Here is a 57,671-nt window from a genome sequence, read left to right on the forward strand (position 1 = left end):
GGGGCGGACGCCCACGAGGACCTGGCCGCCGGTGCGCACGGTCGCCGAACAGCGGTCGGCGGCAAGCTCCGGCTGCCCGCCGACTGGGCGGAGAGCCTGGCGGCTCTTAAGTTGGGCCTGACGGCCCAACTCCCGCCTGACGGCGGGAGGGTGGCGCGGCGTCATGCCTGGCGGCATGACGGGGGTTGATGTGGGGCTTGCCCCTGACGGGGCAAGGGAGTGGGAAGGGGTTGGGCCTGGCGGCCCAACGGGGGTTGTCGTCAGCTCTGGCCTGGCGGCCAGAGGTTGGTGGTGTGTCATGCCTGGCGGCATGACGGGGTGTTGGGGTGTTTCCCCTTCCCTGGCGGGAAGGGGGTGTTGTGTGGGGCGCCTGCCGGCGCCTTGATGTCATGTGGGTTTGTTGGGCAGTGATTTGATTTGGGGCCACCTCCCCTGGCGGGGAGGTGGGAGCTCTGCTCGGGGGTTGCCTGGCGGGGCTGGTTGTTTCAAACGCGGTGGTGTCTGGTTCCCGTCTCATGGGTGGTGATGGGACGGGCTCGCTGCGTGGCGGGGGTGTGGTGGGCTCACGATGCGGCCGGGTTGCTTTATGGAGCAGGATCCTGAGGAGCAGCGCCCACGGGGGTGAGAGATCTGGGCGGACATCGCCGACTCCTACCTTGAGCCGACGGCTTCCAGTGACATCGCTGTGCTGCAGGAGCGGGTGCATGCGTTCCTGCAGGGGCTGGCGCCCCTGGCCGTGCGGCTGGCCCACACGCAGAACGGCTCCGACCCCGATGCGGAGCGTGGAGTGGGTGCCGGGTTCTTTGGTCAGGAGCACTGTGCCCGGGCGCCGGGCGATGGCTTTCTGGGCTCACGGCCGATCTGGACGCCGGCCAGACCCGGGCGTTCGCGATGCGGCTGCGCCGCGGATGGCCGACGCCCTGGCGGTGCGCCTGGACGGCTTGCTGCAACCGGACGGGAAGACCGTCACGGTTGCGGTCCCGTGCGGCGGAGGCTGGCTGACCCAAGGTCTGGGGACCGGGGGCAGGGGGTGGAGGGGCGTTGTGGGGTGTGGATCTGGCCAAGTTCGATGCGGTGACAGTGGGAGTCAGTGAGACACCGTGGGACTTGCTGGGACACAGGCGGACAGCCACGGACACTGGAGGGGTGTGGCCGAACCGTACGGGGCCTGGGAGTGGGTGCTGTTTCACCGGGGTCGGGGTGCGTCACACTCCCCCGTATGCCGAGCTTTCAGAGAAGGAAGGCGATCGGCGACGCCCATGAACAGCGCGTCGCCCAGGAACTCAACCACCGCGGATGGCACGTCAGCCCATGGGGACAGGGCATCCTGGACGAGCCCGTACGGTCCGCCCTGCACCACACCAGCAGCTCGCTGCGCTGGACGCCCGACCTCATCGCCGCACAGGGACGACAGGTCGTCCTCATCGACTGCAAGAGCCGCATGTCCAGCCAAACCAGCCGACGGCACGTCGTCGAACGGGCCGCCGTCACCGCCCACCTCCAGCTCGTCGCCTGGACCCAGCTCCCCCTGTACTACGTCTTCGACAACCTCGACCTCCTCACCCCTTACGACGCCCTCGGCCACGGGCAGGAAGGCCCACGGACCACCGCCGGCTCCGGCACGCCCTACCTTCTCGTCCCCGCCGACCAGTCCCTGCCGTTCGAGAACGTCTTCGGCCGGCCCGGCGGACTCCTGGCTGCCTGACAAGGCGCAGGGGCCGCGGACACTCGCGCTGTCTGCTGCTTCCTGAGATTGCCGTACTCCTCGGCAACGGCGTCCTGGTGGTGCGGCACCCCAGGACGCTGTGCTGTACCACCTCTGTATCGGCTGGTTGGTCAGTACCGGTTGGGTACAGGGGCTGACGGTCCCAGCGTGAGCTGGGCTCACTCTTGGCCGGCGGATGTTGGCTGCTGCTGCACCTGTACCGGGACTCCGTCTGGAAGCGGGACTCCTCCGGGAAGGAGACGGCGCCGGGAGGTGGGACCTGGTTCCCGAATCGCCTTTTCGATCTTGACCAGCTTGTCTTCCAGGTGCTTGGTGGGCCGGTCCTCGATGACGACCCACTTCACTGCATCCAGGTCGACAATGTACTGCGCCGTCTCGACTTTGCCTTCCGGACCGTTCGCGTCGACCGTGAAGGTATAGACGCGCGGCAGAAGGGCGTTCCGGAATCGGTCGTTGTTGTCGAAGAGGAAGGTGAGCCGGCGATGCGGCGGCAGGATAGGGATGGGCCGGCCGAGCACCTCCTGCATGACCTGGGTCAGGTCCGGTTCTCCCGGTCTTGGAGCCCATCCGGATTCCAGGGGAGGGTCGCAGGAGATGCGGACATCACGCGCGACGGTGGGGCCGGTGTTCTCGATGACAAGCAGCAGCGCCCCGTGCAGGGGAGCTGGCTGGATGTCCACGATGACGTACGGCTCGTTCTGCTCCCGGTGAATACGTTCGGAGAGCTTCAGCTGCCTTCTGGCGGTGCCGCGGGCTATGGAGGCCTGCCATACGGCTATGAGGGCGGCAACGACGGCGATGATGACTGTCCAGCCGTCGGCGCTGAGGGTTCTGAGGTAGTCCACGTATGGACGCTACCGACACGGTCTGACAGTACTGTCCGTCTGTCCTTGGGGGCTCCGGGCCACGCGTTCGACACCCTGCTTCGCGTGGAGGGGGCCGCAAAGTACGCAGGTTTCCATGGAATGGAGCAGCTGTCCTTACGCTCCTTCGCTCCAGCGGCGCCAGGTCCTCGCCCTCGGTGGAGTTACAGCGGTGATCATGGTCTGTCACTTTGCGGCACTATCGGTCATGGCGCCGGGGCTATAGGGCCGGGCCGACAGCATCGGCTTTATGGACTTGGTAGATCTCGTGGCTGTCGCCACCGCTTTCCTCACGCCTCCCATCGCATTCCTGGCCGCCTTGTGGGCCAGGCGCAGCGGCCGGCAATCGGCGGACGCGACCGTCGTTTCGGGTGCCAGCCAGGCTCATGGCTCCGTGGCCGCAGCCCGTGTGCAGACGCGTGGAGAGATCGAGCTGCGGCAGCAGGCCGCACTGGCGGACACGTCTGCCGCCTTCCTGCAGGCTTCCGACGCGCTCGCACGCACCGTTGAGCAGCTGCCCAGCCTCGCCCCCGAGGAACGTCCCGCTCAGCTCGCCGCGCACGGCATGGCGGTGGAGACGACCCTCGGCCCGTTGGAGCTCCTGGCACCGCCGGAACTCCTACGCCATGCGAAAGTGCTGCGGGAGTACTGCCGGACCCTGGAGAAACTTGCGCTGGACAGGGCAGTGCTCCGTTCGGCTGTGCGGGCTCTGGAGGACGGCTGGTGCCCCCTCAATGCGGAGATCTGCGACAACGATCATCACGGCGCGGCGTTCGTCGCCTGGCAGTTCCTCATGGAGTGGCCCGACCGGGAAGACGAGGAACGGTGGGCAGACCGCGGCCTGCTGGAGTACTGCCTCCAGGAGAGCCAGTGCATGGCCGAGAGCGAGATTGCCGGTGTTCTTGCAGTCGTCGACCGTGTGCCGGGTGCCTGGTCGCGGATGATCGGCGGCCTCGTCCGCGATCCGCTCATGGAACGGTTCGCCACCCTGCGTGCGCCGTTCGTCGAAGCCGCCCGCTCCACGCAGCCTCCGGTGCCACCGGCGGAACCTGATGGGTTGAGAACATGGACGAGCGACACTGTCAGCGTGGCAGCACCCTCGGCGGATTCTCGCTCCTCTTTGTCAGCCTGAACTACCGGAATCAACGATCCCGTCTTCGTGGGCCTGTTGTTTCCTCATCCCTGAGACCACTGCCGCTCCCCTCAGCCGTGCCGGGACCAGGGGCGTTGCCTAAAATTCATGTGACAGAACCCCTTGTTCGCCTTCGATCTCAAGACGCAGGGGCGCTATCGCGCCTTCGATTTGGGCGAGCAATGGTAGCGGTCGCCTTGGGGCGTGCGGGACGTACCCGCGTCTGGCCGGCTTCTCCGCCTGCCCGCCATCAGGGGAACCACCGCGACAGCGAAGGGCCCGGGGCGCGGCGGGGCTGTGCGCTGGGTTGTCGCGGGACCAGTGCCGGGAGCATCTGCCTGTGCGGCGTGGTGGGTGCTCTTTCTGATCGTCAAATCGGCCGCTCGATGGCGCTGTCGGGCAACGCGAAGTACGCGCAAGCGGCACAAGTAGGGTGGCTGGGGCCCGACTGCGGCGCCTGGGCCGTCGCTCCTGCATCGCGGTAGTGGACTTTCCCCGGGCAAGGCCATGGAGGTTCAGTCGCCCGCCCGCGCGTCATCCTGGTCCCTCTGTGTGACGCCTTAGCATGAGGCGGTGCTCGCCTGAGGTACGGGGCACGCAAGGCTGGTCATCCCTCCGGCCAGGAACGGTGGAGGGCCCGGGGCGCATAGGCGGCAGCAGCTGCCGGCCTGGTCGCCGGCCTTCCGTAATGCTTGTCGCCCGGCATGGGTCACTCGGCGATTCCGGCCGCTCTGGGACCTGGCGAATGGCTCTCCAGCGAAACCAGGAGTCGCCAGGATGCGCGCCGGCCTGTGGTCACTCGCCGGTGGCGGGAGTCGGGGATCGGCGGACCAAGGTGACCTCGGTCGGCCTGGGCTGGTCTCTGCTGAGCACCCCCAGGACGGCAGGTTCCAGTCCGAGGCGCAAGGCGGCGTTCTGGAGGATTTCGCGCAGGTAGGGGTGCGCGGTGAAGTATGCGTTGCCCTCTATGTACGTACCGACGGCTTCTCCGGACGGGTCGGGGCCGAGGACAGCGGCAGGCGGAAGCAGTCTGGGCCCTGCTCTGGGCACCGTCGGCGCCCTCGGCGATCTCATACGGACTTCGTTGGAGGGGACGCTCGCCCTGGGAGGACCGAGAAGTCCGACAGCCGCCTAGCGATTGCCGTCGTTCCAGATGTAGATGCCTGTGGTGTTCGCGCCGTACCAGCTCTCGGACCCGACCTCGGCTGTGAGGGATGGGTAGTTGCTGATGGACTGCTCAACGGCTGTCACATCCACGGGCCCGTACGGCTGGTTGAAGACCAGTGCGGGCTTACCAGTGGTCCGAGACAGCCACATCGTCGTGTGGTCATAGAACCCCGGCCTGCTCAGACACTCCCGCTTGGCGCAGCGTCCTTTGTCGAGCCAGTGGAGCCCGGAGGTGCACCGCGTGTCGCCGCTCTTCAGGTCGTGCTGGTCCGCCCAGTGCAGCAGGCTCACGCGCATGGGGACGTAGATGTTCGGGCCGTAGGGCCAGTCCACGCCGTTGGCGTAGCGGCCCAGTACCCCCCGGGCCTGGTCCTCCAAGGAGCTGATCAGCTCCTTCTGGCCTTTGCTCTGGCAGCTCCGGCACCACCATTGCGCATCACCGATCCCGGTGCCGAAGAACAGCCCCTCACGCCGAGGCCGTCCGCATCCCCTGCAGTCGTACATGATTCTGCTCCTTTTCCGGTCAAGCTCCGCGAGCTCTGGGCGGTCCTGAGCTGCTGGGCAGATCCCTTGGAAGCCGATGCTTGGGAGTGGCCACGTACTCAAAGGGCCTCGCACCATGCCGCCGCCCTGCGGCTCTTCAATCAGAAGGTGAACGAGACGGCCCTCGCCCCGGAGACGGCCTGAGGCAACGCTGCAAGCAGCCTCAAGGGAGGGCCGACGGCATCCCCAGCGGTCTGGTGATGCCTTCCGTGCTGTCGGGCGTGCCCGGGCAGTGGTCTACCGGGCCTGGGAGTGCAGCCCGCTGGCAAGGTTGTCCTGGGCCATGTCGTCTCGCTCGGCTGGTGTAAGCCACCGGGTGGAGGACCCTGCAGCAGTGCGCTCGACCAAGAGCACGTCGTCGACAGCCTCGGCGACGGCGTGAAGGTGGCTGATCACCATGACCAGGCGGTCGCCGCCTGCCTGTGCGCGTAGCACCTCCAGGGCCAGGTCCAAGGCGGTGGTGTCGAGTGCGGCGAAGCCCTCGTCTAGGAAGAGGGAGCCCAGAGTGGGCCCGCTGCGGGAGTGCAGCTCGGCCAGGGCCAGGGCGAGGGCCAGGGATGCCATGAACTTCTCACCTCCTGACAAGCGGTTGGGTTGATGGACTACGCCTGAGGTCCGGCTGACGATGTCGAAGTCGTCTGCGAAACCGAACCGCCCGTCGGACATCTGCCCGAGCAGGTCACTGGCGACCCCGAGCAGCGCGTGGGTTCGCAACATGGTGAGGTGGCCCAGGAACTTGGCATCGACCAGTTCACGCCGCAGTACCTCAAGTGCTTCATAGCGAGCCTCGCCTGCGGCGATGGCGAAGTCCAGGTCAGCGGCCGGCTTGATCAGATCCTGTGCTTCTCGTTGTTCACGTCTCTGCTTTTCGGCTTCGTCGCTTGCCTGCGTGGATGCCCGGACCAGGGGGTGGAGTGATCCAGGCGTGGTCAGGTCCGATGGGGCGTCGAAGTCCGCGAGCGCGGCTGCATGCTCGCCAAGGCGGCTTTCGGCGACGGATGCTCGTTCTGTCGCCGTGGTGGCCAGCTCGAGGAGCTTCTCGCCGAGAAGTGAAGTCGTCGCTGTGAGGACGGCGGAGTACTGGCGGACATCGGCGATGACCGGCTGGTCAGGGGCTTCGGGCAGTGCTGGCTGGTCAGTCTCATCGAGCTGGGTGCGGGCTCGGTCTGCGGCCCGGGTCCAATCGTCGAGGCGGTCCCGCAGCCTTTCGAGGGGGTGTTCCAGGAAGGTGTGGGCATCGCGCTCGAGGGCGTGTAGGTCGGCGAGGGCCGCGGCCCTTTCCGTTCGGGCTGTTTCCCTCTGGTCGAGCAGTTCTTGGAGTGAGGTCTGTAGGGCCTTGGTGGCTATGGCTGCGGCGTCCGTCTGTTCGACGGCGATGTCGATCGGGTTGTGCGGCAGCGTCGCTTGAATGCGGGCGGGAAGCATGCCGATGTCGTCGGCGGTCCTTGCTAAAGCTCGCGTGTGCCGCTCTTGGGCCGCAGATGCTTCCTTCTGGTCTCGACGGTGCGTCTTCGTGCGTTCGGCCAGCGATTTACGTTCTGCTTCTACTGCGGCGGTGAGGCGGAACTCCTCGGCCCGCAGTTTGTCGGCGTGTTCAGCGGCCTCGCGCTCACATGTGGCGATCGCGGACTGGGTCGCTGTGGTGCCGTGTTCAAGGTGTTGCTGGTGGGGCGCCGCGGTGGTGGTCGCGGCCACGGCAGCAGTAGCAGCCGCCAGTTTTGCTGAGGCTGCCCGGGCGTCGAAGTGCTTACTTGCCGTGGCGGCTAGAGCCTCCAGGCTTCGGAAGGTTTCATCCGCCTGCCGGGTGGCGTCCCGTAACGTCTGCTGTGCGCTTGTGCGCCTGTGGTCCTGTTCGCGTACCGCTTTGTCGGCGGCGGTCACGGCAGCGGCGGCTTCGGCGTGCAGGATCATAGCCTTGGATTGTGCGCTCTTGGTCTGTTCTCGTTGTGTGAGCGCCTCGGTCAGTTCCTCCGCATCGGCTGATGCAGGGTGGAAGTCGTCCGGGAGCTGTCGGCGGCACACAGGGCAGTCGTCACCGGGGGCGAGTTCGGCAGCGAGCGCGGCTCCCTTCCGGTGTAGCTGCAGCGCTTCCAGGTGCGTTTCGGCTGCGGTGACGTCTTCGTTGGCCGCAGCTACCCCTGCCTCGAGCTGGCCGAGCTTCTTGTGGGCGGATTCCTGCTCACTCAGTGCGGTGGCGTGGTCGCGGACGGCCTCAGCGATACGTCGGGCATCGGCGAGGGCGGTGTTCAGGGCGCTGCCAGCAGTGGTGCTGAGCGAACGGATCTGCCGGCTGGTCTCGGCGGCGGCGTGGGCTGCCTCTGCTGCAGTCTTGACGTGTGTGGCTCGTTGGGCCAGCTCCGTTTCGGCTTTGCCGATGGCATCGCGTTCGTTTTCGAGCTGCGTGGTGAGGCCCGTAAGCCGGTCGCGTTCGTACCGGTGCCCGGCGGCGGTTTCCGCGAGGGACTTCAGGAGCATCGAGGCCTGGGCAAGCGCATCGCGGCCCTCTCCGTGGCTCTCCGCGGCCGTGATTGCTTCGGAAAGCTCGTTTTCCCGAGCCTCAGCCTGTTCCGTACGTCGGTCGAGCAGGTCACGCCGTGTGGCGAGTTCGGTGGCGGCGCATTCAAGCGTGTCGAGGATGGTGCTGACGTCAGTCACCGTGTGTGTGGCCAGGCTCTGGGAAGCTTTGGTGGCTGCCGCCTCGATGCCCCGGGCGTGCGAGATCTCGTCTTGCAGCGCTGTGATGTGGCTGATGGCGGCGTTGAGGCGATCGGCCTGGGCTTTGGCGGCGTCGGCGGCCACACCGGCTGCGGCTGCCGCCTCGCGGGGGTTGTCTGGCATGGGAGCCCGCTTGGCCTTCGCGTCGCCCACAAGTTGCTGAAGCGCGCGCCCCTGGCGGCTGGCCAGGTCCCGGACGTTTTCGAGGGATTCGGCGCCGAACAGCTCGCGAAGCCGTTCGCTGCGTTCCCTGGGGGCCGCGGTGAGGAGCTGGTCGAACCTGCCCTGCGGGAGGAGCCCGACCCTCAGGAAGGTTTCGTAGCTCATCTGCAGCACTGTCTTGATGCGGCGGTCGACGGCCGTGGCGCCGTCGGTCTCCTCGCCAGTGTCCAGGTTCTTCAGGAGGTGCCGGCCGCCGTTGGGGTTGGTGGCGTGCATGGTGCGGTGGACACGCCAGTTCTGCCCGTCGTGCACGAAGGTCAGTTCGACGCTCATGCCCTGTGCGCCGTCTGCGATGAGCTGTCGGGGCTCTTTGGAGTCCCAGGAGCTTTTGCGGAACAGGGCGAAGGTGATGGCGTCGAGCAGGCTGCTCTTGCCTGCGCCCGTGTCGCCGAGGACCGCGACCAGGCTCTTGCCGGTGAAGTCGATGGTGGTCTGGGTGGGGTAGCTGCGGAATCCGGTGAGAGCGAGTGTCGTCGGCTTCATCGTGTGGTCTCCGCGTCGGGGGCGTCGATACCGGTCAGCAGCCCGGAGCGGTCGCTGGTGTCGCGGGGGCGGCCGACGATGGCGTCGGCCAGCAGTGTCTCCTCGCAGCACGGTGTGGGGTCGTCCGGGTCAGGTTCGACTCGCAGATGGGTGAAGGCGGCCATGACGCGGTCCAGGGCGGGGCCGCTGGAACCGCGGTCGGCGAGGTAGTCGTGCAGGAGGTCTTCGATGTCGGGTAGTTCGGTGGCGGAGGTCTGCCTGTCCAGCACGCGGTGTGCTGCGCCGTTACGGCGCTCGTCGATGTCGACGAGGGTCGCCTGGGGCAGCATCTTGGCGAGGGTGGCCGGGAGGGACGGGTCGAAGGTGTCGACGTTCACCACCGCTTTCACCCAGGCGTCGCCCACGCGGGCGGCGCGGTGGGCGATCTGTTCCACGGTGCCTTCGAGTCTGACCAGGCGGCGGCCTGCTTCCAGCGGTACAAGTTCGATGTGGGGGTTGGTGTTCGGGCCGATCTCGGCGAGTACGACGCTCTTGGTGTCGCCGGTTTCGCCGAAATCCATCTGCAGGGGGCTGCCGGCGTAGTAGGCGGGGAATCCTGAGCGGCCGACAGGCTGGGGTTTGTGGATGTGGCCGAGGGCGCCGTAGGCGACGTCGGGCAGGTCCGCTGCAGCGGACGCATAGTCGGCGCTCAGCGAGATCCTCCGCTCCGAATAGGACGGGAGGGCTCCTTCGATGAACAGGTGGGCGGCGTAGACGAGGATGTCGCGGGGTCCACGGTCGGCGGCGAGGCGGCGGTAGACCTCGGCTTGGACGGTACGCATCCGTTCGGCGTACGTCGTGGTGGTCAGGGCGGGGTTGGCGAAGTCGTAGGTGAAGCGGTTGGGGTGCAGGTAGGGCAGTGCGCCGATGCGCAGGGTGAAGTCCCCGTTCTTTGTCGGGTATTCGGCGAGGAGCATTCTGTCGGGGTGGGCGTCGGTGGCGAATCGGACGCGGGTCTGGTCGTCTTCGCGGGTGCCCATGTCGTTGAGGACGTACTCGAGGAATGTCAGGACGTGCGTGGTGTCGTGGTTGCCGGCGACGACGACCACGGGCGCGATCGCACCGAGGCGGCGCAGTGCCTGGGCCGCGCGGCGCATGTCGTCCAGGCTCGGCCGGGGGCTGTCGAAGAGGTCGCCGCTGTGCACGATGAGGTCGGGGGCGTAGTCCTCGGCGATGTCGATGATCTCGGCCAGGACGGCGTCGACCTCTCGGTCGCGGCGATGGCGGCCGATCTGGCGGCCGAAATGCCAGTCGGAGGTGTGGAATACGCGTCCCGTCACGGGTGCCTCCAGATCAACGGCGCGCGGGGCGGCGCGGGTTGCACCACCGCGGCCGGAGGTTCGGTGACACCGACTGTACCTCGATTCACAGGAAGAGTCTGGAAAACTCTGGAACTCTGGTAGCGTCTGGTACATGAGTGATCCGCTGGACGCCCTGGAGAAGAGCATCGGCACCCTGCGCCGCGCGATCCGCGACGCAGCCGCCGCCGGTGACACCGAACGGGCCGGTGAGCTGCGCATGCAGCTGCGCCGCGCCGAACGGGCCTGGGACGCCCTCGTCGACGCCGGTGAACCGGCCGCTCCCCCGCCTTCACCCGTCCCACAAGCGGCTCCTGTCTCGCGGGGGTCACAACTCCCGGCACGCGAACACGTCCACCGCGCCCTGATGCTCATCGGGGCCCCGGCGGCACCCAAGCTGATCGTCGGCGTGCACGAGGCGTTCTTCCCGGGAGAGCTGTCCGCGTCCAAGCTCTCCAGCCTGCGCCGGGACGAGGAGCGTTCCTACCGCTCCAGTCCGGGCGCCCGGCCGTACTATCTGTGCCCGGCGCTGGCGCACGACCTGCTGACTCCCGTGCGGGCTCTGCTCACCATCAGCACCTGGACCCTGGAACAGCGCATCATGGGCCCGCTCTCTCCGCGCGTGGACTTCCTCACCAGTGCAATCGGCATTGCCGAAGCGGTGCATACCGCAGCCGCCTCCACGGGTGAGGGGCCGACTCCGGAAGCCCTGCGACTGCTGTGGCGGTTTGCTGTGAACATCCCCGACGCCATTGCGAGGGACGTCTCCAGCCACGGCGGGGAGCTGGATGCCCAGCAGGTCATCAGTGCCGCCCGGGCCGAGCTGGACGTGCATGCGGACGCCGACCGTGCCAACCGCACGGCGGCCGCACGCAAGGCCCGCAAGTCCCTCGGGGGCAACGAGCAGCTGTTCGGCGCGCCGTCGCAGGGCGTCACGCATCTGCGGTCGGCCCGCGCCTGACTCCCGTCCCCCACAGCCTCTCTTCCACCGCAAGGATCAACGAGACCGTGAAAGAACCAGTCGACGGCCGCCTCGCCGCACTGCGCGGATCCGGGAAGCGCCTGGACTACAACGCCAGATCGCTGGCAGCCCTGGAGAATAACCCGCGGTGCACGCTGCGGGCGCTGCTGGACGCCTCCGGCTCCAACAAGGCTGCGATCGCCGCGCACGTCGGCCACCCCCCGCCCTTCGGCCAGTCCGTCTTCGCCATCACCCGCGGCAACGCCTTCGAGGCGATGGTGAAGGACAACGGCTGCGCGGAGCTCCTGCGCGTCCTGCGGGAAACCCTGGGGCTGACGCTGCCGGAGGTGGGATACGAGGACCTGAACGACGTCGGCGGGGACGGCCGCTCCCGCCAGCGCTACGAGCGCACCGAGGAGATCCTGCTGCGGGCCGCTCGGGGCGACGGTGACAGCACCTTGTTCGATCACCCGATGCTGCGCCTGGTGATCGGCGGGGAACCGGTCTTCCTGGAACCGGACCTGGTCACCTTCCGCATCGACGGACGCTTCCACGTCGTGGAGGTCAAGAGTTTCCCCATCATCGACGGTCAGGCGGCCCCCGCGCAGGTCCGCGCCGCGACCACACAGGCATGTGCGTACATCATCGCGCTGCGCGACCTGCTCGGACGAGCCGGCATCGGCCCGGACATGGTCTCCGACACGATCGTGCTGGTGGCGCCGAAGGACTTCACCAACCGGCCGACCGCCGCGTTCGTCGACGCCCGCAAGCAGGTGGCCGCCCTGACCCGTCAGCTCTCACGCATCGAACGCATCGAGGACCTGGTGGACCTGCTGCCCGAAGGCCTCACCTTCGACCTCGACCTGGACAAGGAGAAGCGGCCCCGGCGCCCGGCCGAGGAGCTGGCCGACACCCTGGACCAGGTCCTCGTGACCTACCGCCCCGACTGTCTGAACCACTGCGAGATGGCGTCCTACTGCCGAAGCCGTGCCCGCGGGGAAGCCTCCCTGGATGTCCTCGGCCCCGTGGTGCGCGAGCAGTTCGGCGGTATCGACACCACGACGATGGTCATGGGGCTGGCACGCGGAGAACTGAAACCGAGCGAGGACCAGGTGGAGATGGCCGCAGCCCTGCGCTACGCCGCCCGGATGCGTGCGGAACTGGAAGACCTCGGAGGTGCGGCATGAGCATGCTGTCGGCGCTGGCACACGTGCAGGCGATGGAGTCGATGCGGGCAGTTCCTCTGACCGAATTCCGGCACCGGCGCCTGACGGGCCGTCCCCTGGTGATCATCCCGCTGGCCATGGCCGGAGAGGCCGGCGCACCTCTGGCCGCGATGGTCGGCACCGCCAAAAGGAACAGGACCCTGCTGGTCGTGCCTCAGCCACGGAACCGCGACCAGCGGTTCGCGTTCGCCGCCAGCCTCGGCCAGATCGTGATGGAGTACATCAATTCCTTCCGCCAGAACCGCCACGGAGAGGGCGAGCGTTCCCGGTACACCGACGCCCCTCAGATTCTGGTGCCCAACCCCGGCGGCGTTCGCGCCCTGACCGACCTGGGACGCATGTGCCGCTTCCGTACGACGACCGGCGCCTACGCGGTGCCCGGCGTCGTCCCAGAGTTCGGCATGTGGCTGACGTTCCTTACCGACAGGGCCGAACACGCCGGTACCTCCGTGCTGCTGCCCGTCACCACCCTGCTCGCCGAGCACTGGGCGACCGGCCAGAGCACCCTCGAGAACCAGAACCTCGCCTCCCTGATGGCCTGGATCGCTCCCCCGCCAGGCTTAGGCGTCGAGCAGGCCTTGGCCGACGCGGAAGATCCGGACGTATGCCCGCCGGCGGGCCCGACGACCTCCCCTGAGTTCGACAACCGCTACCTCGCCCCGGCGATCAGAAATTTCGGCACCGCCAGCGCACTCGGCGACCCGCACGCGCTTGCCGCCGCCGAGACCGAGCTGCGGGAACTGATCGCGGGACAGATCCAGCCCACCTGGAGCATGGTGTGGCAGGCCATATCGCTGCTGCGCTCCGTGCCCGAGGCGCCGCGCGTCGCCAAGCGCTTCGAAAGCGACTGCAAGGCCTTCACGGACTACTCCGACTACCAGGACTCCGGCGCTCTTCCACAGCGCAAGCGGGACACCGCCACCGGCGCAGCGCGGCGGCTGAGCTCACTGGAGCGTGCACTGGCCGACTTCCAGTCCGACATGGCGTTCGACGATCGCTTCGTACTGGCCGACCGGCGCAGCACCGGCGAGGCGTTCGCCGGGACCGTGGTGGAAGCCGAGCCCGGCCGGATGTCCACCACGGACAAGAACCGGCGGGTACCCCGGCCCCGCATCACCGTCCGAACCGAGGACCCTGTGCGGCTGGCCTCCGACACCAAGCTGATCAGCCCGTCCATGCCGGCCGGCCACAAGGCCAAAATCGTCTCCGTAATTCCCGACGGCGACACCACACGGGTCACGGTGGAGGTCTTCGGCGGGATGGGGCGCAGCCTCGTTCCGAAGCAGGGCAGCGTCCCGGAGCTGGGCCAGTTTGTCGCCTACCTGCCCGATCCGGGTTGGCGCCCGAGTCCGCAGTTCCCGGCCTCCGATGCCACTCCGTGGACACACAGCGCCGGCGTAAGCGACGTCGAGGCCGCTGTTCTCGAGAACGCCGCAGCAGAGGAGTGGGGCAATGAGGTCTGACGCCGACAGAACGCCCGGACAGGCCGCGGCCGCCGCTACCGAGGCGATTCTCTCGAACATGGCCGACGGGAGTCACCGGGCTGTGGTCGTCGACTCTCCGCCGGGTGCCGGCAAGAGCACCCTGGTAGTGCGGGCCGCACAGGAACTCACCGAGGGCGGTGAGCGCCCGATCATCGTGGCCCAGACCAACAACCAGGTCGACGACCTGGTGACGCGTCTGGCCCAGGAGCATCCCGATGTCTCCGTCGGGCGGCTCAGTGGCAGCACCTACGTCTCTTCTCCGGCTCTGAACGCCCTGCCGAACGCCACCGTCGGCCGAACACTGGACGACCTGACCGGCTGCCGGATCATCGTTGGCACTGCGGCCAAGTGGGCCACTGTTCGCGACGCCACGTTCGGGTGGGCAATCCTGGATGAGGCCTATCAGATGCGTTCGGACATGCTGCTGCAGATCGTCGAACGCTTCGAGCAGGGCTTGTTCGTCGGCGATCCCGGCCAACTGGATCCGTTCACGATCGTCGGCACCGAACGCTGGATCGGGCTGCCACACGACCCCACGCAGAACGGTGTCAGCGTGATGCTGGAGCACAACCGCGACATTCCTGTGCACCGGCTGCCGGTGTCCTGGCGCCTGCCTGTCTCGGCAGCGCCGACCATCTCCCAGGCGTTCTACCCGTTCACCCCCTTTACAGCCGGAACCGGTGAAGAGACCCGCGCCCTGGAGTTCCGCACCGCCGGGTTCGCCCGCACCGACCTGGACGAGACCCTCGCGCAGGCGTTCACCACCGGCTGGGCCCTGCACGAACTGCGCCGGCGGCACGTCCCGCGCACTGACGCCGAGACCCTCCAGACCGCTGCCGACCTCGCCGGCCGACTGCTGGAGCGCGGAGCGGTAGCCACCTGCGAGCGGCATCGGAGCGGCCGGCCCCTGGAACCCGGCGACATCGCCATCGGCGTCGCCCACCGCGACCAGGCCGACCTGGTCCGGGCCGCGCTCGCCCGGACAGCGAGCCCTGGTGCACGGGGCGTGGCAGTGGACACCGCAAACCGACTGCAGGGGCGCGAGTTCGAAGTCGTCATCGTCGTGCATCCGTTGTCCGGCCGCCGGGACGCCACAGCCTTCCATCTGGAGGCGGGGCGGCTGTGTGTGCTCGCTTCCCGGCACCGGCAGGCATGCATCGTTGTCGCCCGCGAGGGGATCGGCGATCTCCTGGACAGTCACCCCTCGACCGACCCGGTGCACCTGTCCGTACGTGCCAAGTTCCCGGACGGCTGGGAAGCCAACCAGATCGTGCTGGACAAGCTTGCCCAGCACCGCGTCGCCGCCTGATCCCATGCCGACGTCGGACGATGCCCACCTCGGGCAATATCAAACACTCGTTCGGTTCTTCAGTATTTGTCAGTGCTCGTCTTTAAGGTTCCCGCATCCGCTCCATCCGAGCGGATGCGGGAACCGCGCGGTGCACCATCGAGGGGTTGCATGCAGTTCGATCAGGTCACGGCTCTCACCAGCCATCCGGCATGGGTGCTGCTGCGAGCAGATAATGCCGCCTTGGTGCTGTCCTTCTGCGGCACAGTATTCGTCGAGGAGAACGCGCGAGGCGTGCCCGAAAGCGTGCTGGAGTCCCGATTAGAGGACCATCTCTACATCCTCAACGAGCATGAACCGGGAACCTTCCCGCGTGCAGCGGCCGCTTACCTTGCGGAGTGGACGAAGAGCGACTGGCTGCGCAAGTACTACCCTCCCGGCAACGACGAGGCTCATTTCGATGCGACCACGCCCCTGGAGAAGGCCGTTGCCTGGGTGCGGGATCTGCCGGCACGCTCCTTCATCGGGACCGAGTCCCGGTTGAACACCATCGTCACGCTTCTTCGGCAGATCACTTTCGGGGCGCAGACCGACTCGCAAGCACGCATCGACGAACTCAGCCGAGAACGCGATGCGCTCGATGCGCAGATCGCGCGGCTGCTCACCGGAGAAGTGGAACCGCTCTCCCCGATCGCTCTGCGGGATCGTTACCAGCAGGTGGAGGCCACTGCGGTCGAACTCCTGCGGGACTTCCGTGAAGTGGAGGCGAATCTGCGGGAGCTGGACGGACGACTGCGCCGGCAGGTGGCCACGGCGGAAGGCGGAAAGGGCGAGCAGCTGGCAGCCTTCCTGCTGGAGCGTGATGAGATCGCGCAGTCCGACCAGGGGCAGAGCTTCCAGGCGTTCTTCGACTACCTCCTCTCCCCCAGCCGCCAGCAGGAGCTGCGGGAACTACTTGAGCAGGTAACCCAGTTGCCGCAGCTGGAAGGCAGGACCGACCGCACCCTGCTGAGGATTCCGTTCGCGTGGCTGGAAGCGGCGGAGAATACCCAGGACACCGTCCGGCAGCTGACCGAGCAGCTGCGCCGCTTCCTGTCCGACCGAAGCCGGGCGGAGGACCAGCGCGTGCTGGCGCTAGTGCGCTCCGTCCAGCGCCACGTCACAGCTCTGGGCGGCGTGGCGGAGCTGCCCGGCATGGAGCTGGAGATGCCCCAGGCGGGCATCGCGTTACCGATGGAGCGCCGGCTGTACATGCCGGTCGAACGTGTCGAGTTGGACACCGCTGCGCACGAGCCTCCCGACGATGCCGAGGCGGACCTCACAGAGCTGTTCGCCGGCATCCACATCGACACCGAGATACTGGCCGGCCACGTGCTGGACGCGGTCGCCGCAAGCCCGACTGGCCAGGCGGCCCTGACCACCGTCATCGACGAGCACGCGCTGACGCTGGGACTCGCCGAACTCCTCGGCTACTTCCGCATCCAACACCCCGATCTGGACGTGAACGTGGACCCCGAGCACACCGATGTCCTGGTCTACCCGCGCGTGGGGACACCGGGCCATGCGCAGGCCGAAGTACCGCACGTGACATTCGTCCGCACCGAAGGCGGCGCAGCCGCCGGAGAGGCCGGCCCTCGATGAGCGATGCCCTCACCGCCCCCGTGGTCCACCTGCTGAAGGCGGGGGTGCTCTACCAAAGTGACGCCCCGCTGGTGTGGGAACAGATACTGGCCGAGCAGGCGGCGATCGGCGACTACCTCGGGGTCATCGGTCTCGATGTCGTCGTCGACCGCACCGAGGGCTACGCCTACGTGCGGCAGCAGGACATCGAGACCCGGGACGACGGGACCACAGTGCCGAGGCTGGTCACCCGCCACCGGCTCTCCTTCCCCGTCAGCCTGATGCTCGTCCTGCTGCGCGGGCGACTGGCGGACAGCGACGCAGGCTCCGGCGACCCTCGCCTCGTGCTCACCCGCGAGGACCTTGTCGAGATGGTCCGCAGCTTCCTTCCCTCACGGAACAACGAAGCTCAGCTGGTCAACCAGATCGACACTCACATCAGAAAGCTCGTCGACCTCAAGGTGCTGCGCCCGACGAAACAGGCCTCCGCCTACGAGGTGCGGCGGCACCTCAAGGCCCTGGTCGACGCTCAGGTCCTGAGCGACTTCAACGACCTCCTCGCCACGTACCACAGCGCTGTCTCCACCACGGCTAAGGACGACGCATGACCCTCACCGCAAGCCAGGCGGTTTCCATCCCCCGCCAGACGGGGCCCGGCCCGGCGCGCATCCATGACGTCGGCCCCGGATTCCGCCTCGCCCGCCTGGAGGTGCTGAACTGGGGGACCTTCCATCGCACCACCCGCACGTTCACCGTCGACGGGCACAGCTCGCTGCTCACCGGAGGTGTGGGCTCCGGCAAGTCCACCCTGGTGGACGCGATCACCACCCTTCTTCGCCCCGCCCACAAGATCGATTACAACAAGGCGGCGGGCGCCGAGGCCAAGGAGCGTGACCTGCGCTCCTACGTCCTGGGCCACTACCGCAACGAGAGTGTCGAGGCAACGGGCACTACCCGCCCCGTGGGGCTGCGCGACCACTCCTCCTACAGCGTCATCCTGGGCGTCTTCACCAACTACGCCCTCGATACCCACCTCACACTCGCGCAGGTCTTCTACTGGGCCTCCCCCACCAGTACCGGACAGCCGGAACGGATCTACCTCACCTCCGAACGCCCGCTGTCCATCGACACCGACTTCACCGGCTTCGGCACCAGCATCGCCGACCTGCGTGAGCAGCTGAAAAAGCGCGGGGCCACCCTGCACGGCAGCACGTACACCCAGTACGGCAAAGCGCTGCGCCGCGGCCTGGGCATCCCCAGTGAGCAAGCCCTGGAGCTGTTCCACCAGACGGTATCGATGAAGGCCGTGGGCAGCCTGGACGAGTTCGTCCGCGAACGGATGCTGGAACCGTTCGACGCCCAGGCTGCCGTAGACAAGATCGTCTCTCATTTCGACGCGCTCACTGCCAGCCACAGCGAAGTCGTGCGGGCCCGCAAGATGATCGAAGACCTGACACCGATCGTGGAAGCGTGCGCCCGGTGCGACACCCTCCAGGGAGATCTCGCCCTCCTGGAACAGCGCCGCAGCGCCGTCCCCGCGTTCTTCGCCCGCCACCGACAGCTCCTCCTCGCCGCACGCCATGCCGCCCTGCGTGCTCGCATGACGACGCTGGAGGAATCGCAGTCCACCCGCGCGCGGCAGCTGGAACAGTTGCGCGATGCGGCCGATGTCCTGCAGCGCCGTATCGACGGCGCCGGCGGGGAGAAGCTGGTCCTGCTGACCGGCCGGATCGCTGAGTTGGGCCGTGAACGCCAGCGTCGACGCGACCGCGCTGCCGAGTACGGCAAGTGGCTCACTCACGCGGGCATGGACCCAGTCGCCGACTCCGTGTCTTTCCGTGAGCGTGCAGAGCACATCGCCGCCGCCCGTACTCGGGCAGAGGAAGAGGAGCGGCGGGACCGTGAGGAACTCGACGGCCTTGCCGTCGCCCGCCGTGACAACACCGCCGCAACCAACGAGATGCGGCACGAGATCACCAGTCTGCAGCAGCAGCGCTCCAGCATCCCTGCCCGTCTTCTCGACCTTCGGCGCGAGCTCGCCGACGCCGCCGGTGTCGGTATCGACACCCTGCCCTTCGCCGGCGAGCTGATCCAGGTCCGCGAGGACGAGGCCGCCTGGGTCGGAGCTGCCGAACGTGTCCTGCGCGGATTCGCTCTGTCGCTGCTGGTCCCGCACGCCCACTATGCCGCGGTCTCGTCCTGGGTCAACGGCCGTCACCTGGGCCTCAGGCTCGTGTACTTCGAGATTCCCGCTGATCTCCCGCATGCCACGCTGCCCGACGACCGCACGCTGCTGACCGGGAAACTCGAGCTGAAGTCCGACAGCTGGGCCTGCGACTGGCTCGCCGCACAGCTGCGCTCACGCGCGGACTACCTGTGCGCCGAAGACCTGGACACCTTCACCCGCTCCACCCGTCCTGCCGTCACCCTGCAAGGGCTGGTGAAGGCCGGCGGCGGCCGTCACGAGAAGAACGACACCCACCGCATCGACGACCGGCGCAACTGGGTCCTGGGCTGGAGCAACCAGACGAAGCTCGACGCCCTCCTCACCGAGGCCCAGCGCCTCACCCTCGAGAGCGCAGCCCTCACCGCCGCCGCCCGCCAACTCGAGAAGCGGCAGAAGACCCGGGCCGGAACCACTGACGCCCTCACTCTCCTGGCCAGCATCACTTCCTACGAGGAACTCGACTGGCCGACCACCGTCGCCGACATCGAAGAGGTCGAGCGGCAAAAGCGCACCCTCGAGGCTGAGGCTGGCCTGGACACGCTCACGTCACAGCTTCAGCAGACCAGAAACGACATCAAGCAGAACGAGGAAACCCTCGGCCAGGGCCAGGAAGAGTTGGGCGCACTGCGCCACGACACCGAGGGCGCCGCGTCTCTGCTGGAGAAGACCGCGGACCTGCTAGCGCACTGCGACCTTGACGCCGTGGCGGAGCACGAGACAGCCCTGGGCCAATTCCTGCCCGCCACCGGCAACGACGCCAGCCTGGAACACCTCGACACGGCCGAGCGCGACGCCGAATCACAGCTGCAGCGCACCATCGGCAAACGCAACGACAGCCTGCGCCACGCGAGCAACCAGGCAATCGGGCTGATGACCGCCTTCCGCGCCAAGCATCCGGCTCACACCACCGACCTGGACAACTCCATGGAGTCCGCCGCCGGCTACAGGACCCTGCACCGCCATCTCACCGGCGAGGACCTCCCCCGCTTCGAGCTCCAGTTCCTCAACTACCTGCGCACCAACGTCATCCGTGACATCGCCTCGTTCCACGGCCGGCTCACCGCCCAGGAGCAGCAGATCCGTGAACGCATCGACGTCATCAACGCATCGCTGGCCGGCATCGACTACAACCCCGGCCGCTACATCCGGCTGAATGCCGCTCCGACACGGAACAGGGAAATCCGCGAGTTCCAGCACGACCTGCGGGCATGCAGCAGTGAAGCGCTCACCAACGACACCGGCGACACCTACACGGAGGAGAAGTTCCTCCAGGTCAAGGCGCTCCTCGATCGGTTCAAAGGGCGTGCCGACCACACCCGTGTCGACGCCGGATGGACCGCCCGGGTCACCGACGTGCGGCGGTGGTTCGTCTTCTCTGCCAGCGAGCTCGACCGTGACACCGGCACCGAGCACGAGGTCCACCCCGACTCGGGCGGCAAGTCAGGCGGCCAGAAGGAGAAACTCGCCTACACCGTCCTCGCGGCTTCCCTCGCTTACCAGTTCCGCATCGACCTCACCGCCGCCAAGCCTAAAACCTTCCACTTCGTCACCATCGACGAAGCTTTCGGCCGCGGAGACGATGCCTCCGCCCACTTCGCCCTCGACCTGTTCCAGCGTCTTGGCCTGCAGCTCCTTGTCATCACCCCGCTCCAGAAGCTGCACGTCATCGAGCCCCACGTCACGCGCGTCGGCTATGTGGACAAGCCCGACGGAACACGTTCCCGCCTCGTCAACCTCACCATCGAGGAGTTTCTCTCCCGCAAGCAAGTCGCCCAGCTTGCCCGCCAGCAACCCACGGATCAGACATGACATCGCACTCGTGGAGCCGGCCCGAGGACGTGGTCGAGATCCTGCGCCGCAAGTGGACGCGAGGCCTCCTCCTCACCGCCGCCGCAGCGGGGCACCCCTTCGAACCCATCGCGGTATCAATCAAGGGTCCGGCCGCAGCCGACGCCCTGCACCACTACGACCAGGCGCTCGCCTGGGCGCAGTCCTGGGACCCCAGCCTCCATCCGCATCTGCGGATCCAGTCCAAGCTCATCGGCGGACACCACGGCCTCCCCGCCCAGACCGTGCCGGCCCGGGCGTGCGTCGAGACCCGCCCCGCACTGTGGGAACTGCTGGGCGTCACGGCCGAAGTCGACTGCTTCCACGCCCTGTACGAGCACACGTCAGTCCAGGAACCCGGCCTGGCCCGTTGGATGGCCGACCATCCCATGAAGGCCCTCCTGCACGCCGCGGTCTGGCACCAGCTTGTACGTACCGTCTGCTGGATCCGAAACGAAAGCACCGCGGAGGTCTACCTGCGAGAGATCGATGTCCCCGGGGTGGACACCAAGTTCGTCGAGTCCCACAAGGCGATCCTCTCGGAGCTCCTCGACCACACTCTCCCCGAGTCCCGCATCAACACAGGCGCTCCGAAGAGTGATCTCGCCACCCGCTATGGCTTCCGCACCAAGCCCGGCTACATCCGCTTGCGCTATCTCAGCGCCTCTCCCCTGCCCTTCAGCGAACTCACCGTCCGCGCCGACGAACTGGCCAGCTGGCCCCCCGGGGTGCGCACCGTCATCGTTCTTGAGAACGAGACCACCTATCTCTCGCTGCCCCCGGTCCCCAACGCCATCGCCATTCTCGGCTCCGGATACGCCGCGGCCCTGCTGCGGCACCTGCCCTGGCTCGACGACGTCGGCCTCTTTTATTGGGGCGACGTCGACACCCACGGCTTCGCCATCCTCGACCAGGTCCGAGGACGCTTCCCTCACACCAGATCACTGCTCATGGACCGCGCAACCCTCCTCGCCCACGAATCCCACTGGGGGAAGGAGAAAAGCCAGGCACGCGGCGGCCTGACACACCTCACCCCTGAGGAGGCCAAACTCGACCAAGACCTGAGGGCCGGCGTCTACCGTCCGCATCTTCGCCTGGAGCAAGAGCGCATTTCCATCAGCGCCGTGCGGGAGGCTCTGACGCGCCACTGCAGCTGACCCGGGGTACTGCCCGACAGCTAAGGCTCGCTTCACCGACGGGCCCGTCATTCGCCGCACCCGAATCCGGCTCTGTCCGAGGTTCGCTTCGCTGCTGGGCGGACCTCGGGCTCCGAAGTCGGTGTGGTGAGAGCGGACTTACCAAGCTGGTCCCAGCGCTGCGTGATCAAGGACGAGGGTGCTTTCGGCGCTATGAACGACGCGAACAAAGTACTGCATCGTGTCCGTGGTGACGAAGCAGGCTCGCAGCGCAGCCTGTCACTCGGGGGAACACCGCCACCGAACCGGATCGCCGAGGAGAAATTCCAGCGCGCCAGGGGGCAAGGCCGCCGTAGGGTGAACATGTCGACGCGGGGTGGAGCAGCTCGGTAGCTCGCTGGGCTCATAACCCAGAGGTCGCGTGGTTCGAATCCCGCCCCCGCTACCGAAGATCTGGCCTCTGTCCGACCTTGACTGGTCGGGCAGAGGCCAGATGCATGAGCGTTGGCATCTCGGTAGGCAGAGGCGGCCTGGGGCAGCGGCACCTGAAACAGAGTAACCACATGCACATGAGACGGTGTCGAGTCTCTCTCGGCCACCGCTACGCGCACCGAGACCGTCCCTGGTACGGGCTACGACAAGTGCTGGGTCTGCCTGTCGAACTACCGTCTCAGGCTTTCGACACGCGGGGGGAGCTAAGCCCCATGTCTATGAGTACCTGCTGGCGTTCAGGGGTTAGCCGGTCCCAACGTCGGTGGATGTTGCTGAGCCACTGTCCGAGGCGTACGGCTCCGGAGGAGAGCTCTTCATTGTGTCGTTGGGGCACGTGGAGGTGCCCTTCCCGAGCATGGAATTGTCCGAGCGCTTCGAGGCCTTGCTGGAAGTTGCGCTCTCGTGCCCCAGGGCTGTGCTTCGGAGGCGAAGTGATGTCCGCCTCCGTTGCACCTGTATTCAGGCGGGCCAGCAGACGCAGTTGTTCAGGGACTTCGGGTGGTTTGGTGCGCTGGGTGTGCAGCCACTCCCCCAGACGTTCGCCGTTGTCGGTATGGAAGTGGCGTGGAACTGCGGTGAGTGCGTGGCCGGTTTGTTCGTGACGGCGCGCTACGTGGTACATGCGCTGCCACGTCAGGGGCCAGGGTGGGTTCCAGTACGAGTCGAGTTCTTCCAGGGCCTTGGTGCGGGCGGGGGTGAGCTGGTCGGCCCGTTTGCGTTGGGTGGCGAGCCAGCGGCCGAGGGCGAAGCCGGTTTCGGGGTCGTGATGGTCGACGGGGGTGGCAAGGTGTCCGTGGGTGGTGGCGTAGGCGGCTGCGTGGGTGAGGCCGCGGTCCCAGGCTTGTTGGCGGGGGTTCCAGATCATGCCAAGTTGTTCAAGGGCGTGGGTGCGGGTCGCGTCGAGGGCGTTCTGGTTGTGGAGGTGGCGTTGCCAGGTGAGCCAGCGTCCCAGGGCGTAGCCGGCGGGGTCCTCGTATGTCTGGGGGATGTCGAGGTGGTGGTGGGTGCGGTGGTAGCGGCGGGCTGAGGCCAGGCCGCGGCGCCATTCGGCGCTCTTTGGTTTGAGGACGCGCAGGGTGAGGGCGAGGGCGACTTCGTCGGCCCCCGTGGGGCGTTCGAAGTGGAGCCAGGTGCCGGGTTCGCCGGTGAGGGTGGGACGGTGGGTGCGAGGGTCAGCGAGGCGTGCTTCGAGGCGGCTGTCGTGGGCGCGAAGGGCTTGGATGGTGCGCCAAAGAGGGGTGTAGGCGTCGGCGCCGAGGAGGTCTTCGGGGTCTTCGTCGGGGGTGAGGTAGACCGGGACGATGAGGGTGGCCTTCTTGCGTGCTCCGGGTTGCTGGCGCAGGGCGCGGCCGACGGCCTGGACGGTGTCGACGGGGCTGTTCTTGGGGTCGGCGAAGACGACGGCGTCGATCGAAGGGACGTCGATGCCTTCGCCGAGGACGCGGGCGTTGGCGAGGACGGCGGGTTGTTCGGGGTGGGTGTGGGCGGCGAAGTCGAGGAGGATCCGGCGGCGCACGCGGGGTGGGTGGGTGCCGCTGATCCACTGTGACCACAGGCCGTCGGGCTGCAGGTCGGTGGGGAGGGCGGCGGCAGTGTCGGGGAGGGTGGAGGCGAAGGCGCGAGCGTCTTGGACGCGGTGGTGGAAGGTCAGGACACGGCGCAGTTTGTGGTCGTGGATGGCCTTGAGGACGGCGACCTGGCGGCCGGCCAGGCGCAGGCCGTCGACGCCGGCGCCGGGGCCGGTGGCGAGCCAGTCGCGCAGGGTGGTGTCGTCGATGACGGGGACGAGGATCTGGTAGTCGGCGAGCAGGCCGAGGTCGATGGCGTCAGACAGGGTGAGCCGGTAGGCGACGGGCCCGAAGAGGGACTCGTCGTCCATGGAGGCGACGGGGTCTTCGGCGCGGTCGCTGTCGGGGTCCCAGACGCGGGGCGTGGCGGTGAGGTAGAGGCGGCGGGCGGCGGGGACCTGTTCGTCGTGGTGGATGCCGGCCCAGGCTTTGCCGAGGCGGCCGGCGGTGCGGTGGGCCTCGTCGACGACGACAAGGTCCCATGGGGGCAGGCCGTGGCTGTGGTGCGCGGCGATGACCGCGGGCAGAGAGGCGTAGGTGGCGTAGACGGTCACCGGCCCGTCTACGGCTGTTTGGAGCAGGTTGGTCAGTTCGGCGGGGTTGGTGGTCATGGGCAGATCACCGGCCGGTGTGTGCTCGACGGCCTGCCGTGCCGAACACACGGCCACCGTCGTGCCTTTGCGGCCGGCCGCTTGCCAGGAACGGGCCGTCTGCGACAACAGGTCCAGTGTCGGAAGCAGCACCAGGACCCGACCGCGGGCAGCGATGCGCGCGGCGGTACGCGCGGCGATCAGGGTCTTACCCGTACCGCACGCCGCGATCACACTCGCCCTTGGGTGCATGCGCAGCGTGGTGGTCGCAGCGGTGACGGCTTCTTTCTGGTGGGGCCGGAGCTCGATGTCAGCAGTCGGCATGCTCTCCTGCCCTGGGGTCGGGGGTGCGGGGTGGCGGCCGGGTCTGGGTTCGGCCTTCCTTACGCTCTGATGTCGCAGACTAGCTATCAATGGGCTCGCTACCGTTGGAGACGAGCTCGCAGCGTGGGCGGGCAGGGGGTCACAAGTCGGCTGGGACCAGCGGCCGCAGCGTGGAGCCGTTGCGGTGTTTCATCACGCTGAGCTGGCTGGGGATGCGGCGGCCGAGTTCGGCAACGTGGCTGACGATCCCGACCGCCCGGTTGCCGGCGCGTAGTTGGTCGAGTACGTCCATCACGTCCTGCAGGTTCTGCTCGTCGAGGCTGCCGAAGCCTTCGTCGATGAACAGGGTTCCCAGGGGGCGGCCGCTGGCTTCCTGGGTGACCACGTCGGCCAGGCCGAGGGCCAGGGCGAGGGATGCGGTGAAGGTTTCGCCGCCGGACAGGGTGGAGGTCTCGCGTTCGGTACCGGTCCAGTTGTCCAGGATCCTTAGCCCCAATCCGGCCTTGAGGCGTCCGCGCCGGCCTGCGTCTTTCTCGTCGCTGTGCACGAGGAGGTAGCGGTCTGAGGTCATCGCCTGAAGCCGGATGTTGGCTGCGTCGGCGATCTCTTCGAGGCGTGCGGCCAGGACGTAGGCCTCCAGTTCCATGCTGAGTGTGTTCGCCGCGGTGGTGGCCGATGCGATGCCTGCCAGGCGGTCAGCCAGGGCATAGCGGGCCTGCAGAGGTTCGAGTTCGGTCAGGCGGGTTTCAAGGTCGGCGACGAGTGTGGTCAGGGCACTGAAGCGGTCGCGGGCTTGCTGGGACGCGCCTGCGGTGTTCTTCACGCGTGCTTCGGTTTGCCGGAGGGCATCGCTGGCGGCTTGTGGCTCTGCGGGGGGGCTGGGCGCTGGCTTCGAGCAGCTCTGGCGTGTTCAAGGTGCCGGTGACGACGGCGTTGTCCTTGTCCCATTGCTGGAGTTCCTCGCGCCACTGTTGCAGGAGTGCGGCGGTTTGCTGCGCGGCGGCGGCTTCCTCGCGTGTGGGGAATCCGGCGTTCTGCGCTGCATCGTCGGCGGTGGTGCGGGCGTCGTGGTGGCGGTCGGCTGCGGTAGCTGTGGTCTGCGCTGCGTCGATGGCGCCTGTGAGGTGTTCCGCGGCACGGGTGAGCTGGCTCATGCGGTCGCCCAGGGTCGCGGCGCTACCGCGTGCGGCGTCCAGGGCGAGGGTGATGGTGTGCTGCTGCTGTGCCAGGGCTTTGTGGCGTGTCTGGCATTCGGTCAGGCGGTCCTTGGCCTCTTGACACTGCTGGATGCGGGTGTCGCACTCGCCCCGGAGCCGGGCCAGTTCTTCCTGGGCGGAGGGCAGTTTGCTGGCGTGGTCGCAAGCGGTCTTGTGGGCTGTGCGAACGGCCTGGAGTTGCAGTTCAAGTTGGTCGGGCGGGGTCGGTCCAGCTGTTCCGAGCGCCTGCGCGTGTTGTTCGGCGAGGTCGCTGCGAGCTCGTCTGGCCTGGCTGTGTGCGGTCTCCGCCTGTTCGTGGACGGTGCGGGCCTTCTCTTCGTCTTCACGCGTGGGCTGGTCGGGCCGCCGCTGTGCCGGGGCTGGGTGGACGGCTGATCCGCACACCGAGCATGCTGTTCCGTCCGTGAGTTCGGCAGCCAGTTCACCGGCCATGCCGTCCAGGCGGCGTTCGCGCAGGTCGAGCCAGTCTTTCTTGGCATGCAGGGCCTCCGCTTCGCGTTTGCCTTCCGTCTCCTCGGCTGTGGCCAGCCGGGCAGCGAGGGTGTCGCGTGTGCGGGCTGCTGTGAGCTGCGTGTCCAGGGACTGGATGTCTCGCTCGAGCTGGGGGATTTGGTCGGCTGTCTTGGCCATGGCTTCCACGCGGCCGGTGTGCTCGGCCTGCAGGGCGGGCCATGCCTCCACCCACTGGGCGGCCTCGTCGTGGTCGGCTTGCGCCTGTTCCTCCTTCTCGTTCAGCTCGTTCAGCTGGACGCCGAGTTGCGTGTGGCGCTCCTCGTCGGGCAGAAGGCCTTGGAGGCGGCCCCGCTCGGCGTGGTGCTGTTCGAGGGCCAGTTGCAGCTGGGGGATCTCGGCGTGGGTGTGTGCGGCTGGCAGCAGCGTGCGGGCGGTGTCCTCTGCAGTTTGGGCCTTGCGTAGTGCGAGAGCGCTGCGCTCAATGCCGTCTAGCAAGGGTCGCAGGGGTTCGGCGCGTTGGCCCATCTCCAGTCGCTGGCGCAGTAGTGGGTGGTCGGCGGCCCTGTGGTCCAGGGCGGCGCGCTGTGCGAGGGCTTGGCTGTGCTGGCGCTGGTGGGTGTCGAGGGCGACGGCGCGCTGATAGTCCTGTTTGGCCCTTTCGTGGGCTTCGTCGCTGCGCTCCTCGTCTGCCAGAGCAGCGGTTTGGGCATCGTGGGCGCGGGCGAGCAGATCCTGGGCCCAGGTGAGCGCGTCGGCGGGGTTCCCGGGATCGGGGCGGACGGGCTGGTCCGAGGCGGTGTCGGCCTCCTGGGAGGAGGGGCCAGCTTCCTGGTCGATGCGGTCGCTGAGCTGCTGTACTGCGGTGGCGACTTCGTCGAGGTCCTTCCTGGCGGTCTTGCTACGCGTGATGAGCCAGTTCTGCAGCTCTTGGAAGCGTCCGGTGTCGAAGAGCCTGCGCAGCAGCAAGGTGCGGTCTTTGGCGTCGGCCCGCAGGAACTTCGCGAAGTCTCCCTGGGGCAGGAGGACGACCTGGCAGAACTGTTCCTTGGACAGTCCCAGCGCCGCTTCTATCTCCCGGGAGGCTTCTTCGTGTTTGGCGCAGACCGGCTCCCAGGCGGAGTCGTCCGTGGTGGCGGTCCGTTCGTGCAACTGGACGGTGGCTTCGGCGGTGGCGGTACCGCTTTTGGCGCGCGAGCTGGGATGGGTCTGCTTGGGAGTCCGGGTGATCCTCAGGCGGCGGCCGGCTGCGGTGAACTCAAGGACGACCCGGGTTCGCGTGTCGTCGGGGGCGTGGTCGCTGCGCAGACGGTGGTTGGGGCGGATGCCGGGCACGGTGCCGTAGAGCGCGAAGCAAACCGCGTCCAGAATGCTGGTCTTCCCTGCCCCGGTGTCGCCGCGCAGGAGGAACAGGCCTGAGCTGGTCAGTGCATCGAAGTCGACGTCTTCGGTGCGGGCGAACGGCCCGAATGCCTGGACGGTCAAATGGTGGAGATACATCAGCTGGCCTCTCGCACGGCGGCTTGGGTGCGGACGCTTTCCAGTCCCTCGTCCAGCAGGTCCTGCTCCGCGCGGGTGGGCGGGATACCGGTGACGTGGTGGAGGAAGCCCAGGCCGATCTCGTGGTCGGTACGGCCCTGGACGCGGGACCGGTAGGACTCGCTCCCAGCGTGGCGCTCATGAGAGAAGCTCAGCTTCAAGGCGTGGGGGAAGCGTTGCTGCAGGCGTTCCATGGCCATGTGCGGCCGGTCCGGGTCAGTGAGAGTGACGTGCAGCCAGCATGTCTCGTACTCGGTGTACTCGGGGCTGGTCAGCAGGTCCTGCAGGGCGCCGGTCATCTGACGCAGGCGGCGCGGGACGGGGCACAGGAGCTCGCGTGCCGTGATTTCGGTGTCGGCGGCCAGATCGATCAGCCACATGGCCTTGGGGTGCTCGGCCTCGGAGAAGGAGTAGGCCAGCGGGGATCCGCTATAGCGGATGCGGTCGCTGATCTTCTGGCAGCGGTGCAGGTGCCCCAGCGCCACGTAGTCCGCCCCAGTGAAGACTGAGGCGGGCACGGAGGGAACGCCCCCTGCGGTGATGTCGCGCTCGCTGTCGCTGGTGTCCGCGCCGGTGACGAACGCGTGGGCGAGGACCACCGAACGGGTACCGGAAGGCCGGGCTGCCAGGTCTGCCCGGACCTGGTCCATGGCCGCGCTGAGTACCGCATGATGACTGGCACGTTCTGCGCCGAAGTGGGCGTGGACGAGACCGGGTTCGAGGTAGGGAAGGCCGTAGAAGGCCACCGGCCCGTGCTGGTCCCGCAGGACGACCGGACGGGCGCAGTCCTCCACCCCGGTGCGCAGATGGATACCTGCGTGCTCGATCAGACGGGCGTTGACCCCCAGCCGGCGGGGTGAGTCATGGTTTCCGCTGATCATGACGAGCGGGACCTGAAGGGCAGCGAGTTGTTCGAGGACCCATTTGAACAGGTCTATCGCGTCGAGCGGCGGAATGGCACGGTCGAAGACGTCACCCGCGACGGCGACGGCCTCAACCTGCTCTGCCCGCACGGTGTCCATCAGATGCTCCAGGAAGGCACGCTGCTCAGCTAGCAGGGAGACTCGGTGCAGCTGGCGGCCCAGGTGCCAGTCCGAGGTGTGCAGGATCCTCATGAGCACAGACCGTAACCACAGCGGTAGTAGATGCGGGTGGTTTTCCCGATAAACGGTCTTGTTACGGTGACATCGCGGCAAAAGGAAGGAAGGTTTCTTCGTCTGCCCGGTGCCGACTGCGGGCCAGGCACCGCTCACAGCGGATTCTCAAGAACTCCTCGAGCTCGTTGAGGCCGTCGGCCTCGCCGGTGCAGGAACACCCTCCCCGCAACCTACGGCATCCGCGGGACCACCGGCCCTGCTCTCGAGGATGGTCCGTCGCGTCGGACGGCGCAGGGAAGATACAGACCGATTAGCGGAAACGGCCCTCCCCCGTGCCACGATGTCTGTATGGAAGTCGAAAGCTTGGGCAACGCTGCCCCCACAGGCCGAGAGGACGAGCGAGGGCCTGTTCTGCGGGAGTACACCGCCCGCAGGTAAAAGCACGACGGTGTACGCAGCACGGCACACGCCCTCACCGCACATGGGATCGGTGAGCGGGGCAAGCACCCCGATGCTGCGGGGCTCTTCACGCGATGACATCAACTGTCGAGTCTTGGGAGACACTCATGGCCTATTGGGCCCTTCTCACCCTGGCACCACCCACTCTCGTATTCCTGGCCTGGGCATCCTGGCTGGCATTCAACCTGTGCATCGCCAAGTGGCACGGCCCTGAAGGGCTGCGCGTTACGCCCTCGATCGCCCGGGCGTTCCATCCACGGCAATGGGCAGTCTTCGTTTCCCTGTCCGGGCAAGGACCACCGCCTGAACCGCCGCCGGGCGCGCCTGCCGACAGCGCGCAGCCGTCTGCCGACCCGGGCGGGGCGGTATGAGCGGCCCCACGTCCGCCGTCATCTCGGCCCGGACGATCGACGCCCTGGCCCGTCGGCGTGCCGCCGGCGTGCGCCTGGGCAGACCCCGAGCGTGTCCGGATACGGTGCTGCACCGTGTGGTGTCGCTCCGGGTGGAGGGCACCAAGCTGGTCGAGATCGCTGAAGCTCTCAACCGATCTGGGACGCCGACGCCCGGGGGTGGTGCGTGCTGGTACCCGTCACACCTTTCGCGTCTCCTGCGCACCCAGGACGCCACGAACCTCCTCCGTACCCTGCAAGGTGACCAAGAGGAGGTGGCGTAGCGGATGCTTCCCCATGTAGTTGAGGGGCGCGCGCCGCCGGACTGGTAGCAGCCGTCGGACCACCGGATCGGAATCGGCGGTTGCCTGCTGCAAGCCCGTTGACCCATTGCTGCGCGGCCGTGAGCGTGCCGTAGTCGCCTGCCTCCTCGGCGTTCACTTCCGCGCATCTCCCTAGAGATCACCAGGTCAACCGCAGCTGCAAGAAACTCCGAAAGGATTCAGGACTTCGATTCGAAGGCGCCGGGGTGTGGGCGTCGTCTTTCGCCCCCGTGCATCGCTCCCGATTCCGGTCGGGGCGGGGACGTTGCACGATTGCGGCGCCCGGTAAGGGCGACGGGCTGAGCGTGTGCAGCGGTCTTTCCGCTCCGCCCGGGCCTCGCCTGCGAGCTCGGCACCCCCGCAGGCGAGGTGAGGCCTGTTAGGCGGGCCTCCACCTTCGCGCTTCGATGATCTGGATCAACGATCTCACCCGAACGACCCGTTGATCACGACTCAAGCTGCTGATCCACCCCGAGTGAGAGAGGACGCCGTGCAGGCCAAGGTCGGCCGCACCCTCACCAAGACTGGCGCCGCCGTCCCTGACCCCATGCAGTCGGGCCTGTCGGGCTGATCACCGCAACCGTTCATCCTGAGCTCTGCTCCACTTGGGGCGGTCGGTGGCCCCAAGTCTTTGCCACGGGGTGCCAGTACATCTCGCCGACGACGACGGACCCTTCGCGAGTGTTGGCCCTCCAGACCTGACCATGCCACCGCAGCGATGGATCTGACCCCAACGACCCCAGCCCTTCGGCCCCCATCTCTACGAGTTGCCGTACCGCCTCAGCAGGCAAATCTGCGTTGAGGAAGACCCTGGCTCCGTTTGGCCCCTCCAACAGCATTTCGTACGGCGGTGTCTCTGCCGACAGCCCTTCGCCAGGGGCCGCCGTCGAGTCTGATCGCATGTTCACGACTCGACTCCACACTCCGGCGATCGCAGTAGCGGCCCTTTCGCCTAAGTGCGTCGACATGGCTTGCAGAAACGGGACAAGCGTCGCCGCAGCAAGGGCCCCTCCCACAAAGATGATGTCGCCTGCCCCGTGCTCGGCCCGACCTATGGGGCCGTCGCCGTGGTGCGTGAACCGGTCTTCCATGAGCTCCGCGCCCCCTGACCACCCGATGTGGACCTTCGCGTCCATCATCCCGCCAGGGCGAACAGGGGACAGCCCTTTGCCGATTCTTCCCGGAATGGTCGAGGATCTCTCGGCCAGAGTCCGCGAGGGCGTGGAGTTCAGCCATGGTTGCGGCGGTATCGCTACTCATCGGAAGAGCCCAAATACCTCCCCGATACGCATCGTGTCAGCAGAGTTGGCAAAGCGGCAGTCCGGCCCAGGGGCAGAACTGCCGCCTGACACTGCTCTATCCCCTACGCCGGCGGTCCTCTGCGGCGAGGCGCTTGAGCTTGCGGCGCACACGCTCCCCCATGGACGCCGGCTGTCCAGCCCTGAGAGCCGCCTGCGTCCAGGTGAGGCCGGTTGCCGCGTAGCAGTCAGCGACCTTCCGCTCGTCGGGCTTGAGCTTGGCCAGCATGCGGCTGATCTCCTCGCCCTGGCCCGACAGTTCCTCCTCGGTCGCGCGGACGGCAGCGCGCAGGCGGTCGGGGTGGTCCAGCGGGACGAGACGCCGTCCCCGCGTGGTGCGTTCCCACAGTTCGGTGTCCGCCGACGTCGCCGCGCGCACTGCGGCGTGCAGGCGAGCTTCAAGTTCGTCGTTACCGTGCACCATGTCGTCCCAGCCCTCCTGCAGCAGGCCCTGCGCGACGCGCTCGGGCCGCCTGTCGGGGTCGAGGTAGCGGGCGAAGTGCCCGACGAGAACGTCGTCGGAGCCGCGGTGGACGCTGGCGTGGCGGGCCTGGAGCGCCGCGGTGAACAGCGAGCGGGCCGCGTAGCCGCGCCAGCCCCAGACAGAGGGTGTTCGAGGCATGCCCTTGAGGTGGTCGTGGAGCATGAAGAGGGCGGTGAAGCCGTCCAGCCGGGCGGGGGCGAGCGACAGGATGAGCGCGTTCAGCGCGCTGCTGGATGCCTGCGCCCGCTGAGCGGGGCCGTCGGGGCCGATCAGCAGTCTGATGGGGCCGATCCTGCCCGCCTCGATACGCCGGGGCACGCCCTCGTCGGCGGGCTCGGGGTCGGGCTGCAGCAGGTCCGGCGGAAGACGGTCCAGGGCGTCGGCAGTGCGCCGGGTCCAGACGGCCCAGGACTTGGCGCGCCAGGCGGGCACCGGGCCGGTGGGGGTACGGCAGCGGTCGTGGACCAGGCGGCCGAAAGGGTCGCGGCCGCATCCGGCGTTGTCCGTGCTCCCCCACGGACACACGGGGAAGGCGCGGGGCGGGCGGCGCCTTGCGAAGAGGCTCTGGGCGACGTCAGTGAGCGCGCGCAGCATGTCCCCTCCCCCGTCGGCAGGGAGCATGCGGTCGCCCAGGACTGGGCCCAGGCCGAAGGGGAAGAGCTGCTGGGCGCGCAGGCGTGCCCGCCGCGTCAGCTCGGCCGCGCGGAGCACCGTGGCCGTGTGGCGCTCGTAGCCGACCAGGGTGCAGGCGACGGCCAGCTGAGCAGCGTCGGGGCGCGGAGTGCCGTCAAGCCATCGCCGCGGGTCGGGGCCGCGGTCCCGGGCCGGGCAGCAGTTGGAACAGGAACGGCCCAGAGCGACCGCCGGCGCGGGCACCCATCCGCCGTCGTCGGCAAGCGGCACCAGAGCGCTCGCCGACGGCAGGCGAAGCAGGATCTTCAGGACCGCCTCGCGCTGATCCGGTTGGAGCGCCATGAGCGGGAGGACCGGCTGACACCGGATGACACCGCCAAGTTGAACGCCTTGCGCGCCAACCCACGGATCGCCCGAGCCTCTCGCAAGGACCGTCGGCGCACTGCCGTGCAGCGCGCGCTGCTCCGCGAACGCCTCGCTCGCTACCCCGTCGACGACGCACAGTTGGCTCCGACGGCGCTGGGCAATGCCATCCGGCGCTTCGAGGAGTACGGCTACGACCGGTTCCGCCTCGACACCCAGGTGATGTGGAACGAACTGACCGGGAACGCGCCGGAGCAAGTCCGTCGACAGGTCGACCTTGCCCGCGCGAATGTCGACTTCTTCGTTGCCCTGCTCTACGGCCACTGCGCCGTCGTCCTCTGTGCGGCGGCAGCTCTGACCACAGCCGGCCCCGATGTCCCCCTGCTACTCACGGCCATTGCCGTGCCAGGCTTCCTGATTCCGGTGTGGTACCGCGCGGCGGTGTCGGCAACCGACGAATGGTCCGCGGCCGTAAGAGCACTCGTGAACACGGGACGCAAACCGCTCGCCGATTCCCTCAGCCTCCTCCTACCGGGTGAGCTCGCCTCCGAACGCGAAATGTGGGCAATGGTCTCCAAGATGTCGCGGTTGCCACACCACGAACGTGCCGCAGCACTAGACACCTTCCGAGCAAGGCCCCCCGACAGCTCACCGCCTCCGGTTGGGGACAGCGGAGCCGCCTGAACCACAACGGCACCCCGGCGCAGGCTGTGTTTGTGTGTCGTACCGTCCCAGATCAGGTGTCGTATGGGTGGGCGACGCACGGCGTAACACCAGACGTGTACCCGTCACGCTACGCCGTGACAGCAACCAGTATCAGGGGGTGCTGGTCCACTCAGGCAGTGTCGCGCAGAGCAGCCGACCGGGGAGGTCGGCGTTGGTCCCAGACTCCCGGGCCGCGCGGTTCTGCCGGTCCCGGCACAGGGCTGCGGCCTCGGTTGCCGCAGCTGAGCCTCCGCACATGACCGGTGATCCGTTCCAGCGCCGATGCGTCCTCCGCCATGACCACGGTCACCGGGACGAAGTCCCACGCAAGCGGCAGCGTGGGCGCGGACCATGGCGTAGGTGACGGGAGCCCGATCGGCAACCCCTTCGCTGTGCAGTCGGTTGACACTGGTGCGTCTCGCGGCAAATCGCCGCTCTGGGTAGGGCTTGGTAGGGATCCAGCCACCCACAACCGGAGCGTCGCCTGCCCCTCGTTGCGCAGCACACAACTGCCCGCCCATCGCACCCCCATCAGGTATCTACACCAAGGCAGGAGGTCGGCCGGCCGGGCGACCACGGGGCGGTGGGTCAGGTGAGGTTCACCCGGCGGGCCTCGGCGTGGGCGGTGATCCCGTCCGGGCCTACGGTGACCTCGGTGGGCCTCAGGCCCAGCGGGAGCGGCGGCAGTTGCCGGTGCTCGCGGGACAGGGCCCCCGCGATGACGGGAGCGGTTGGATCGAGCCTGCGGCCGGCCAGGGTTGCGCTGTCCGCGTGCAGGGTGACGACGCCCGCGTCGAGGCGGGGTTCGGCCGTGATGACCAGGGGCATACCCAGCACGCCGCTCTCGATCCGCAGCCGGCCGCCGCCGGCGTCGGAGAGTCGCATCTCCCGGTCGCCGGCCGCGCCCAGCGCGTCGAACGGTGCGGTGAACGCGGCGTCGACCGAGTCCGCCGCGTAGCCGCCGGGCTGTTCGGACACTCGGTGGAGGTCGACTTCGGCCTTGACGGGGATGCCGTTGGGCGTTCGGGCATCTCCCGTGACCCGGACCTCGGGATGGTGCCCTCGGGCGGCGTGCAGCAGGAACGGATGGCCGTCGATGGTGACCCCCGGCGAGGTCAGACCACCGCTCTGGCGGGCGGCGATCCGGTCGGCGAACCGCTCTTCGCCTAGCTGGCGGGCCAGGGCGTCTGCCGTGAGCAGGAGGGCGCCCACGAGGACGATCACGGCCGCAGTCCGCCGGTACGGGCGGCTCGGGCGGCCAGTGCGGCCCCGCCGAAGGTTCCGGCTCTCGGGGGCGGGTGGGGAGGCGGGCGCGTGCGGGGTGCGGAACGGCATGGGTCGGTACCTCGGGGTCGGGCCGGAGTCGGGGTGGGGTGCGGTGGGGTGGGGTGGGGGTGGGGTGGGGTGCAGCGGAGTAGCGGCGATGGTCGGGGCGGGGTTGAGGATTCGGGGGTTCGGTCGTGACGCAGGCGGATCAGGTTGCGGGAAGGCGGTCGGCTGGGGAACCGGCGCCGGCCTCGGACGGTTGGGCCGCGGGCTTCGCCATGTGGGCGCGAGCGCGCGGGGCGGACGTGGGGGCGCCCTCTATGTCCACGCGCGGCAGGAACCGGTCGAGCCACGCCGGCAGCCACCAGTTGCGCGATCCGAGCAGCACCATGCTGGTCGGGACGAGGAGGCCGCGGACGACGGTGGCGTCCAGAGCCACCGCCGCGGCCAGTCCGATCCCGAACATCTTGACCACCGGGTCTTCGGACAGCAGATAGCTCAGGAACACGCAGAGCATGATCAGCGCAGCCGAGCTGATGATCCCGGCCGTACCGGTCAGCCCGTCCACGACCGCGCGCCGGTTGTCGCGGTGTCGCAGGTAGGACTCGCGCACGGCAGTCAGCAGGAACACCTCGTAGTCCATGGAGAGCCCGAACAGCACGGCGAACATCAGCAGCGGGACGTAGCCCGGGATCGGCACCGGCCCGTCGAGGCCGAGCAGGTCGGCCCCCCATCCCCACTGGAACACCGCGGTCAACACGCCGTACGAGGCCGCGACCGAGATCAGGTTCATGGCGGCCGCCTTGGCCGCGACCACGGGCGCGCGGAAGGCGAGCAGGAGCAGCAGCCCGGCGACCAGGACGACGGTGGCGATGATCACCGGCATCCGGTCCGCGAGTCGGGCGTTCAGGTCTGCCTGGGCGGCCGTGGGCCCGCCTACGTGGGTGGCGGCCCCCGTACCCGCGGTGGCCTCGGGCAGGGTGGTCCCGCGCAGCTGCTCCACGAGGGCGGCGGTCCGCGGGTCGCCGGGACCGGTGGTGGGGGTGACCTGCCAGAGGACGGTACGGCCGTCCGGGCCGATGCGTGCCGGGCCGACCGCCTCGATCCCGGGGGTCCGCGCGAGGGCCTCGGTGACCGGGGCGACGCGGTGATCGGAGGGGCCCTCGGCCGCGGTGGGCAGGGTCTCGGTCACCTGGACCGGGCCGTTCGCGCCCGGCCCGAAGGCCTCGGCCAGCTGCTCGTACGCGGTGCGGCTCGCCGTGCCGGCCGCCTTGTCGCCCGCGTCGAGTTGGCCGAATGTCAACTGGGCGGTCGGCGCTGCCAGGACGGCCAGCAGGGCCAGGCTCGCGAGCAGGTAGCGCCAGGGCCGGTCGGCCACGTGCGCGGCGAACCGCCGCGCACGCGCGTGCGCAGGTTCGGTGACGTCGGCGGCACCCTCGCTGTGCTCGATGTGCTCGATGTGCTCGTCGCGCTCATTGTGTTCGGCGCCGGTTGGCGCGGAGCGAACGGCGGGCGATGTGATCGGATCCACCGGGCCCGGCGTGGGCCCCGTGGCCGCGGGCTTCGCCTGGGCCCGCCTTCCCTCGCGGCGTCCGCCCGTGCGGTGACCCAGGCGGTGGCCCAGCAGGGCGAGCAGGGCCGGGAGCAGAGTCAAGGCGGCCAGGACCGCGACGAGTACGGCGATGCCGGGGGCCAGCGCCAGGGCATACAGCAGCGGCAGCCCGCCGAGCGCCAGCCCGGCCAGCGCCGCCGCCACCGCGCCGCCGGCGAAAGCGGCTGCCTTGCCGGCGCTCGCCGTGGTGTACCCGACTGCCTCCGGCACCTCGTGCCCCCGCGCCAGGAGTCCACGGAAGCGCGTGAGACAGAACAGGGTGTAGTCGATGCCCACGCCGAGGCCGATCATCGCCGCGATGGTGGCCCCGGACGAGGGCATGTCGAGGAGGTGTCCCACCAGCCCGATCACCGACAGCGAGACCACCAGCCCGAGGACCCCCACCAGAAGGGGCAGCCCTGCGGCCAGGATTCGGCGCAGTGTGAGGAAGAGGATCACCGCGGCCGCCGCGAGACCGATCAACTCACTGTGTGCGGTGGACCGCTTGTCGACGGCCGCAGCGAGGTCGCCACCTGCCGTGACCTCGATGCCCGCCCGGCGCGCGGGTTCCATGGCTGAGAGCACGGCCTCGCTGATCTCCGCGGTGATGTCACGCCCCGTCACGTCCAAGCCGACGGACAGGTAGGCGGTGTGCCCGTCCGCGCTCATGGCCGCGCCGCCCGAAGGCCCGTACGGCGTGGCGACGGCGACCACGTGGTCCGCCGCGGCCACGTCGGCCGCGGCCGCCTCCACCGCCCGCCGCGCGGTCGCGGAGGTCAGCTCCGGGCCGTCCGGCGTCGTATGCAGGACGATCGGCTGGTTGCCGGACGCGGGTCCGGGGAGGGTTTCGGCGGCGTCCCGGGCCGCCTGACTGTCGCTGCCGGGGATGGCCACGGCCTCGGTGGTGACGCGGCCGTGCAGGGCCACGGCTGCCACCACGGCGATCACCACGGCCGCCCACACGGCGAGGACGCGTACGGGTCTGCGGGCGCACCATCGGCCCAGGGCAAAGAACATCGTGCTGCGTACCCCTCGACGGATCCACGAATGAAGTTGCACTCCGAGTGCAGATTCACGGTTGCACTAGGAGTGCAATAATGTCAATCGGAGAGAGGAGCCCAGGTGGAACGGCAGGGCGAGGAGCAGGACCGGCAAGGGCGGGGACAAGAGCCGGAGCAGGGTGCGCGGGAAAACCGGCGGCCCGGCTTGTCACCCGCCGGGACCAAGGACGGCCGGACCGAGCGCGGCCGGCAGACCCGCGAGAAGATCGCCGACGCGCTGCTCGCCCTGCTCGACGAGGGCATGACGGAGTTCCCCGCCGACCGAGTCGCCGAGTACGCCGGTGTCTCGCGCCGCTCGGTGTTCCACCACTTCGCCGACATGGCCCAGCTCGTGGACACCGCCATCACCCGCCGGCTGGAACAACTCGCGGCGCAGATAAGGCCGTTGCCCACCGAAGGGCCGCGGGAGGCGCGGGTCGCGGCGCTGGTCGAGCAGCGCTCCCGGATCCTCGAATGGATCACCCCGGCCCGTCTGGCGATGATCCGTATGGACAACCCCTCGGAACGGATCCGTCAGGTCACCGCGGACGCGTTCCGCGATGCCCGCGAGCGCTTGGAGGCAGTGCTCGCCGAGGAACTCGACCGGCTCCCGGCCCGGCAACGCAGGGACCTGGCCGACGGGTTGGACGCGGTAACCACGTGGGGCGCCTGGCACCACTGGCGGTCCACCGGACTCGACGCCGAACAGGCGCGGCACGCCATGGAGGCCACCGTGCTGAACCTACTCACCGCCGCCGACCCACCGGGCCGCGCCCCGGCCCTGCAGGACGACTCCGCCTGACCAGCCCGGCGTGCCGTGAAGACGGTGACCGGGGACCATCGGCCTGCGCACGCATCCCTGTACCGGCCTGCGCACATTCGGGCGTACGCCGACAACGGTGTCCACGCCGAGGCCCTGGTGGAGGTGTCCGCGGCCTCCGCTCAGTGCCAACCGGAGTACCCGTCGGGGTGCCCTCCGCTGCCCTCACCCCGTGTGAGGCTGTACAGGAACAGCCCCAGCACAAGCAGCGCGAGCAGCACGGTCCAGAACGTGCCTGGGAAATCTGAGGGACCCGGGCGCCGTGGGGGAACGTCGCCCTGGCTCGCGGTGTCGCAGTCCTCATCGTTCATCCCGCACCCCCTCGGTCCGTATTCATGGCACTGCGCCACGTAGCCGGTGTCAAGCTTCCCGGCGACGCGAGGCCGAGCGCGAGTCCCCCGGGATAGGACCTCCGAGATCTGGTGCTACCGCAAGGTCGGCAACCGGCAACCCTTCGCCGACTCCCCCTTGTGCGCCGTGATGCTCCTGGGTCTGAGACGGTCTTCGTGGCACCGCTGTGACAGCTTTCATCTGGGCGCCGGTAGCAGGGGTCCGAACTGGCCCCACCTGGCTTCCAGGAGGGGCCCGTCGGCGTCAATGTCGGTGGCGGCACCTACCTTCTGCCCGATGAGTGTCAGCATTGGCGGGCATCCGTCAACGGGTCGAGGCTTTGGACGTGTCCGCCGGGGTCGCGCTTACGGGTTGTTCCCGGTGCGGCGAGCGCCAGGCCGTTGGCGGTGGGAGGCGACGGCGCGGACATGGCAGACCTGTCCCGGCTGCCGAGTCCTTTCCCGAGCAGGGCCCGGACCGCGAGCTCGTCGAAGCGCTCCTTGCTGAACGCCCCGAGGAAGAGGACTTCGACGAGATCGAGGAGTTCGACGACGCCATCGAGGCATGGGGCGAACGGTGGGACGCCGTCATGTTTGCCCCCCAGCGGACAGTCGGTGTGATCGTGATCTGCCACCTGGGGTGCGCCCAGCAGGAGTGGCTGATCATCAGCGGCAGTCACCGCGGCACGATTTGGTCGGACTCCGGGGTGGACGACGCCGACCTCACACCGCTCCTTGGCATCGACGGAAGGCCAGTGACATTCGCACACTGGTGCCTCGACTGGCTGCGCCATGCTGAGCGCACAGCGCAGGAGCCATCCGAGCCCCGGAGTCGGACCCACCGAGCTCGGGCGAGCAACTGCCCTCGAGGGTTCTGTTCCTGGGGTCCCCCGAGGGTTCTATTCCTGGGGTGTGGTGGCGAGTTCGGTCCGGGTCTGGTGGATGAACTCGGAGACGTGGTGGTTCTTCCTCCAGGGTTCGAGCGAGGCGGTGTAGTCGAGCAGGTATCCGTGAGCGCGGGTCGAGGAGACCGTGCGGAGGGCCGTGAGAGCCCTGGAGCCGACGGCGAGGCTCTGGTCCAGGTCCTTGGCTTGGAGGTGGCTGCGGGCCAGGACCGCGAGGCGGATGCCGACGGAGCGGGTGAACCGGTCGGACGGCATGGCGTCGGCCTGCTCGTTCCATGCGAACGCGGCTTGCGGGTCTCCCAGGTCGCCGTAGATTTCGGTCGCGTCCGCGGCGAGGCGGGCGGGTGTGAAGTACGACAGCCACTCCGGATCCCGGGTGCCGGGGCGGATGGAGCCGAGGAGGTTCTCGGAGCGGGCGAGCGCGGTGCCGGCCAGTGGGCACGTTCACACCAAAGCCCGCCACCCCGACGTGCTCGCGGCGCAGCGCCGCGAACGCGCCCGAGTCCGCAGCGAGAAAGGCCTCCCTGGGGCGGCCGACAGATGAAAGCCGCCTGGCCGTCAACCGAACGGGGGCTACGCTCGCACCGTGACCGCTGCATGGGAACCCACGATGGCGGGCGTGATGCGACTGCCCTCAGGCCGGCTCGTCCGTGGACGGGGACTGAGCCGGCCACTCTCGCCGGGCCCGCACCCCACCTTCGCCCTCTACCTGCTGGGCCACCGGCCACCGCCGGTCGCCTGGGAAAGCCGCTGGCTCCGCTGGCCCGACTTCTGGCTGCCGTCCGACCGCGCTACAACCGCCGACGCACTGCGCGAGGCATGGGCACGCGCCGAGGCCGAACGCGTCGAGATCGCCTGCGCGGGTGGACACGGCCGAACCGGCACCGCACTGGCATGCCTCGCCGTGCTCGACGGGGTATCCAACCGTGAGGCCGTCGCCTACGTCCGGGAGCACTACGCTCCGCGCGCCGTTGAAACACCCTGGCAACGCCGTTTCGTCTCCCGCTTCCAGTAGCAGCATCGCTATCAGCTACGAGCACCAGGCGCTTCACCGATCCCGGTGAACCTTCTCGGTCACAGCACTACCGTGGCCTGGTCCTTGGTGTCGGCGTACACCTGAATGTGCTCAGCCGCGTACGACCGAACGTGCCCAGGTCTGCCGCTCCGGCTCAGCTGTTCCGCCGGTAGGCGCCGGGTGGGATTCCGTGCGTGCGTTTGAATGCGTGGGCGAAGGCGAACTCGGATGTATAGCCCACTTGGGCGGCGATGGATCTCAATGGTGCGTCCGATGTCCGTAGCAGTCGCGCTGCCGTGGTCATCCGCCACCAGGTCAGGTAGCCGAGGGGCGGTTGGCCGATGAGCGTGGCGAAGCGTCTGGCGAAGGGTGCTCGTGAGAGCCCGGCTTCCGCGGCGAGTTTCGCCACGGTCCAGGGTGCTGCCGGGTCTCGGTGGATGGAATGGAGGGCGGCGGTGACTGGCGGGTCGTTCAGAGCGGCGGCCCATCCGGTGGTGTCTTCTCGGGCGGACTGTTCTTTGAACCAGATGCGCAGGATGTACAGCAGGAGAGTGTCCAGGAGCGCGGGGACGACTGCGTCGGTGCCCAGGCGCGGGTTGTCCAGCTCGGCAGCCAGGAGTGCCACGGCTGAGCGCAACTCGGGATGGCAGTCCGAGTCCGCTGGCACGTGGATCAGATCCGGGAGGGTCAGCAGCAGTGGGTGAGCGCGGGACGGGTTGAGCTCGTAGGCGCCGCAGAGCACTACGGTGACCGGACCGCCGTTTCCGCTCCGGTCGACGTCGTCCGAGGCGTAGGCGTCGTACAGCTCGTGGTCGTCGGGGCCGCAGACAGGCGCCGTCACCAGGGATTCGGGGCTGTCGGCCAGGGTGTGCCCGTTGCCGTGGGGAAGGAAGACCACGTCACCCACGCCCAGTTGGACGGGCTGTCCGTTCGGGGGCAGCAGCCAGCAGGAACCCTGAAGGATTACCTGGAAGCCCGCCGACCCGGGAACGGAGGCGAACTCCTGTCCCCACGGGGCATGCCACCGCACCTGCGCCGACCGGGGCCGGCCGGTCCGCGTCACCGCGACCACGTCGCTGAGCACATCCATGCGCCCGACCGTACGTGTACGAGACGAACGCGCATCAACTGGGCAGCCTGACACATGGATCGTCTCCATTTGCGTCCGTAGATTCGCGGCATGACGTTGATGAAGACCGCGCGTATCCACGAGTACGGCGCTACCTCCATGATCCGCTACGACTCCGTTCCCCGTCCGCGACCCGCCTTCGGTGAAGTACTTGTCCATGTCGCCGCCACCTCGTTCAATCCCACCGAGGCAGCTCTGCGCGCCGGAATGCTGCAGGCGTTCTTGCCCGTGGACCTGCCCTACACGCTCGGCTGGGACGTCGCCGGCACCGTGGCCGAGACCGGCGCCGGTGTGGAGGGCTTCGCCGTCGGCGACCGGGTCATTGGGCGGCTCGACAGCGGGGGCGCGGCAGCCGAGTACGTCCGAGCGCCCGCCGCCGTGCTCGTCGCGGCGCCGGCGTCCATCCCTCTCGCGAACGCTGCGGCCCTTCCCGTGGCCGGTCTGACGGCCTGGCAAGCGGTGTTCGAGCACGGGAAGGTAGCCGCTGGTCAGCGAGTGCTGGTGATCGGTGCGGGTGGCGGCGTCGGAGGCTTCGTGACGCAGCTCGCCAAGTACGCGGGGGCGGAGGTCATCGCAACGGCCAGTCCTCGGAGCACCGAAGTTGTCCTGCGGCAGGGGGCCGACCAAGTGATCGACTACACCACCGGGCCGGTGAGCGCCGCGCTCGACGGTCCGGTGGACACTCTGCTCAACTTGGTCCCGGTGAGCCCGCAGGCCGCCGCAGCTCTGGCGCCTCTGGTGCGGCCGGGCGGGAGGATCATTTCGATCGCAACCCCGATCGAGCCGGCTGCCGACACCGGGGTGAGCACGATGCACATGGTCGCCCGCAACGATGTCGTACATCTTGCGGCGCTCGTGGAACTCGTCGACGCGGCCACGCTCAGCATCGACATCAGCCAGTCACGTCCACTGGCCGACCTCGCCGAGGTCCATCACCTCAGCGAAACCGGTCAAACCCGAGGCAAGGTCGTCATCATTCCCTGAGCCCATGACGGCCGGACCTTGCTACGGGGCTCCACGCCCTGGGTACGTCCCGGTGTACCTGGCCAGGCACATTGACGAGTACGCCGACACTCGGTCAGCTTGGGCGAGGCGTCCGCCGGCGCGGCTGCGGGTTCGTGCGGAGGCAAACCCGTCGTCGGTGTTCGCGACTAGGTGCGGATGTCCTCGGTCAGGACGCCGTCGACGCCGCTGTCCGCGAGCAGGTCAGCCCTTCGCTTCGCGGACGTCCTTTCCCTGCTCGGCGAACGCCTTGAAGTCCTCCATGTGCTGTCGCGACTGCTTGCGGAAGGTGCGGGCATCAAAAACCCAAGCCGGTCTGCCCGCCAGGCCGGGGGCGTCAGGGCGACCGGGCTCCAGACGTCATCGGCGACAGTCCGAGCTGTGGATGGATCGTGGTGCAGGCCGAGCACACCAAGGTCGGCGGGAAAGTCGGCTCGCACATGATGCAGCAGGTGGAAAGGACCGCCGGTCCGGCTTCGGTTCGGGCATGACCTGCTGGAGGCGGCTGGCTCAGCCCTTGGCGTAGACGATGCTCGAACTGGATCGGAGCCGTCGTCAGACCCCGGTATCAATGGGTCATTGGACGCATGCTGCCCCTGTCGCCATTCGATCGCTTGGCGACAGGCGGACGACGCATCCGGGTGATGTAGTCGGGACAGGCTGCTGTCTGCCATCGGTGAACACCAACCCGAGCGGGCGCAAAGGTCATTACCGTCCAGTCGCATGACGACGGTGACAACCCATACGGTCGAATACCAGGCCGACAACCTGACGATGGTCGGATACCTCGCACTCCCGGCCGGTGCCGAGCGCCGGCCCGCAGTCCTGATCGGACCCGAGGGGATGGGGCTCAGCGATGTCGAGCGCCGGCGGGCCGAGGCTCTGGCCGAACTGGGGTACGTGGCCCTGGCTTTCGACCTCCACGGCGGACGCTATTTGGAAGACCCGGAGGAAATGTTGGCCCGTTGCCTGCCGCTACTCGCCGATCCCGACCGTATGCGAGGAATCGGTCACGCCGCGCTCGACGTCCTGCGTGCCGAACCACGCGCCGACCCCGACCGGACCGCCGCCATCGGCTACGGCACCGGGGGCGCAGTCGCACTGGAACTCGGTCGCGATGGCGTCGACCTGCGCGCGATTGGGACAGTCAACGCACTGACCACAGGCCGACCGGGCGAGGCGGCGAGCATTCGGTGCCCGGTATGGGCCGGGGTCGGGTCGGAAGACCCCATCATGCCGCCCGCCCAACGGGAGGCGTTCACCGCAGAGATGCAGGCCGCGGGCGTCGACTGGCGCCTCGTGGTCTACGGAGGAGCCCTTCACGCCTTCCACCACCCAACGGTCGACCACACCACGCCTCCCGGCGTCGGCTACCACCCACGGCACGCACAGCGAGCCTGGCGTGACATCGTCGCCCTGCTCGCCGAGTGCCTGCCCGTCACGGATTGATCCGATTAATCCGATCGGCTCCTGATACTCACTCCTGCCTGGCGTCGTCGTCTTCGTCGTCCGGGCCGCGCAGCGGGCGCAGGGCACCGACGGTCGGGGCGGAGGCGGTGAAGCTGTAGGGGCCGAGCCGGTTCGGGTTGCGGTGCTTGAGCGGCGGCAAGCGGGCGATGTCCTCGTCCCGGTCTCAATGGACGCCGCCGACGAGATCGGCCAGCGCGTCGGCGGACTCGGAGGTGAGTCGGTAGAAGCCCTGGAGGCTGACGGAGCGCTCCAGGCGGCCGTCCACGACGTACTTCAGGTTGCGCGTCTTGCCTCGGGCATTGCGCCAGGTGAGGGCCGGCAACAGGTCGCCGGGTATCGGGGTGTCGAAGCGTACGGGTGTCGCGTCCACGTGGACCGCACTGGCGCCGCAGCCGCCGGCTCCGAGCATCCGCCAATCGTCGTGCCCAGGGAACGGCGGATCCTGCCACGTCGCCTGAGCGGTGCCGCAGCAGTCGCCGCGTTCCATGTCGATCACCCGCATGCGGGACACCACGAACACCTCGCACCGGTTGACGTGCAGCGCGTACACCTCGTCACCGGCACGGGCTCCCGACCAGGTGGGCAAGGACTGGTGGACGCCGGAGTAGGCGACCGGCGGCCGCTCGCCCACGCGGCCTTCCTTACGCAGGGCACGGCATGTGTCGTGGGTCCACAGGACGGTGAAGGCATCAGACATGGGGTGATCGTAAGAACGAGGACTGACAGTGCCCTGCTGGTGGCGCGGAGCGGGTTCGCAAGGGAGAGGTTCCGGTCGTGCGAGGAGGTGCGGAAACCTCTGCCACAGGAGGTCACGGTCCTTGTGGGCGAGAACAACGCGGGCAAGACCACAGTGGTCGATACGGTGCGCCTTCCGACCGGCCCGCCGGACGGTCGCCGGTCACGGTATTCCGAGGAGTCGGACGTCTTGGAGGCTGCTGCCCACCCGATGCCGCCTCTACCAGGGCGCTGCCGGTGTGGGGCGCAGCCTGGCGGCTGGCAGGCTTGCCTCGCGTCATCGCCAGGTGAGGAGCGGGGTCCGCTCCCTGCGGTCCCGGTGGTCCCGGCCGTCTCGGTGGTTGGGGCGTGGCCCAAGTGGGACGCTATGAGTGAGGGGCCGTGCCGAGGAGATCGGGAGGGCCGGATGGGACGCGATGTCCCGGAGCTGATGTTCACGCGTGACGACCGTCGTCGGTTCCGGAACAAGATGCACACCTGCCTCGATGTGTTCGCGCGGATGCTGCGCGAGTCGAGGTTCGACTTCGAGCGGCCGCAGGTCGGGCTGGAGATCGAACTGAACGTCGTGGACGCCTCCGCCGAACCCGCCATGCGCAGCACCGAAGTCCTGGAGGCGATCGCCGATCCCACCTGGTCGACCGAGCTGGGACAGTTCAACCTGGAGATCAACATCGACCCCCGGCGGCTGACCGAAGGCGGTCCCGACTCCTGGGAACAGGAGATCCGCAACGCGCTCAACCACGCCGAGGAGAAGGCTGCGGCGATCGGCGCACATCTGGTCATGATCGGGATCCTGCCGACACTACAGCTCAAGGACACCGGGCTCGCGTCGCTGTCCGAGAATCCGCGGTACCGCCTGCTCAACGAGCAGATCTTCTCCGCGCGAGGAGAGGACCTGCTGATCTCGGTCGACGGCGTGGAACACCTACGGACCTACACCGACACCATCGCGCCGGAGGCGGCCTGCACCAGTACCCAGTTCCATCTACAGGTCTCACCGGACGAATTCGCCGACTACTGGAACGCCGCGCAGGCCATCGCAGGGGTGCAGGTGGCCCTGGCGGCGAACTCGCCGTTCCTGTTCGCCAAGGAGCTGTGGCGCGAGACGCGTATCCCCCTGTTCGAGCAGGCCACCGACACCCGGCCGGACGAGATCAAGGTGCAGGGAGTACGGCCCCGAGTGTGGTTCGGCGAGCGGTGGATCACCTCCGTCTTCGACCTCTTCGAGGAGAACACACGGTACTTCCCCGCTCTCCTGCCGCTCTGCGACGACGAAGACCCGCAGGAGACACTCGACCACGGCGAGATCCCCGGACTGGCCGAGCTCACCCTGCACAACGGGACGGTCTACCGCTGGAACCGCCCCGTCTACGCCGTCGTCGACGGCGTACCGCACCTGCGCGTGGAGAACCGGGTCCTGCCGGCGGGTCCCACGGTGACCGACGTACTGTCCAACGGCGCCTTCTACTACGGACTCGTCCGCGCCCTCGTCGACGAGGACCGGCCCGTCTGGACACGGATGTCGTTCGCAGCAGCAGAGGACAACCTGCACGCTGCCGCTCGGCACGGCATCGACGCACCCCAGTACTGGCCCGGGATGGGCGAGGTCCCCGCGACCGAGCTCGTGCTGCGACGACTGCTACCGCTGGCCGACCGTGGGCTGGAGCGACTGGGCCTGGACGCGGCCTGGCGGGAGCCACTGCTCGGAATCATCGAACAACGGTGCGTCACCGGCCGCAACGGCGCGGTGTGGCAGTCCGAGATGTTCCACCGCATGCACGACATCGGCCATGTCGACCGGCACCAGGCCCTCCGACGGATGACACAGCAATACATCGCCTACATGCACCTCAACGCCCCCGCACACACCTGGCCCGTCGAATGACACACGCCCCCTCATCACCGCGCCGGCCGCCGGCGACTGACAGGCCACCCCACGACCGGACGACGAAAGGGCAGTGCGGCAGGCGCGAGGCGGACGAGGAGTACGGCGCGGATGAACGCGACGGCACCAGACCTCATGTGAGCGCCCGCAACTCACGGCACAATTCGGCGTCTCCCGCGTAGCTCTCGTCGGTCGGCGCGACGTTTCCAGCTGGGCTCCAGGGTTTCGTCAGGACGCCGTCGGTGACCCGTAGGAGCCGCGTCAGATCCTCAGGGCTGCGGGCCGGAGGGGCAGCGGCCGCACATACCGGCACCGCGCCACGGAGCCCCGGGCCAGGGCGCGGAAGCTCAACCCCGCGGCGGCCGCAGACTCCCCCGCGGGACACGTCGAACCCACGGATACGCCCAGCTGATGCACACGGACCGACCGGCAAGTCCCCGCTGAACAGCCTTCGGTCCCTGCACCCGCGGGCCGCAGCGGCCCCAGCCACCGGCCGAGCAAGCGACCCCGGAACCTCACGGATTAGCTGCCGGCCGCCAGGCTTGGCCGGTCCGATCAGGTTGACCAGCCGCACTGATCAGGCCGGTTGGGTGGCTTCACTCGTAGACGCGGGCCGCACCGAGCTGCCAAGCCACGGACGCCCAGGTCACCGGTTCGATCGGTGGGACACCCGGGAACGCGGGTGACCTGCCGAGCCTGGCCTCGAGCCACGCCTCCCACGACTCCAGGAACTGGGCCACCGAGCCGCTCGCCCAGCCGCCCCCGTCACCGGCCCACAGTCCCCTGGCCAGCCTGTCTGCCGTCCATGCGCGGTCCCGGGCAAAGTCGGCGGCCAGGGCCAGCAGCAGGACTCGTAGCTCTCCAGGAGACGCGACCGGCCGCTCGTCTCCAAGAGGCGCGGGCTCAGCAAGCCCGGCCGACGGCGCATCCAGCGCACGGAGCAACTGATCGGCCAGGCCTGGCCAGCCGGGCTCCGGCCCCTGGGCAGGAAGGGCACCAGCCCAGCGGAGCAGGATGTCGTCGATCTCCGGCGCATCGCCGCCGAGAGTTTCGAAGCGTCGGCTGAGGCACCGCAGCAGAGCACGGAAGTCCTCGCCGGTCTCCACGTTGTTCGTCACCGCGCGAGAGTAGGGCTACGACGTGCGGCCCGTCGAGGCGAATATCGGGCGGTCAGGCACTGCTGCGGCGCACCTCCCGTCTGCGGCCCGAGACATCGAGCTGGTGGGAAGTTGTTTGGTGTTTAACCTGGGGAATTCTCTGACCGTCGACACCGGGTCGAGTTCGTCGGCCCGACGACGCGCTTGCCGTGCGGGACCACGAGGCCGGCGCGGAGGCAGGCACCGTCGCCCAGCGCGGCGACCGCGTCGCACTGCCGGACAAGGCCAGACTCCCCCTCCCCTCAACACCCCACACACAAGGGAATCCGCCAACCCACAGCCTTCCGCACCACACTTTGGGGCCCGTTGCAGAAGGCCGTGTCCGAGCAGGTCAGGGCCGGGTTGATGCCCGTCTGATCATGCGGCGAGGGCAAGGTTGCGCATGTGGGCGTCGGTCTGGAAGGCGTGGTGGAGGACGTTACCGTCGAGGAGGACCTTGTAGGTGCCGTGATCGCTGCGGCAGGAGTCCTCTTGTGCGTGCTCATCCATCTCCCGCAGATCCCGGCCGGATCGACTCGCTCGCGGAGCAGCTCTGGGCCGTCGGCGCCTTCACCGTCCTACGCTCCGTCCTCCTGCACAGCGCCGCGGCCACCGCGGACATCCGCCACCTCGACCCACCTGCCCCGACACTCCCCCACCCCGAGCCCGGCCGGGGGTGAAGGGGTGATCGGGGTGATCAGAGGATGGTGAAGGCATCCCCGGGTGCCTCGTCCAGGACGAAGCCGTTGTCGAGACGGACCCGGACCGTCACCCGATGCGACGCTTCCCTGTAGGCGTTCCACGCGGGTTCCAGGGAGGCGATCTGCTCCTCCAGCTGTTTCCTGCTGCCCGGGGGCATCTGGTGGCCGAAGTCGTCGAAGAGCGACGTGAGCCGTTCGTACTCGCGGACCTCATGGCTCTTCACTCGCTGGTGCTCGCTCACCTGCTCGACGGTGCCCGTCATGCCCGCTCCCAGTGCGAGGAACCCTGCCGCCGAGTCCGCGTCCTGGGCTCCGTCGGCTCGGGTGACGTGCCCGGTCAGTCGCAGGTCCTCCGCCAGCGTGACACGCCGGCCTTCTGTGAGCGTCATGAATCCTTCGTCTCCGGTCGTTCGGGGGAGAACCCATTATCCGCCCCGCTCCCCCGCACGTTCCGAGCGCGCGTTCACGGACATGTGGCGTCCTGTCAGGAAGATCAACTTCAGCGGGGGCCGGATGAAGACGAACGGGGAGGCTGGGAGGACCGGGGTGGGCGTGGTCAGGCTCAAGCGTGGGGCGACAAGGATCGGGCGCGACCTGGTGCCTGCAATCGGGCCGGCGGGGATATTCGGGGTGCGGTCCGGCTCCCTACTCAAGACGGCCCAGGTGGCCGGGAATCGCGGATCGGGTGTGCCAGTCACCGTCCTCGTCGGGCTGGCCCTCCTCGGGATGCTCGCCGTCGGGCTGGCGATCGCCAGGAGGCGAAGGACGCCCGCTCCAGACCATGACTCCAACCGCTCGACGTGCCGGACGACTTGGCCCCCACGCTGGAGCTGCCGATGTCGGGACCGCGGCCCTGGATCACACCGCGGTCGACGACGATGTAGCCCCCGTCGGGCGTGCGCCCCATCACTCCCTTCCCGCTCTCCCAGGATCGCTGGCGCGTGCCCCTGCGGCCGCTCCGCGCGGACACGCCGCGAGCATGTCGGAAGCCCCCAGGGGACCTGGGGGCTTCCGACATGGGCTGGCATGCGGGCCCATCGGACCGCCGGCCTCCGGGGCTCATGTGCGCAGGAGCCTCTCCGTCACCTCGCGGTAGGTCTGGAGGGTGAGCCGGAGGCGTTCGGTGTCGGGGCGCGGTCCGTTCGGGTCGCCGCTGCGCTGCCAGCCCGCCTGGAGCGCCGCCCGGCGGTCCCGCAGGGAGTCGACCAGCTGCTGCTCGACCTCTTCCAGGACCTCTGCCGCCTCGGCGACCGCGTCGCGCGGCGCGTCGACGAACCCGGCGAGCGCATGGTGCAGCCGGCCGGAGAGGCGGTCGCGTTCACTGCCGCCGAGCAGCTCCCCGGCCGGGTGGTCGCCGTGGCCGACATCTCCACCGCCGTCGGTGTGCCCGCTGTCACCCGGCCGGTCCGCCGCCTCCCGTCCGCGAGGCGCGGCGGGGGTCGCGGCAGGAGCGTTCGTGCGGCTCCCGCCGCTCCGGCCCGCGGCGCCGGGGTCTTCGGACGGGACGGCGGACTGCGGCGCCTTGGACAGCGGCATCGCCGGAGGCGGTACGTGCGGCGGGGCGCCGGCCTGCGGGGGGACGGTCGCACCCGGGACCGGCGGCGGGGGCGGCGGAGGCGGCGGCACGGGGTGTTCCGTACGCTGCGCCGGGACAGCCCCGGCAGGGATTCCCCCGTGGTCGCCGTTCGGGGGCGGCACCCCGGGAGTTGCCGGGGGTACGGGTGCGTGTCGCCCCGTCGAACGCTGGTCCCGGTTGTCGCGTGCCATTACGCGCCACTTCCCTTCGGGTGGAGGAGATGTCCACGGCTGCGCCCGGACACCGGACGGCTTCGGGGGGCGGCCCCACCGGCGTGCCCGGGTGCCGTCAGGTCCTCGAACAGGGCGCGGGCGTGCACCAGTGCTTCCCGCAGCTGCTCCGTGGAGGCTGACTCGGTGTGCGCGGCACGGCGCAGCCCGCGCAGGCCCTCCACGTGGTGCGGATGGTGCACCGAGAGAGCGGCCAGTAGATCCTGGCGCCGCTCGGGGTCCGGGAAGCCTCGGGTCGCCGCGACGCGGGTGACGAGGTGCTCGGCGTCGGCGACGGCCTGGCGGGGCGCGTCGACGAAGCGCTCCTGGAGCGTGGTCCACTGGACGACGTACTGCTCCCGGACCGCCGGCTCCAGCGGCAGCGGACGGAAGCGGCCGTGCCGTTCGACCCGCTCGCGCAGGTCGCGGTGGGCTGCCTCGCTGTCGCCGCCGTGCTGTTCGAGGATGCGGTCGTACTCGGGGCCGAAGCGCCGCTTGAGGGAGCGCGTGCCGCTGCCTGTGCCCGTACGGGCCCGGAGCAGGACACCGGCCACCAGTAGCGCTGCGACGACCACCGCCGCGATGATGAGAACTGTGGTCAGGGTCGACATGACTGCCTTCCTGGAAGGTGACTCCTGGCTGGCTGTTCGTCACTGTTTGTTGGGGCGCGCCTGACGGTTCGCCTTGCCGCTTCTCGTACGGTCAAACCAGGAGTGCCCCCGAAGGGCCGTTCCGGCGAGGAGTAGGAATCGAGGCGCGCACGGCGCGAGACGGGGTAGGAGAGCGGACATGGACAGCTCCCTTTGGCTGATCGTGGTCGTGGTTCTCCTCGTCGCCCTGGCGGTGTGCGCGGCCGTTCTGCTGGTCCGCGTCTTCAAGGCCCGCAGGCTGCTGCTGGACGCCGGTGTCCCGCTACAGTCCAAGGCTCTCTTCTGGGCAGCGGTCCTCTACACGGTCTCGCCGATCGACCTCATCCCCGACCCGGTCTACCTGGACGACATCGGGATCCTCCTGGTGGCCCTGAAGGCGCTGCACTCGGCGGCGGCCCACAGCGGGGCCGACGGCAAAGGGCAGCTCGGCTGAGCCTCTCCGATGATCGCGACCTGTTCCGCGGGGAGGGATTCGTCATGGATGAGCACGAGGGTGAGCGGTCCGGGCCCGAGCTGTCCGGGCCCGAGCGGTGGTCAGGGCCTCGGCGGTCCGGGAGTGAGGCGGCTGGGGCTGGTCCGCGGGGCGCCGCGGGGCGGCTCGACAGGTCGCCCGGGCAGCCGCTGGGGCGGGGTCCTACCCCAGCGGGGTACCTCGGAGATCGTTGCAGTGCACGGACGGGTGGAGTCGCGGGACGATGGGATGGCAGACGCGGCGTCGGCCGTCGTCCGCTCCGGCAGACAGCACTCCGCATCGGCGGCCGAAAGGAGCCTGAGGAATGGGATCCTCCGAACCCGTTCAAGGCGATCCCGGCGCGTCGGGTGTGGAGCCGTCAACGCCGGGTGGCTTGCTGGACGTGCTGAATGTGGCCCCAGTCCTTCTCGATTCCCAGGGCCGGATCGACCTTTGGAGCCCTCAGGCGGAGATCCTCTTCGGCTACAGCACCGAGGAGGCCCAGGGCCAGTACGCGGGGAATCTGCTGATCGACGACGAGCACCGCGATGCGGTGCTGGCGCTGTTCGCGCAGGTCATGCGGGACGGTGAGAGCTGGGCGGGCGTCTTCCCCGTACGGCACAAGGACGGGAGCACGCGGCTGGTGGAATTCCGCAACATGCGGCTGCAGGACGACCAGAGCGAGTACTGGGCCCTGGGGCTGGCCACGGACCAGGCGACGCTGCGGCGGGTGGAACGGAACCTGGCGCTGTCCGCCCAGCTGGTGTCGCAGTCGCCGATCGGTCTCGCCATGCTGGGTACCGACCTCCGCTACATCTCTGTGAACCCCGCGGAGGTACGGATGAACGGTGTGCCGGCCGCCGAGCATGTCGGCCGGCACGTCCACGAGGTGCTGCCGTTCCTCGACGAATCCTTCACCGGAGCCATGCGGGAGGTCCTGGCCACCGGGACGCCGATCCTGGACCACACCATCGTCGGCCGCACCGCGGCCGACCCGAACAACGACCACGCCTGGTCGATTTCGTTCTACCGGCTCGAGGCCCCCAACGGGAAAGTGCTGGGCGTGGCGACCTCCAGTGTCGACGTCACCGATCGCCACCGCGCCGTGGAAGAACAGCGCCACACCGCACTCACCCTCCAGCGCAGCCTGCTGCCCCGCCCCCCTCCCCAGCGACCGGGGCTCACCATCGCCTTCCGCTATCGCCCCGCACAGGCCACGATCGAGATCGGAGGCGACTGGTTCGACGTCATCCCTCTGCACAGTGACAAGACGGCCCTCGTCGTCGGCGATGTCATGGGGAGCGGCGTCGCAGCGGCGGCGTCCATGGGACAGCTGCGCACCGCCACGAGGACTCTGGCCGACCTGGATCTGCCTCCGGACCAGGTCCTGCACCACCTCGACCACATCACAGACGGCCTCGGCACCATCGCGACCTGCGTCTACGCCGTGTTCGACCCCGGCGCGGCGCGATGCCACATCTCCCTGGCCGGGCATCTGCCGCCCGTACTGCTCCATCCGGACGGTACGCGCGAGCTGCTCGACCTGCCCACGGGCGCACCGTTGGGCGGCTGCGGCATTCCCTTCACCACCACGTCCATCGGCGTCGGACCGGGCGACCAGCTCATCCTGTACACCGACGGCCTCGTCGAAGCCCGCGACCAGGCGATCGACACACGCCTGAACGCTCTTCTCGACGTCCTCGACGACCCGCACCGATCGCTTGGCGACACATGCGACCTTCTTCTGAGTTCTCTGCGTAGTGAAGGTGACCACGACGACGTGGCTCTCCTCATCGTCCGGGCGAGTCCCGGGCCCGCGAGCAGCGCGATCGACGACGAGCGCTGAACCGCGTCGCGGAACCCGTGAGGCGGGGATTCTCACCTGCCAGGGTCACCCTCGGGAATGCTTGGCCCGGCCGCGCCGCCTGCCGACGACGGGGGCCGTGCTCCGGTCGGGCCCGGCAGCCCCCGGGGGGCGGGGATGCCGGGCCGGAGGCGCCGTGTGGCCGTCAGGAGGCGCCGTGTGGCGGTCATGGGTAAGGTGTTCGGGCCGGGGTCGGTCGGTGCTGGCCGGATGCGAAGTAGGTGATGAGGGTGGGGTCCAGGGGTGGTACGTCGTGCGCCGTACCGCCCTCGCGCAGCGAGCGGGTTGCCATGAACCCCGCGGCCACGCTCATGCGGGCGGCGACAGGTGAGGTGTCCGTCGCTCCGCCCTCTCGGGCGAAGCGGCAGAACTCCTCGATGATCTTTTCGTCGGCGCCGCCGTGGCCGCCCGTCGCTTCGGGCACCTGGTGGACCGCGTCGGCGCCGGGGCGGTAGTCGCTCGGACCGGTGTTCCAGACGCGGACCTCGTCGCCCGGCCGGTCGCCGAAGTTCTCCAGTCGGCCCTCGGTGCCGATGACCGTGTAGTTGCGCCAGTAATCGGGGCTGAAGTGGCACTGCTGGTAGGCGGCGACCACCCCGTTGTCCAGCCGCATGTTCATCACGGACACGTCCTCGACGTCCACGATGTGGTGCAGGTTCCTGCGCTCGCCGGGCGGCCACTCAAACTCGCGCAGCCAGCCCTCCGGCCGCGGGGTGCCGGGCTCACGGCGCGGTAGGTCGCCGTAGACCATCAGGTCCCCGAGGGCGTTGACGCGCTCGGTGTACCCGCCGGCCAGCCAGTGGATCACGTCGATGTCGTGCGCGGCCTTCTGCAGCAGCAGTCCGGTGGTGCGGCGACGGTCGGCGTGCCAGTCCTTGAAGTAGTAGTCGCCGCCGTACGAGACGAAGTGACGTACCCACACGGTCTTGGGCTCACCGATGTCGCCACGGGCGATGATGTCGCGCATGAGCCGGACGACGCCCATGTGCCGCATGTTGTGCCCGAGATAGAGGCGGCTGCCGGTCTCGTGGGCCGTGCGCAGGATCCTGTCGCACTGCTCGACGGTGATGCCCAGCGGCTTCTCCACGTACGTGGCCTTGCCCGCCTGCAGGGCGTCGCAGGCTATGGCCTCGTGGGTGTCATCGGGGGTGGCGATGATCACGGCGTCGATGGTGTCGTCGTCGAGGAGCGCCCGATGGTCGCCGTACGCCGTCGCTCCGGGGAAGCGCGTGGTGATCCGGGCCCGTACCGCGGGGTCGGTGTCGGCGACGGCGGCGACGACCGATCCCCGGCCGGGGCGGTGGGCGGAGACGGCGAGGTTGCGGCGCAGTCCGAGGCCGATGACGCCGATGCGGAGGTCTTCGGTCACTTGGCACCGCCCTGGGCGATGGCCTTCTCGAACTCGCGGCGCGTCGCGTTGCCCGCGGCCCGCTGCCACCCGGGGAGGATCTCCTTCTTGAAGGAGGACAGCGGCTTGCGGCCGGCCACGAGGTCCGTGATCGCGCTGTAGAAGTCGCCGGTCGCGGAGGCGCCCTTGTTCGAGTTCGTGTCGGAGAAGAGACCCGTGGTCGGGTTGACGCGGGCGAGCTTCATCAGCTCCACCTCTGTCTGGTGGATGGCGCTGGTGACCTGCGGTTTTCCTGGCAGGTACAGCGCCTGCGGGGCGTTGCCGAAGAAGGTGATCGCCTGCCGGGTGGTCAGTACCTCGGCATTGCCCTTCGTATTGAGCCTGACGTCTCCGTCCTTCGCGCGGGTGTGGTGGGTGCCTTCCAGGCCGTAGTCGAGGAAGAGGCGCTCCTCGCTGCCGAAGGGCGCGCAGAGGTAGTTCATGATCTGGAGCAGCGTCTCGACGCGGTCCTTGGGGACCTTGTTGTTGATGGCGGTGAATCCGACCGATCCGTAGCCGAAGTTAAAGCTCGGCTCGACGCCCGGTTCCGCGGCGAAGGGGACGATGACCTTGGCCGGCCAGTCGTACATGGCGCTGTCGTTGAGAAAGCCTGGGAAGGACTGGACGTGGGCGCCGAGGAAGCCGCCCTCCAGCTTCTCCAGGGTCGTGGCGAGGTTGGGGTCCGGCCAGAAGAGCTGCGCCTGCTGGCACTTGAGGGCGAGTTCGAGTCCGGCGAAGAACTCGTCCGTCTCGAACGCGTGGGTGAGCTTGTCGCCGTCCAGCCGCCAGCCGTTGGGAGCGCCGTACCACAGGGCGAACTGATTGAGGTGGTTGACGTAGGCGGGCTCCAGGACGTACTTCTTCCGCTTGGTGTCGAGGAGTTCCTTGGACTTGTCGAGGAAGTCCTGCGCACTGTCGAAGCGCGCGCCTCCGACCGGCTTCCAGAAGTCCTCGTTGGCGACGTAGACCTGGCCCATGCGGCCGTACGGGACGGCGACGCCCCAGATCTTGCCGTTCAGGACGGCGGTCCGCCACGCGAAGTCGGGGATGTTCGCCAGGTTCGGGTACTTCTTGACGGCGTCGCCGCCGAGGTACGGCGTCAGGTCGTGGAACTTCGCGGCGAGGAGGGCGGGAACGTTCTTCAGGCCCTGATTCGGCGGGAACCACATCAGGTCGTGCAGGTCGCCGCCCGCGACGGTCGCGTTGAACTTCGCACGGTAGACGTCCTCGGCTCCGAGACCGTTGACGATCGTCATGTGCAGCTCCGAACCGAGCCGCTTGTTGAGCTCCTGCCAGTAGGCATTGCGGTTCATCGCCGGGGCCGCGGTGGTGAACGTCTCCGTCAGGACGGTGACGGGCTTTCCGTCCCCGGGGATCGCCGAGACGCTACGGGTCGGGGCCGCGGGGTAGCGCAGGTACGCCGGGTCCAGGCCCTGGCCGTTGCCGGCCAGGTCGGGCGCGGCGACCTTCGCCGGCACGTAGGCCGGAAGCCTCAGCTTGGCCGAGGCTTCCGCACCGCCGGCGGAGGTGCCCGTTCCGCTGGTGCAGGCGGCGAGGGTGCCGCCTCCCGCGACGGTGAGGCCGGCGACACCGGCCGCGCCGAGGAATCCACGACGGTTGAGGTTTCTGGAGGACATGGCTCTCCTTGAGCGAGTTTCGGCGCATGGCGAGGGGACGGGAGAGGGGTGGCGTGGGGTGGGGTGGGGTGGGATGAGGGTGGGGCGGGAGGGGGCGAAGGGAGCGGCGCGCCAGGGGCGGGCTTAGGAGTACAGGGCAGGGGAACGGCCGAGGCCGAAGGGCGGGCGGATGGTTCAGGCCTTGATCGCGCCGGTGAGAACGCCCTTGGTGAAGTACTTCTGCAGGAACGGGTAGACCGCGACGATCGGCAGGACGGCGAGGATGAGCACCGCCATCGACAGCGATGTGCTCGCCGGGAGCACGCTGACGCCCATCGCCTTGGCGTTGAACGTGTCGCCCTGGAGGACGTACGAGCGCAGGACGACCTGGAGCGGCAGCTTCTCCGGGTCGTTGATGTAGAGCATCGCGTTGAAGAAGCTGTTCCAGTAGGTGACCGCGTAGAACATGCCGACCACGGCGATCACCGCCTTGGACAACGGGAGCACGATCTTCAGCAGCACCTTCAGGTCGCTCGCCCCGTCGAGGCGGGCGGCCTCGTGCAGTTCCTCCGGGATGCCCTGGAAGAAGGCCCGCACGACGATGACGTTGAAGGCGTTGAGCATGATGGGGACGACCATCGCGCCGTACGTGTCGAGCAGTCCGAGGGCCTGCGCCACCAGGTAGTTGGGGATGATGCCCGGGGTGAAGAGGAAGGTTCCCACCACGATGAGGAGCAGTGGCTTGCCGGCCAGGGTCCCGGGGCGCGAGAGTCCGTAGGCGAGGCAGACCGTGCACACCAGGCTCAGTGCGGTGCCGACGGCGGTGATGCCGATGCTGACCAGCGCCGCGCGCGTGACCACGCCGCCGGAGAGCACCACCCGGTACGCCTCCAGGGTCGGATCCGTGGGCAGCAGCACGTAGCCGCCGTTCGCCGCCAGTTCGGCCTTGGTGGCCAGGCTGGTGCCGATGGCGAGGAGGAACGGATAGCCGACGGCGACGATCATC

46 protein-coding genes, 1 tRNA gene and 1 pseudogene (1 of these 48 running past the window's edge) are annotated in these 57,671 nt (G+C 68.7%); 23 read left to right on the forward strand and 25 right to left on the reverse strand.

The features are described 5' to 3' along the window. Positions 1-189 (forward strand): hypothetical protein (locus ACWCO8_RS22060; protein ID WP_451033645.1); only part of this gene is annotated, 189 nt, incomplete at its 5' end. A gap of 1,030 nt (positions 190-1,219) precedes the next feature. Beyond that, on the forward strand, positions 1,220-1,705 hold the full coding sequence (locus ACWCO8_RS22065; RefSeq protein ID WP_451033646.1) for a hypothetical protein: 486 nt from the start codon (positions 1,220-1,222) through the stop codon (positions 1,703-1,705). A 179-nt stretch (positions 1,706-1,884) separates the two neighbouring features. Here the strand turns inward: ACWCO8_RS22065 and ACWCO8_RS22070 are convergent, their stop codons facing one another. Beyond that, on the reverse strand, positions 1,885-2,571 hold the full coding sequence (locus ACWCO8_RS22070; protein WP_451033647.1) for a hypothetical protein: 687 nt from the start codon (positions 2,569-2,571) through the stop codon (positions 1,885-1,887). 268 nt (positions 2,572-2,839) lie between these two features. Between ACWCO8_RS22070 and ACWCO8_RS22075 the strand changes: the two genes are divergently transcribed. Further along, complete coding sequence (locus tag ACWCO8_RS22075; protein WP_451033648.1) at positions 2,840-3,721, forward strand: hypothetical protein; 882 nt, start codon at positions 2,840-2,842, stop codon at positions 3,719-3,721. A 1,131-nt stretch (positions 3,722-4,852) separates the two neighbouring features. On the opposite strand, the gene ACWCO8_RS22080 is transcribed toward ACWCO8_RS22075, so the two are convergent. The 3 genes from ACWCO8_RS22080 to ACWCO8_RS22090 all read right to left on the reverse strand — a co-directional run bounded on the left by ACWCO8_RS22080 (position 4,853) and on the right by ACWCO8_RS22090 (position 10,170). Continuing rightward, positions 4,853-5,392, reverse strand: coding sequence for a hypothetical protein (locus tag ACWCO8_RS22080; RefSeq protein ID WP_451033649.1), 540 nt, complete (start codon positions 5,390-5,392; stop codon positions 4,853-4,855). A 276-nt stretch (positions 5,393-5,668) separates the two neighbouring features. Then, the gene (locus tag ACWCO8_RS22085) at positions 5,669-8,851 is read right to left on the reverse strand and encodes an AAA family ATPase (protein ID WP_451033650.1); all 3,183 of its coding nucleotides are present in this window, start codon (positions 8,849-8,851) and stop codon (positions 5,669-5,671) included. After that, positions 8,848-10,170, reverse strand: coding sequence for a metallophosphoesterase family protein (locus ACWCO8_RS22090; RefSeq protein WP_451033651.1), 1,323 nt, complete (start codon positions 10,168-10,170; stop codon positions 8,848-8,850). Before ACWCO8_RS22090 ends, ACWCO8_RS22085 begins: the two co-directional genes overlap by 4 nt. Positions 10,171-10,303: 133 nt before the next feature. Between ACWCO8_RS22090 and ACWCO8_RS22095 the strand changes: the two genes are divergently transcribed. The 9 genes from ACWCO8_RS22095 (at position 10,304) to ACWCO8_RS22135 (ending at position 22,402) form a co-directional block, all read left to right on the forward strand. Continuing rightward, positions 10,304-11,149, forward strand: coding sequence for a hypothetical protein (locus ACWCO8_RS22095; protein WP_451033652.1), 846 nt, complete (start codon positions 10,304-10,306; stop codon positions 11,147-11,149). 47 nt (positions 11,150-11,196) lie between these two features. Further along, positions 11,197-12,336 carry a hypothetical protein gene (locus tag ACWCO8_RS22100; RefSeq protein ID WP_451033653.1) on the forward strand — a complete coding sequence of 380 codons (1,140 nt, stop codon included), beginning with the start codon at positions 11,197-11,199 and terminating at the stop codon, positions 12,334-12,336. Further along, positions 12,333-13,838: a hypothetical protein gene (locus ACWCO8_RS22105; protein ID WP_451033654.1), complete on the forward strand. Its 1,506-nt coding sequence runs from the start codon at positions 12,333-12,335 to the stop codon at positions 13,836-13,838. Before ACWCO8_RS22100 ends, ACWCO8_RS22105 begins: the two co-directional genes overlap by 4 nt. Continuing rightward, the gene (locus ACWCO8_RS22110; RefSeq protein WP_451033655.1) at positions 13,828-15,168 is read left to right on the forward strand and encodes an AAA domain-containing protein; all 1,341 of its coding nucleotides are present in this window, start codon (positions 13,828-13,830) and stop codon (positions 15,166-15,168) included. The genes ACWCO8_RS22105 and ACWCO8_RS22110 overlap by 11 nt, the downstream gene beginning before the upstream one ends. 150 nt (positions 15,169-15,318) lie before the next feature. Beyond that, on the forward strand, positions 15,319-16,788 hold the full coding sequence (locus ACWCO8_RS22115; RefSeq protein WP_451033656.1) for a DUF3375 domain-containing protein: 1,470 nt from the start codon (positions 15,319-15,321) through the stop codon (positions 16,786-16,788). Beyond that, entirely contained in the window at positions 16,785-17,375 is a 591-nt protein-coding gene (locus tag ACWCO8_RS22120; protein WP_451033657.1) for a DUF4194 domain-containing protein, read from the forward strand. The genes ACWCO8_RS22115 and ACWCO8_RS22120 overlap by 4 nt, the downstream gene beginning before the upstream one ends. After that, positions 17,372-20,803, forward strand: coding sequence for an ATP-binding protein (locus tag ACWCO8_RS22125; protein WP_451033658.1), 3,432 nt, complete (start codon positions 17,372-17,374; stop codon positions 20,801-20,803). The genes ACWCO8_RS22120 and ACWCO8_RS22125 overlap by 4 nt, the downstream gene beginning before the upstream one ends. A gap of 29 nt (positions 20,804-20,832) precedes the next feature. Beyond that, a complete protein-coding gene (locus ACWCO8_RS22130; protein ID WP_451033659.1) occupies positions 20,833-21,978 on the forward strand; it encodes a Wadjet anti-phage system protein JetD domain-containing protein in 1,146 nt (381 codons plus the stop codon). 349 nt (positions 21,979-22,327) lie between these two features. Beyond that, positions 22,328-22,402 (forward strand) — tRNA-Met (locus ACWCO8_RS22135). 225 nt (positions 22,403-22,627) lie between these two features. Here ACWCO8_RS22135 and ACWCO8_RS22140 read toward each other — a convergent pair. The 4 genes from ACWCO8_RS22140 to ACWCO8_RS22155 form a co-directional block, all read right to left on the reverse strand. Then, a complete protein-coding gene (locus ACWCO8_RS22140) occupies positions 22,628-24,931 on the reverse strand; it encodes a Helicase associated domain protein (protein WP_451033660.1) in 2,304 nt (767 codons plus the stop codon). Positions 24,932-25,070: 139 nt separating this feature from the next. Further along, positions 25,071-25,754, reverse strand: coding sequence for an SbcC/MukB-like Walker B domain-containing protein (locus ACWCO8_RS22145; RefSeq protein ID WP_451033661.1), 684 nt, complete (start codon positions 25,752-25,754; stop codon positions 25,071-25,073). Further along, positions 25,678-28,098: an AAA family ATPase gene (locus ACWCO8_RS22150; protein ID WP_451033662.1), complete on the reverse strand. Its 2,421-nt coding sequence runs from the start codon at positions 28,096-28,098 to the stop codon at positions 25,678-25,680. Before ACWCO8_RS22150 ends, ACWCO8_RS22145 begins: the two co-directional genes overlap by 77 nt. Further along, complete coding sequence (locus tag ACWCO8_RS22155) at positions 28,098-29,252, reverse strand: exonuclease SbcCD subunit D (RefSeq protein WP_451033663.1); 1,155 nt, start codon at positions 29,250-29,252, stop codon at positions 28,098-28,100. Before ACWCO8_RS22155 ends, ACWCO8_RS22150 begins: the two co-directional genes overlap by 1 nt. 808 nt (positions 29,253-30,060) lie before the next feature. Between ACWCO8_RS22155 and ACWCO8_RS22160 the strand changes: the two genes are divergently transcribed. Further along, positions 30,061-30,366 (forward strand): recombinase family protein, encoded by a 306-nt coding sequence (locus ACWCO8_RS22160; protein ID WP_451033664.1) that lies wholly within the window; start codon positions 30,061-30,063, stop codon positions 30,364-30,366. Between the two features lie 623 nt (positions 30,367-30,989). Here ACWCO8_RS22160 and ACWCO8_RS22165 read toward each other — a convergent pair. Both ACWCO8_RS22165 and ACWCO8_RS22170 read right to left on the reverse strand, forming a co-directional pair. Further along, positions 30,990-31,544 (reverse strand): hypothetical protein, encoded by a 555-nt coding sequence (locus ACWCO8_RS22165; protein WP_451033665.1) that lies wholly within the window; start codon positions 31,542-31,544, stop codon positions 30,990-30,992. 217 nt (positions 31,545-31,761) lie between these two features. Then, entirely contained in the window at positions 31,762-33,162 is a 1,401-nt protein-coding gene (locus tag ACWCO8_RS22170; protein WP_451033666.1) for a hypothetical protein, read from the reverse strand. Here ACWCO8_RS22170 and ACWCO8_RS22175 point away from each other — a divergent pair. Continuing rightward, the gene (locus ACWCO8_RS22175) at positions 33,151-33,867 is read left to right on the forward strand and encodes a hypothetical protein (RefSeq protein WP_451033667.1); all 717 of its coding nucleotides are present in this window, start codon (positions 33,151-33,153) and stop codon (positions 33,865-33,867) included. The two genes, ACWCO8_RS22170 and ACWCO8_RS22175, sit on opposite strands and share 12 nt — an antisense overlap. 609 nt (positions 33,868-34,476) lie before the next feature. Here ACWCO8_RS22175 and ACWCO8_RS22180 read toward each other — a convergent pair. Continuing rightward, positions 34,477-35,112, reverse strand: a complete 636-nt coding sequence (locus ACWCO8_RS22180; RefSeq protein ID WP_451033668.1) for an LmeA family phospholipid-binding protein — start codon at positions 35,110-35,112, stop codon at positions 34,477-34,479. A gap of 250 nt (positions 35,113-35,362) precedes the next feature. After that, positions 35,363-37,762, reverse strand: coding sequence for an MMPL family transporter (locus tag ACWCO8_RS22185; protein WP_451033669.1), 2,400 nt, complete (start codon positions 37,760-37,762; stop codon positions 35,363-35,365). 105 nt (positions 37,763-37,867) lie between these two features. On the opposite strand from ACWCO8_RS22185, the gene ACWCO8_RS22190 reads away from it, so the two are divergent. Further along, positions 37,868-38,587 carry a TetR/AcrR family transcriptional regulator gene (locus ACWCO8_RS22190; RefSeq protein ID WP_451033670.1) on the forward strand — a complete coding sequence of 240 codons (720 nt, stop codon included), beginning with the start codon at positions 37,868-37,870 and terminating at the stop codon, positions 38,585-38,587. A gap of 652 nt (positions 38,588-39,239) precedes the next feature. On the opposite strand, the gene ACWCO8_RS22195 is transcribed toward ACWCO8_RS22190, so the two are convergent. Both ACWCO8_RS22195 and ACWCO8_RS22200 read right to left on the reverse strand, forming a co-directional pair. Further along, positions 39,240-39,614 carry a hypothetical protein gene (locus tag ACWCO8_RS22195; RefSeq protein WP_451033671.1) on the reverse strand — a complete coding sequence of 125 codons (375 nt, stop codon included), beginning with the start codon at positions 39,612-39,614 and terminating at the stop codon, positions 39,240-39,242. Between the two features lie 219 nt (positions 39,615-39,833). Continuing rightward, positions 39,834-40,094, reverse strand: coding sequence for a hypothetical protein (locus ACWCO8_RS22200; protein ID WP_451033672.1), 261 nt, complete (start codon positions 40,092-40,094; stop codon positions 39,834-39,836). Positions 40,095-40,293: 199 nt separating this feature from the next. Between ACWCO8_RS22200 and ACWCO8_RS22205 the strand changes: the two are divergent. Both ACWCO8_RS22205 and ACWCO8_RS22210 read left to right on the forward strand, forming a co-directional pair. Then, a pseudogene (locus ACWCO8_RS22205) lies at positions 40,294-40,376 on the forward strand (integrase); the annotation flags it as partial. A 49-nt stretch (positions 40,377-40,425) separates the two neighbouring features. Further along, complete coding sequence (locus ACWCO8_RS22210; RefSeq protein ID WP_451033673.1) at positions 40,426-40,854, forward strand: protein-tyrosine phosphatase family protein; 429 nt, start codon at positions 40,426-40,428, stop codon at positions 40,852-40,854. A 154-nt stretch (positions 40,855-41,008) separates the two neighbouring features. Here the strand turns inward: ACWCO8_RS22210 and ACWCO8_RS22215 are convergent, their stop codons facing one another. Beyond that, positions 41,009-41,944, reverse strand: coding sequence for an AraC family transcriptional regulator (locus ACWCO8_RS22215; RefSeq protein WP_451033674.1), 936 nt, complete (start codon positions 41,942-41,944; stop codon positions 41,009-41,011). Between the two features lie 90 nt (positions 41,945-42,034). Here ACWCO8_RS22215 and ACWCO8_RS22220 point away from each other — a divergent pair, with 90 nt between their 5' ends. Then, positions 42,035-42,967: an NADP-dependent oxidoreductase gene (locus ACWCO8_RS22220; protein ID WP_451033675.1), complete on the forward strand. Its 933-nt coding sequence runs from the start codon at positions 42,035-42,037 to the stop codon at positions 42,965-42,967. Between the two features lie 741 nt (positions 42,968-43,708). Next, positions 43,709-44,434, forward strand: coding sequence for a dienelactone hydrolase family protein (locus ACWCO8_RS22225; protein ID WP_451033676.1), 726 nt, complete (start codon positions 43,709-43,711; stop codon positions 44,432-44,434). Positions 44,435-44,462: 28 nt separating this feature from the next. Here ACWCO8_RS22225 and ACWCO8_RS22230 read toward each other — a convergent pair whose 3' ends face one another. Further along, complete coding sequence (locus tag ACWCO8_RS22230; RefSeq protein ID WP_451033677.1) at positions 44,463-44,594, reverse strand: hypothetical protein; 132 nt, start codon at positions 44,592-44,594, stop codon at positions 44,463-44,465. Between the two features lie 24 nt (positions 44,595-44,618). After that, positions 44,619-45,152, reverse strand: coding sequence for a hypothetical protein (locus ACWCO8_RS22235; RefSeq protein ID WP_451033678.1), 534 nt, complete (start codon positions 45,150-45,152; stop codon positions 44,619-44,621). Positions 45,153-45,596: 444 nt separating this feature from the next. Here ACWCO8_RS22235 and ACWCO8_RS22240 point away from each other — a divergent pair, with 444 nt between their 5' ends. Continuing rightward, positions 45,597-47,075 (forward strand): glutamate--cysteine ligase, encoded by a 1,479-nt coding sequence (locus ACWCO8_RS22240; RefSeq protein WP_451033679.1) that lies wholly within the window; start codon positions 45,597-45,599, stop codon positions 47,073-47,075. Positions 47,076-47,671: 596 nt separating this feature from the next. On the opposite strand, the gene ACWCO8_RS22245 is transcribed toward ACWCO8_RS22240, so the two are convergent. Together ACWCO8_RS22245 and ACWCO8_RS22250 are read right to left on the reverse strand one after the other, a co-directional pair. Next, on the reverse strand, positions 47,672-48,193 hold the full coding sequence (locus ACWCO8_RS22245; RefSeq protein WP_451033680.1) for a hypothetical protein: 522 nt from the start codon (positions 48,191-48,193) through the stop codon (positions 47,672-47,674). A gap of 396 nt (positions 48,194-48,589) precedes the next feature. Next, a complete protein-coding gene (locus tag ACWCO8_RS22250) occupies positions 48,590-48,721 on the reverse strand; it encodes a hypothetical protein (protein WP_451033681.1) in 132 nt (43 codons plus the stop codon). Here ACWCO8_RS22250 and ACWCO8_RS22255 point away from each other — a divergent pair. Next, positions 48,706-48,891, forward strand: a complete 186-nt coding sequence (locus tag ACWCO8_RS22255; RefSeq protein ID WP_451033682.1) for a hypothetical protein — start codon at positions 48,706-48,708, stop codon at positions 48,889-48,891. The two genes, ACWCO8_RS22250 and ACWCO8_RS22255, sit on opposite strands and share 16 nt — an antisense overlap. 17 nt (positions 48,892-48,908) lie before the next feature. Here ACWCO8_RS22255 and ACWCO8_RS22260 read toward each other — a convergent pair whose 3' ends face one another. The 3 genes from ACWCO8_RS22260 to ACWCO8_RS22270 form a co-directional block, all read right to left on the reverse strand. After that, positions 48,909-49,301 (reverse strand): hypothetical protein, encoded by a 393-nt coding sequence (locus ACWCO8_RS22260; protein ID WP_451033683.1) that lies wholly within the window; start codon positions 49,299-49,301, stop codon positions 48,909-48,911. A gap of 670 nt (positions 49,302-49,971) precedes the next feature. Further along, entirely contained in the window at positions 49,972-50,448 is a 477-nt protein-coding gene (locus tag ACWCO8_RS22265) for a hypothetical protein (RefSeq protein WP_451033684.1), read from the reverse strand. Positions 50,449-50,678: 230 nt separating this feature from the next. Then, complete coding sequence (locus ACWCO8_RS22270) at positions 50,679-51,308, reverse strand: hypothetical protein (protein ID WP_451033685.1); 630 nt, start codon at positions 51,306-51,308, stop codon at positions 50,679-50,681. 178 nt (positions 51,309-51,486) lie between these two features. Here ACWCO8_RS22270 and ACWCO8_RS22275 point away from each other — a divergent pair, with 178 nt between their 5' ends. Both ACWCO8_RS22275 and ACWCO8_RS22280 read left to right on the forward strand, forming a co-directional pair. Beyond that, on the forward strand, positions 51,487-51,780 hold the full coding sequence (locus ACWCO8_RS22275; protein ID WP_451033686.1) for a YkvA family protein: 294 nt from the start codon (positions 51,487-51,489) through the stop codon (positions 51,778-51,780). A 343-nt stretch (positions 51,781-52,123) separates the two neighbouring features. Next, positions 52,124-53,644 carry a SpoIIE family protein phosphatase gene (locus ACWCO8_RS22280; protein ID WP_451033687.1) on the forward strand — a complete coding sequence of 507 codons (1,521 nt, stop codon included), beginning with the start codon at positions 52,124-52,126 and terminating at the stop codon, positions 53,642-53,644. Between the two features lie 184 nt (positions 53,645-53,828). Here the strand turns inward: ACWCO8_RS22280 and ACWCO8_RS22285 are convergent, their stop codons facing one another. The 3 genes from ACWCO8_RS22285 to ACWCO8_RS22295 form a co-directional block, all read right to left on the reverse strand. Next, positions 53,829-55,031, reverse strand: a complete 1,203-nt coding sequence (locus ACWCO8_RS22285) for a Gfo/Idh/MocA family protein (protein ID WP_451033688.1) — start codon at positions 55,029-55,031, stop codon at positions 53,829-53,831. Continuing rightward, entirely contained in the window at positions 55,028-56,686 is a 1,659-nt protein-coding gene (locus tag ACWCO8_RS22290; RefSeq protein WP_451033689.1) for a hypothetical protein, read from the reverse strand. Before ACWCO8_RS22290 ends, ACWCO8_RS22285 begins: the two co-directional genes overlap by 4 nt. 174 nt (positions 56,687-56,860) lie before the next feature. After that, on the reverse strand, positions 56,861-57,671 hold the 3' portion of the coding sequence (locus ACWCO8_RS22295; RefSeq protein WP_451033961.1) for a carbohydrate ABC transporter permease. 122 nt of this gene lie beyond the right edge of the window; the window shows 811 of its 933 coding nt (coding positions 123-933); its start codon lies off the right edge, out of view; its stop codon occupies positions 56,861-56,863.

The organism is Streptomyces sp. NPDC001927, from assembly GCF_053594455.1.

What these genes read in the sequence shown, in the direction of transcription:
- ACWCO8_RS22065 (WP_451033646.1), top strand. Translation starts at nt 1,220, where the DNA reads ATGCCGAGCTTTCAGAGAAGGAAGGCGATCGGCGACGCCCATGAACAG.
- ACWCO8_RS22075 (WP_451033648.1), top strand. Translation starts at nt 2,840, where the DNA reads ATGGACTTGGTAGATCTCGTGGCTGTCGCCACCGCTTTCCTCACGCCT.
- ACWCO8_RS22080 (WP_451033649.1), bottom strand. Translation starts at nt 5,392, where the DNA reads ATGTACGACTGCAGGGGATGCGGACGGCCTCGGCGTGAGGGGCTGTTC.
- ACWCO8_RS22085 (WP_451033650.1), bottom strand. Translation starts at nt 8,851, where the DNA reads ATGAAGCCGACGACACTCGCTCTCACCGGATTCCGCAGCTACCCCACC.
- ACWCO8_RS22095 (WP_451033652.1), top strand. Translation starts at nt 10,304, where the DNA reads ATGAGTGATCCGCTGGACGCCCTGGAGAAGAGCATCGGCACCCTGCGC.
- ACWCO8_RS22105 (WP_451033654.1), top strand. Translation starts at nt 12,333, where the DNA reads ATGAGCATGCTGTCGGCGCTGGCACACGTGCAGGCGATGGAGTCGATG.
- ACWCO8_RS22110 (WP_451033655.1), top strand. Translation starts at nt 13,828, where the DNA reads ATGAGGTCTGACGCCGACAGAACGCCCGGACAGGCCGCGGCCGCCGCT.
- ACWCO8_RS22115 (WP_451033656.1), top strand. Translation starts at nt 15,319, where the DNA reads ATGCAGTTCGATCAGGTCACGGCTCTCACCAGCCATCCGGCATGGGTG.
- ACWCO8_RS22120 (WP_451033657.1), top strand. Translation starts at nt 16,785, where the DNA reads ATGAGCGATGCCCTCACCGCCCCCGTGGTCCACCTGCTGAAGGCGGGG.
- ACWCO8_RS22125 (WP_451033658.1), top strand. Translation starts at nt 17,372, where the DNA reads ATGACCCTCACCGCAAGCCAGGCGGTTTCCATCCCCCGCCAGACGGGG.
- ACWCO8_RS22140 (WP_451033660.1), bottom strand. Translation starts at nt 24,931, where the DNA reads ATGCCGACTGCTGACATCGAGCTCCGGCCCCACCAGAAAGAAGCCGTC.
- ACWCO8_RS22150 (WP_451033662.1), bottom strand. Translation starts at nt 28,098, where the DNA reads ATGTATCTCCACCATTTGACCGTCCAGGCATTCGGGCCGTTCGCCCGC.
- ACWCO8_RS22155 (WP_451033663.1), bottom strand. Translation starts at nt 29,252, where the DNA reads ATGAGGATCCTGCACACCTCGGACTGGCACCTGGGCCGCCAGCTGCAC.
- ACWCO8_RS22160 (WP_451033664.1), top strand. Translation starts at nt 30,061, where the DNA reads ATGAGCGGCCCCACGTCCGCCGTCATCTCGGCCCGGACGATCGACGCC.
- ACWCO8_RS22165 (WP_451033665.1), bottom strand. Translation starts at nt 31,544, where the DNA reads ATGATGGACGCGAAGGTCCACATCGGGTGGTCAGGGGGCGCGGAGCTC.
- ACWCO8_RS22170 (WP_451033666.1), bottom strand. Translation starts at nt 33,162, where the DNA reads ATGGCGCTCCAACCGGATCAGCGCGAGGCGGTCCTGAAGATCCTGCTT.
- ACWCO8_RS22185 (WP_451033669.1), bottom strand. Translation starts at nt 37,762, where the DNA reads ATGTTCTTTGCCCTGGGCCGATGGTGCGCCCGCAGACCCGTACGCGTC.
- ACWCO8_RS22200 (WP_451033672.1), bottom strand. Translation starts at nt 40,094, where the DNA reads ATGCCGTCCGACCGGTTCACCCGCTCCGTCGGCATCCGCCTCGCGGTC.
- ACWCO8_RS22215 (WP_451033674.1), bottom strand. Translation starts at nt 41,944, where the DNA reads ATGGATGTGCTCAGCGACGTGGTCGCGGTGACGCGGACCGGCCGGCCC.
- ACWCO8_RS22220 (WP_451033675.1), top strand. Translation starts at nt 42,035, where the DNA reads ATGACGTTGATGAAGACCGCGCGTATCCACGAGTACGGCGCTACCTCC.
- ACWCO8_RS22225 (WP_451033676.1), top strand. Translation starts at nt 43,709, where the DNA reads ATGACGACGGTGACAACCCATACGGTCGAATACCAGGCCGACAACCTG.
- ACWCO8_RS22235 (WP_451033678.1), bottom strand. Translation starts at nt 45,152, where the DNA reads ATGTCTGATGCCTTCACCGTCCTGTGGACCCACGACACATGCCGTGCC.
- ACWCO8_RS22240 (WP_451033679.1), top strand. Translation starts at nt 45,597, where the DNA reads ATGGGACGCGATGTCCCGGAGCTGATGTTCACGCGTGACGACCGTCGT.
- ACWCO8_RS22250 (WP_451033681.1), bottom strand. Translation starts at nt 48,721, where the DNA reads ATGGATGAGCACGCACAAGAGGACTCCTGCCGCAGCGATCACGGCACC.
- ACWCO8_RS22260 (WP_451033683.1), bottom strand. Translation starts at nt 49,301, where the DNA reads ATGACGCTCACAGAAGGCCGGCGTGTCACGCTGGCGGAGGACCTGCGA.
- ACWCO8_RS22265 (WP_451033684.1), bottom strand. Translation starts at nt 50,448, where the DNA reads ATGCCGCTGTCCAAGGCGCCGCAGTCCGCCGTCCCGTCCGAAGACCCC.
- ACWCO8_RS22270 (WP_451033685.1), bottom strand. Translation starts at nt 51,308, where the DNA reads ATGTCGACCCTGACCACAGTTCTCATCATCGCGGCGGTGGTCGTCGCA.
- ACWCO8_RS22275 (WP_451033686.1), top strand. Translation starts at nt 51,487, where the DNA reads ATGGACAGCTCCCTTTGGCTGATCGTGGTCGTGGTTCTCCTCGTCGCC.
- ACWCO8_RS22280 (WP_451033687.1), top strand. Translation starts at nt 52,124, where the DNA reads ATGGGATCCTCCGAACCCGTTCAAGGCGATCCCGGCGCGTCGGGTGTG.
- ACWCO8_RS22290 (WP_451033689.1), bottom strand. Translation starts at nt 56,686, where the DNA reads ATGTCCTCCAGAAACCTCAACCGTCGTGGATTCCTCGGCGCGGCCGGT.